Source organism: uncultured Devosia sp. (assembly GCF_964244875.1).
Taxonomy (GTDB): domain Bacteria; phylum Pseudomonadota; class Alphaproteobacteria; order Rhizobiales; family Devosiaceae; genus Devosia.
The window spans coordinates 111,337-167,394 of sequence record NZ_CAXTKA010000008.1; the positions used below are offsets into that span (position 1 = coordinate 111,337).

At 62.5% G+C, this 56,058-nt stretch carries 59 protein-coding genes (2 of these 59 cut by a window edge); 29 read left to right on the top strand and 30 right to left on the bottom strand.

All coding sequences use genetic code 11. The annotated features are described in order from the left end of the window. From ACFE8X_RS11230 to pth, 3 genes are all read left to right on the top strand, one after another. A protein-coding gene (locus ACFE8X_RS11230; protein ID WP_375451558.1) for a ribose-phosphate pyrophosphokinase crosses the window boundary here: on the top strand, positions 1–118 show its end. Its footprint begins 815 nt before the window's first position; only the last 118 of its 933 coding nucleotides appear in the window; the start codon falls outside the window, past its left edge; the stop codon is at positions 116–118. A 181-nt stretch (positions 119–299) separates the two neighbouring features. Further along, the gene (locus ACFE8X_RS11235) at positions 300–926 is read left to right on the top strand and encodes a 50S ribosomal protein L25/general stress protein Ctc (protein ID WP_375451559.1); all 627 of its coding nucleotides are present in this window, start codon (positions 300–302) and stop codon (positions 924–926) included. Positions 927–997: 71 nt separating this feature from the next. Beyond that, positions 998–1,693: an aminoacyl-tRNA hydrolase gene (gene pth, locus ACFE8X_RS11240; protein ID WP_375451560.1), complete on the top strand. Its 696-nt coding sequence runs from the start codon at positions 998–1,000 to the stop codon at positions 1,691–1,693. A 39-nt stretch (positions 1,694–1,732) separates the two neighbouring features. Here the strand turns inward: pth and ACFE8X_RS11245 are convergent, their stop codons facing one another. After that, positions 1,733–2,521, bottom strand: a complete 789-nt coding sequence (locus ACFE8X_RS11245; RefSeq protein ID WP_375451561.1) for a DUF4394 domain-containing protein — start codon at positions 2,519–2,521, stop codon at positions 1,733–1,735. 160 nt (positions 2,522–2,681) lie between these two features. Here ACFE8X_RS11245 and ACFE8X_RS11250 point away from each other — a divergent pair, with 160 nt between their 5' ends. Both ACFE8X_RS11250 and ACFE8X_RS11255 read left to right on the top strand, forming a co-directional pair. Further along, positions 2,682–3,236, top strand: coding sequence for a sigma-70 family RNA polymerase sigma factor (locus ACFE8X_RS11250; protein WP_375451562.1), 555 nt, complete (start codon positions 2,682–2,684; stop codon positions 3,234–3,236). Then, entirely contained in the window at positions 3,233–3,955 is a 723-nt protein-coding gene (locus tag ACFE8X_RS11255) for an anti-sigma factor domain-containing protein (protein WP_375451563.1), read from the top strand. The genes ACFE8X_RS11250 and ACFE8X_RS11255 overlap by 4 nt, the downstream gene beginning before the upstream one ends. Here the strand turns inward: ACFE8X_RS11255 and ACFE8X_RS11260 are convergent, their stop codons facing one another. Next, positions 3,956–4,759, bottom strand: coding sequence for an alpha/beta fold hydrolase (locus ACFE8X_RS11260; protein ID WP_375451564.1), 804 nt, complete (start codon positions 4,757–4,759; stop codon positions 3,956–3,958). Between the two features lie 486 nt (positions 4,760–5,245). On the opposite strand from ACFE8X_RS11260, the gene ychF reads away from it, so the two are divergent. The 6 genes from ychF to ACFE8X_RS11290 all read left to right on the top strand — a co-directional run bounded on the left by ychF (position 5,246) and on the right by ACFE8X_RS11290 (position 8,889). After that, complete coding sequence (gene ychF, locus ACFE8X_RS11265) at positions 5,246–6,343, top strand: redox-regulated ATPase YchF (protein WP_375451565.1); 1,098 nt, start codon at positions 5,246–5,248, stop codon at positions 6,341–6,343. 123 nt (positions 6,344–6,466) lie between these two features. After that, positions 6,467–6,910 (top strand): GNAT family N-acetyltransferase, encoded by a 444-nt coding sequence (locus tag ACFE8X_RS11270; RefSeq protein ID WP_375451566.1) that lies wholly within the window; start codon positions 6,467–6,469, stop codon positions 6,908–6,910. Between the two features lie 48 nt (positions 6,911–6,958). Continuing rightward, positions 6,959–7,489, top strand: coding sequence for a MaoC/PaaZ C-terminal domain-containing protein (locus ACFE8X_RS11275; protein WP_375451567.1), 531 nt, complete (start codon positions 6,959–6,961; stop codon positions 7,487–7,489). Continuing rightward, positions 7,486–7,974: a MaoC/PaaZ C-terminal domain-containing protein gene (locus ACFE8X_RS11280; protein ID WP_375451568.1), complete on the top strand. Its 489-nt coding sequence runs from the start codon at positions 7,486–7,488 to the stop codon at positions 7,972–7,974. Before ACFE8X_RS11275 ends, ACFE8X_RS11280 begins: the two co-directional genes overlap by 4 nt. A gap of 68 nt (positions 7,975–8,042) precedes the next feature. Continuing rightward, positions 8,043–8,387: a hypothetical protein gene (locus tag ACFE8X_RS11285; RefSeq protein WP_375451569.1), complete on the top strand. Its 345-nt coding sequence runs from the start codon at positions 8,043–8,045 to the stop codon at positions 8,385–8,387. 97 nt (positions 8,388–8,484) lie between these two features. After that, the gene (locus ACFE8X_RS11290) at positions 8,485–8,889 is read left to right on the top strand and encodes a GFA family protein (RefSeq protein WP_375451570.1); all 405 of its coding nucleotides are present in this window, start codon (positions 8,485–8,487) and stop codon (positions 8,887–8,889) included. Between the two features lie 241 nt (positions 8,890–9,130). Here ACFE8X_RS11290 and ACFE8X_RS11295 read toward each other — a convergent pair whose 3' ends face one another. The 5 genes from ACFE8X_RS11295 to petA form a co-directional block, all read right to left on the bottom strand. Beyond that, positions 9,131–9,679, bottom strand: coding sequence for an adenine phosphoribosyltransferase (locus tag ACFE8X_RS11295; RefSeq protein ID WP_375451571.1), 549 nt, complete (start codon positions 9,677–9,679; stop codon positions 9,131–9,133). Positions 9,680–9,701: 22 nt separating this feature from the next. Next, complete coding sequence (locus ACFE8X_RS11300) at positions 9,702–9,896, bottom strand: hypothetical protein (RefSeq protein WP_375451572.1); 195 nt, start codon at positions 9,894–9,896, stop codon at positions 9,702–9,704. A 148-nt stretch (positions 9,897–10,044) separates the two neighbouring features. Continuing rightward, on the bottom strand, positions 10,045–10,890 hold the full coding sequence (locus ACFE8X_RS11305) for a cytochrome c1 (protein ID WP_375451573.1): 846 nt from the start codon (positions 10,888–10,890) through the stop codon (positions 10,045–10,047). A gap of 17 nt (positions 10,891–10,907) precedes the next feature. After that, complete coding sequence (locus ACFE8X_RS11310) at positions 10,908–12,158, bottom strand: cytochrome bc complex cytochrome b subunit (RefSeq protein ID WP_375451574.1); 1,251 nt, start codon at positions 12,156–12,158, stop codon at positions 10,908–10,910. Positions 12,159–12,167: 9 nt separating this feature from the next. Beyond that, complete coding sequence (gene petA / locus ACFE8X_RS11315; protein WP_375451575.1) at positions 12,168–12,692, bottom strand: ubiquinol-cytochrome c reductase iron-sulfur subunit; 525 nt, start codon at positions 12,690–12,692, stop codon at positions 12,168–12,170. A gap of 251 nt (positions 12,693–12,943) precedes the next feature. On the opposite strand from petA, the gene ACFE8X_RS11320 reads away from it, so the two are divergent. The 4 genes from ACFE8X_RS11320 to ACFE8X_RS11335 are packed head-to-tail and all read left to right on the top strand — an operon-like array spanning position 12,944 to position 15,710. After that, positions 12,944–13,414 carry a tRNA (cytidine(34)-2'-O)-methyltransferase gene (locus tag ACFE8X_RS11320; RefSeq protein WP_375451576.1) on the top strand — a complete coding sequence of 157 codons (471 nt, stop codon included), beginning with the start codon at positions 12,944–12,946 and terminating at the stop codon, positions 13,412–13,414. After that, entirely contained in the window at positions 13,411–14,283 is an 873-nt protein-coding gene (hemF, locus tag ACFE8X_RS11325; RefSeq protein ID WP_375451577.1) for an oxygen-dependent coproporphyrinogen oxidase, read from the top strand. The genes ACFE8X_RS11320 and hemF overlap by 4 nt, the downstream gene beginning before the upstream one ends. Positions 14,284–14,286: 3 nt before the next feature. Beyond that, complete coding sequence (locus ACFE8X_RS11330; RefSeq protein ID WP_375451578.1) at positions 14,287–15,465, top strand: AAA family ATPase; 1,179 nt, start codon at positions 14,287–14,289, stop codon at positions 15,463–15,465. Positions 15,466–15,518: 53 nt separating this feature from the next. Then, entirely contained in the window at positions 15,519–15,710 is a 192-nt protein-coding gene (locus ACFE8X_RS11335; RefSeq protein WP_375451579.1) for a DUF1059 domain-containing protein, read from the top strand. Here ACFE8X_RS11335 and ACFE8X_RS11340 read toward each other — a convergent pair whose 3' ends face one another. The 3 genes from ACFE8X_RS11340 to ACFE8X_RS11350 all read right to left on the bottom strand — a co-directional run bounded on the left by ACFE8X_RS11340 (position 15,711) and on the right by ACFE8X_RS11350 (position 18,184). After that, positions 15,711–16,907 (bottom strand): CCA tRNA nucleotidyltransferase, encoded by a 1,197-nt coding sequence (locus ACFE8X_RS11340; RefSeq protein WP_375451580.1) that lies wholly within the window; start codon positions 16,905–16,907, stop codon positions 15,711–15,713. Then, complete coding sequence (locus tag ACFE8X_RS11345; protein WP_375451581.1) at positions 16,904–17,530, bottom strand: CoA pyrophosphatase; 627 nt, start codon at positions 17,528–17,530, stop codon at positions 16,904–16,906. The genes ACFE8X_RS11340 and ACFE8X_RS11345 overlap by 4 nt, the downstream gene beginning before the upstream one ends. A 102-nt stretch (positions 17,531–17,632) precedes the next feature. Continuing rightward, positions 17,633–18,184, bottom strand: coding sequence for a GNAT family N-acetyltransferase (locus ACFE8X_RS11350; protein WP_375451582.1), 552 nt, complete (start codon positions 18,182–18,184; stop codon positions 17,633–17,635). A 344-nt stretch (positions 18,185–18,528) separates the two neighbouring features. Between ACFE8X_RS11350 and ACFE8X_RS11355 the strand changes: the two genes are divergently transcribed. Beyond that, entirely contained in the window at positions 18,529–19,488 is a 960-nt protein-coding gene (locus ACFE8X_RS11355; RefSeq protein WP_375451583.1) for a glutathione S-transferase family protein, read from the top strand. Positions 19,489–19,497: 9 nt separating this feature from the next. On the opposite strand, the gene ACFE8X_RS11360 is transcribed toward ACFE8X_RS11355, so the two are convergent. Next, positions 19,498–19,965 (bottom strand): NUDIX domain-containing protein, encoded by a 468-nt coding sequence (locus tag ACFE8X_RS11360; RefSeq protein ID WP_375451584.1) that lies wholly within the window; start codon positions 19,963–19,965, stop codon positions 19,498–19,500. A gap of 116 nt (positions 19,966–20,081) precedes the next feature. Between ACFE8X_RS11360 and ACFE8X_RS11365 the strand changes: the two genes are divergently transcribed. The 4 genes from ACFE8X_RS11365 to ACFE8X_RS11380 all read left to right on the top strand — a co-directional run bounded on the left by ACFE8X_RS11365 (position 20,082) and on the right by ACFE8X_RS11380 (position 24,006). Further along, positions 20,082–20,972, top strand: coding sequence for a metallophosphoesterase family protein (locus ACFE8X_RS11365; protein ID WP_375451585.1), 891 nt, complete (start codon positions 20,082–20,084; stop codon positions 20,970–20,972). 88 nt (positions 20,973–21,060) lie between these two features. Further along, positions 21,061–22,386: a hypothetical protein gene (locus ACFE8X_RS11370; RefSeq protein WP_375451586.1), complete on the top strand. Its 1,326-nt coding sequence runs from the start codon at positions 21,061–21,063 to the stop codon at positions 22,384–22,386. Next, on the top strand, positions 22,376–23,677 hold the full coding sequence (gene murD, locus ACFE8X_RS11375; RefSeq protein ID WP_375451587.1) for a UDP-N-acetylmuramoyl-L-alanine--D-glutamate ligase: 1,302 nt from the start codon (positions 22,376–22,378) through the stop codon (positions 23,675–23,677). The genes ACFE8X_RS11370 and murD overlap by 11 nt, the downstream gene beginning before the upstream one ends. Then, the gene (locus ACFE8X_RS11380; RefSeq protein ID WP_375451588.1) at positions 23,674–24,006 is read left to right on the top strand and encodes a DMT family transporter; all 333 of its coding nucleotides are present in this window, start codon (positions 23,674–23,676) and stop codon (positions 24,004–24,006) included. Before murD ends, ACFE8X_RS11380 begins: the two co-directional genes overlap by 4 nt. Here the strand turns inward: ACFE8X_RS11380 and ACFE8X_RS11385 are convergent. Beyond that, positions 24,003–25,610: a hypothetical protein gene (locus ACFE8X_RS11385; protein ID WP_375451589.1), complete on the bottom strand. Its 1,608-nt coding sequence runs from the start codon at positions 25,608–25,610 to the stop codon at positions 24,003–24,005. The genes ACFE8X_RS11380 and ACFE8X_RS11385 overlap by 4 nt on opposite strands. 375 nt (positions 25,611–25,985) lie before the next feature. On the opposite strand from ACFE8X_RS11385, the gene ACFE8X_RS11390 reads away from it, so the two are divergent. Beyond that, entirely contained in the window at positions 25,986–26,432 is a 447-nt protein-coding gene (locus ACFE8X_RS11390; RefSeq protein ID WP_375451590.1) for a hypothetical protein, read from the top strand. Between the two features lie 151 nt (positions 26,433–26,583). Here ACFE8X_RS11390 and ACFE8X_RS11395 read toward each other — a convergent pair whose 3' ends face one another. From ACFE8X_RS11395 to ACFE8X_RS11415, 5 genes are all read right to left on the bottom strand, one after another. After that, positions 26,584–27,369: an SDR family NAD(P)-dependent oxidoreductase gene (locus ACFE8X_RS11395; protein WP_375451591.1), complete on the bottom strand. Its 786-nt coding sequence runs from the start codon at positions 27,367–27,369 to the stop codon at positions 26,584–26,586. Continuing rightward, a complete protein-coding gene (locus ACFE8X_RS11400) occupies positions 27,370–28,416 on the bottom strand; it encodes an NAD(P)-dependent alcohol dehydrogenase (protein WP_375451592.1) in 1,047 nt (348 codons plus the stop codon). A 39-nt stretch (positions 28,417–28,455) separates the two neighbouring features. After that, a complete protein-coding gene (locus ACFE8X_RS11405; protein WP_375451593.1) occupies positions 28,456–29,271 on the bottom strand; it encodes an ATP-binding cassette domain-containing protein in 816 nt (271 codons plus the stop codon). Then, entirely contained in the window at positions 29,268–30,344 is a 1,077-nt protein-coding gene (locus ACFE8X_RS11410; protein ID WP_375451594.1) for an ABC transporter permease, read from the bottom strand. Before ACFE8X_RS11410 ends, ACFE8X_RS11405 begins: the two co-directional genes overlap by 4 nt. 72 nt (positions 30,345–30,416) lie before the next feature. Beyond that, entirely contained in the window at positions 30,417–31,439 is a 1,023-nt protein-coding gene (locus ACFE8X_RS11415) for a sugar ABC transporter substrate-binding protein (RefSeq protein ID WP_375451624.1), read from the bottom strand. Positions 31,440–31,738: 299 nt separating this feature from the next. Between ACFE8X_RS11415 and ACFE8X_RS11420 the strand changes: the two genes are divergently transcribed. Then, on the top strand, positions 31,739–32,959 hold the full coding sequence (locus ACFE8X_RS11420; protein ID WP_375451595.1) for an ROK family protein: 1,221 nt from the start codon (positions 31,739–31,741) through the stop codon (positions 32,957–32,959). Here the strand turns inward: ACFE8X_RS11420 and ACFE8X_RS11425 are convergent. The 13 genes from ACFE8X_RS11425 to uraH all read right to left on the bottom strand — a co-directional run bounded on the left by ACFE8X_RS11425 (position 32,956) and on the right by uraH (position 49,452). Then, positions 32,956–33,954, bottom strand: a complete 999-nt coding sequence (locus ACFE8X_RS11425; RefSeq protein WP_375451596.1) for a DNA topoisomerase IB — start codon at positions 33,952–33,954, stop codon at positions 32,956–32,958. The two genes, ACFE8X_RS11420 and ACFE8X_RS11425, sit on opposite strands and share 4 nt — an antisense overlap. 6 nt (positions 33,955–33,960) lie before the next feature. Continuing rightward, positions 33,961–34,119, bottom strand: a complete 159-nt coding sequence (locus ACFE8X_RS11430; protein ID WP_375451597.1) for a hypothetical protein — start codon at positions 34,117–34,119, stop codon at positions 33,961–33,963. Positions 34,120–34,355: 236 nt separating this feature from the next. Continuing rightward, entirely contained in the window at positions 34,356–36,524 is a 2,169-nt protein-coding gene (locus tag ACFE8X_RS11435) for a malate synthase G (protein WP_375451598.1), read from the bottom strand. 21 nt (positions 36,525–36,545) lie between these two features. Then, on the bottom strand, positions 36,546–37,844 hold the full coding sequence (gene guaD, locus ACFE8X_RS11440; protein WP_375451599.1) for a guanine deaminase: 1,299 nt from the start codon (positions 37,842–37,844) through the stop codon (positions 36,546–36,548). Next, positions 37,841–39,067 carry a urate hydroxylase PuuD gene (locus ACFE8X_RS11445; protein ID WP_375451600.1) on the bottom strand — a complete coding sequence of 409 codons (1,227 nt, stop codon included), beginning with the start codon at positions 39,065–39,067 and terminating at the stop codon, positions 37,841–37,843. The genes guaD and ACFE8X_RS11445 overlap by 4 nt, the downstream gene beginning before the upstream one ends. Positions 39,068–39,282: 215 nt before the next feature. Further along, complete coding sequence (locus tag ACFE8X_RS11450) at positions 39,283–40,368, bottom strand: BMP family ABC transporter substrate-binding protein (protein ID WP_375451601.1); 1,086 nt, start codon at positions 40,366–40,368, stop codon at positions 39,283–39,285. 50 nt (positions 40,369–40,418) lie between these two features. Next, on the bottom strand, positions 40,419–41,342 hold the full coding sequence (locus tag ACFE8X_RS11455) for an ABC transporter permease (RefSeq protein ID WP_375451602.1): 924 nt from the start codon (positions 41,340–41,342) through the stop codon (positions 40,419–40,421). Next, positions 41,342–42,421 carry an ABC transporter permease gene (locus ACFE8X_RS11460; protein ID WP_375451603.1) on the bottom strand — a complete coding sequence of 360 codons (1,080 nt, stop codon included), beginning with the start codon at positions 42,419–42,421 and terminating at the stop codon, positions 41,342–41,344. Before ACFE8X_RS11460 ends, ACFE8X_RS11455 begins: the two co-directional genes overlap by 1 nt. Next, complete coding sequence (locus ACFE8X_RS11465) at positions 42,405–43,937, bottom strand: ABC transporter ATP-binding protein (protein ID WP_375451604.1); 1,533 nt, start codon at positions 43,935–43,937, stop codon at positions 42,405–42,407. The genes ACFE8X_RS11460 and ACFE8X_RS11465 overlap by 17 nt, the downstream gene beginning before the upstream one ends. Position 43,938: 1 nt before the next feature. Next, on the bottom strand, positions 43,939–44,802 hold the full coding sequence (xdhC, locus tag ACFE8X_RS11470) for a xanthine dehydrogenase accessory protein XdhC (protein ID WP_375451605.1): 864 nt from the start codon (positions 44,800–44,802) through the stop codon (positions 43,939–43,941). A gap of 157 nt (positions 44,803–44,959) precedes the next feature. Continuing rightward, positions 44,960–47,287 (bottom strand): xanthine dehydrogenase molybdopterin binding subunit, encoded by a 2,328-nt coding sequence (xdhB, locus tag ACFE8X_RS11475; protein ID WP_375451606.1) that lies wholly within the window; start codon positions 47,285–47,287, stop codon positions 44,960–44,962. Positions 47,288–47,486: 199 nt separating this feature from the next. Beyond that, the gene (gene xdhA / locus ACFE8X_RS11480) at positions 47,487–48,944 is read right to left on the bottom strand and encodes a xanthine dehydrogenase small subunit (RefSeq protein ID WP_375451607.1); all 1,458 of its coding nucleotides are present in this window, start codon (positions 48,942–48,944) and stop codon (positions 47,487–47,489) included. A gap of 151 nt (positions 48,945–49,095) precedes the next feature. Then, on the bottom strand, positions 49,096–49,452 hold the full coding sequence (gene uraH, locus ACFE8X_RS11485; protein ID WP_375451608.1) for a hydroxyisourate hydrolase: 357 nt from the start codon (positions 49,450–49,452) through the stop codon (positions 49,096–49,098). Between the two features lie 163 nt (positions 49,453–49,615). On the opposite strand from uraH, the gene puuE reads away from it, so the two are divergent. The 7 genes from puuE to ACFE8X_RS11520 all read left to right on the top strand — a co-directional run. After that, a complete protein-coding gene (gene puuE, locus ACFE8X_RS11490; RefSeq protein WP_375451609.1) occupies positions 49,616–51,031 on the top strand; it encodes an allantoinase PuuE in 1,416 nt (471 codons plus the stop codon). A 129-nt stretch (positions 51,032–51,160) separates the two neighbouring features. Then, positions 51,161–51,988 carry a bifunctional allantoicase/(S)-ureidoglycine aminohydrolase gene (locus ACFE8X_RS11495; protein ID WP_375451610.1) on the top strand — a complete coding sequence of 276 codons (828 nt, stop codon included), beginning with the start codon at positions 51,161–51,163 and terminating at the stop codon, positions 51,986–51,988. Then, on the top strand, positions 51,985–52,482 hold the full coding sequence (locus tag ACFE8X_RS11500) for an ureidoglycolate lyase (RefSeq protein ID WP_375451611.1): 498 nt from the start codon (positions 51,985–51,987) through the stop codon (positions 52,480–52,482). Before ACFE8X_RS11495 ends, ACFE8X_RS11500 begins: the two co-directional genes overlap by 4 nt. A 92-nt stretch (positions 52,483–52,574) precedes the next feature. Next, positions 52,575–53,357, top strand: a complete 783-nt coding sequence (locus ACFE8X_RS11505) for an META domain-containing protein (RefSeq protein ID WP_375451612.1) — start codon at positions 52,575–52,577, stop codon at positions 53,355–53,357. 17 nt (positions 53,358–53,374) lie between these two features. Further along, positions 53,375–53,998 (top strand): nucleoside deaminase, encoded by a 624-nt coding sequence (locus ACFE8X_RS11510; protein WP_375451613.1) that lies wholly within the window; start codon positions 53,375–53,377, stop codon positions 53,996–53,998. A gap of 310 nt (positions 53,999–54,308) precedes the next feature. Further along, entirely contained in the window at positions 54,309–55,124 is an 816-nt protein-coding gene (gene otsB / locus ACFE8X_RS11515) for a trehalose-phosphatase (RefSeq protein ID WP_375451614.1), read from the top strand. Between the two features lie 18 nt (positions 55,125–55,142). Continuing rightward, on the top strand, positions 55,143–56,058 hold the 5' portion of the coding sequence (locus ACFE8X_RS11520; RefSeq protein WP_375451615.1) for a trehalose-6-phosphate synthase. Its footprint extends 503 nt past the window's final position; the window shows 916 of its 1,419 coding nt (coding positions 1–916); its start codon is at positions 55,143–55,145; its stop codon lies beyond the right edge, outside the window.

The following is a 56,058-nucleotide window of genomic DNA, read 5'->3' on the forward strand; positions in this document are numbered from 1 at the left end:
GGAAACCGATCTGGTGCAGACGGCCGCCAACATCCGCCGCATCTCCATCGCCCCCCTCATCGGCGAAGCCATCGCCCGGACTGCTAGCGAACAAAGCGTCTCGAGCCTGCTGGATTAAGGCCCCCCACCCGACGCTGCGCGCGGACCTCTCCCCCAAACGGAGAGGTAAAGCAGATCAATCTCTTGCCCCGCCCCCCCCTTTGAGCTATAGCCCGCCCCATGAAGCGCTCGTCACCCCTGGAGGACGGGCGCGTATGCCGTTGTAGTGACGCATACACCAACCCAGAATGGATTTTTCCATGGCTGCGACCAAAGAGCTCAAGGCTCAGGCGCGTGAGGGAGTGGGCAAGGGGGCCGCTCGCGAACTGCGTCGTCAGGGACTCGTTCCCGCTGTTATCTACGGTGACAAGAAGCCCCCCGTCACCATTTCGATCGCCTACAAGGACGCGATGAAGTCCATCTATTCCGGTGGCTTTCTGTCCCACGTCATCACCCTCGATGTCGATGGCACCAAGCATTCGGTGATCCCGCGCGACTACCAGCTCGATCCGGTCAAGGATTTTGCCATGCACGTGGATTTCCTGCGCGTCGGCAAGGGCGCCAAGCTGAACGTGCAGGTGCATGTGAACTTCATCAACGAAGAAGCCAGCCCCGGCATCAAGCGCGGCGGTACGCTCAACATCGTCCACCACACGCTCGATCTGACCGTCGATGCCGACAATATCCCCGAGGAGATCACCGTCGATCTGACCGGCCTCGATATCGGCGATAGCGTTCATATGTCATCGATCAAGCTGCCCGCCGGCGCGACCGACCATAGCCATGAAGAAGACGCGACGATCGCCACCATCGTGGCCCCATCGGCGCTGAAGTCCTCTGAAGGTGGCGAGCCCGAAGACGACGCCGAAGAGACGCCGGCCGCTTAACCGGCTTGGATCGTTCTGCTATTGCATCGAGGCGGCCTTGCGGTCGCCTCGTCTGTTTTGGGAAGCCCGTGATGAAGCTGCTCGTTGGCCTGGGCAATGCTGGCGACCGATATCGCCACAACCGCCACAATATCGGCTTCATGGCTGCCGACGCGATCCATCGCGAATATGGCTTTGGCCCCTGGAAGTCCAAATATGCCGGCCTTCTGTCCGAAGGCCAGATCGCCGGCGAGCGCGTGCTCTTGCTCAAGCCGCAAACCATGATGAACCTGTCGGGCAACAGCGTTCAGCAGGTCGCCCAGTTCCACAGAATAGCCCCCATCGATGTCAGCGTGCTTTATGACGAGCTCGATCTCGCGCCTGGCAAGGTGCGCGTCAAGATCGGCGGCGGCAATGGCGGCCACAATGGCCTGCGCTCGATCGATCCGCAGCTTGGCCTTGGCTATCGCCGCGTTCGCCTCGGCATCGGCCATCCCGGCAACAAGGACCTGGTGATCCACCACGTCCTGGGCGATTTCGCCAAATCCGACCAGCTCTGGCTGGAGCCGCTGCTTGACGCCCTTGCAAAAAATGCCGCCCTGCTGGTCGTCGGCGACGATAACGGCTTCATGAACAAGATCGCCCTGGCCACCCAAACCGCCGCTGAGCCTGCCCCGGCCAAGGCGCAGAGCCACATCCGCCAAGCCCGCCCGCCCGCGCCGCAAGCCACCCTGAAGCCGACCGGGCCGATGGCCGCCATGCTCGATAAGCTGTTCAAGAAGGATTGACGGCCGCACCGAAGCGCGACCGCCGAGGCGATCGTCCCTTTACGGCAGGATGGCGATATCGCGGATAGCCGCCATGCCGTCGAGCCCGCTCAATTCGCCCACGGCGGTGGCGGCGCCGGTTTCCAGATCAACCGTATGCAGGGTCGTGCCCGCCAGCAGATAGGCGGTGTTGACCAGTTCGGCCGTAGCCGAAATATCGATGGCGTAGTTTTCCGCGCCATCGATCCCCAGCTTGCCGATCGCGGCCAGCGTGCCGTCATTGGGCTTGGTCTGCTGGATCAGCGCCACGATCGTGGTGTCGATATCGAACATCTTGGTGGCCTCGGGCTTGCCCACTGAATTGGTATAGGCCGCCGCTGCAATGGCAGGCGCCTCGCCGGCATGCATGTCGGCCTCTTCATAGGCCAGCTTGCCGTCCACCGTCACCATGCCGTCATCGACATTGGCGCGCAGATTGGTGCCGTCCGTGCCCATCAGCCGCAACCGGTCGGCCATCGGGTTGAAGTCGACGATCGCTGCCACGCCCTCGGGCAAGGCTTCGGACAAGCTCGACTTGACCGTCGCAGCGCCCGTGGCCAGCTCGATGGTCACCACCGTATTGTCCGCCGCCACGCCATAAAGCAGGCCGTCCGCAGGGCGCACGTCGATACCGTGCAGGCTCTCGACCCCGGTGACATCCATCATTCCGGCGACAGCCAGCGTCTCGGTATCGAACATCACCAGCGTCTTGTCGCCGGCCAGTGCTACGGCCGGCGCGGCCAGCGCCGCAGCGGACATCAGCGTCATGGCGGCACTCGTCATCAGGGTCAGGCGAACAATCTTGGTCATGGCAGGTCTCCTTGCAATTTCTTTTGGCGTCTGAACGCCGGTTACATTGCCTCTACCCGCCGGATCGCGCCCCGGATGCAGCCTCGAGAAATAAATCTGGGACCTGCATCCAGCCGGCGCTCTGGCGTGTAATCATGGTGTGGCCAAACCACGGAACCCGATGTTGCAACTGCTGGCCGAAACCGACGATCTCGATGCCCTGCTCAGCCGGATAGCCAAGGGCGACCGGTCGGCGCTTGCCGCCGTGTTTGATGCGGAGGCGGCTCGCCTGATCGCCGTGGCCCGGCGCATCGTGCGCCGCCAGCACCTGGCCGAGGAAGTGGTGCAGGATGCTTTCGTCGCCATCTGGCAGCGCGCCGGCCAGTTCGACCGCGCCAAGGGCACGCCGCGTGGCTGGCTGACCGTCATCGTGCGCAATCGCGCGCTCAATCTGCTGCGCGATGCCGGCCGCATGGACTATCATGATGGCGACACACTGGCCAAACTAGGCGATCGCGCTGTTGATGCCGCAGCCGCCTTCGACACGCTCGCCGAACGGGACGCGCTGCGCCTCTGCCTGCAGCAGCTGGACGAGCCGCGGCGCCGCGCCATCCTGCTCTGCTACGTGACCGGCCTCAGCCATGGCGAGATCGCCGCCACCCTCAATGCGCCGCTCGGCACCGTCAAGGCCTGGATCCGGCGCAGCACGACCGCACTCCAGGATTGCCTGTCATGACGCGCCAGGACCGGCTGGGCATGGCCGGCGATTATGTGCTGGGCCTGATGGACGATGTCGATCGCCTCGCTTTCGAGCGGGCCATGGCCGAGGATGCCGAACTCGCCGGCATGGTCGCAAAATTTGCCGAACGGATGCAGGCCCTCGACACCCCACCCCCAGAGCGCCCCAGCGCCGCCCTGTGGTCGGCGATCGAGCAGCGCCTGGACGCCATCGCCCCGCCGGGCACGGCTCCTGCCGAACCAGCCGAAGTCGTCCGTTTCGAGCGCCATCGCCCACCGTTGCCGCCCGCCGGCTGGTTCGCCGTCGCCGCCAGCCTGCTCGTTGCTCTGGCCGTGGGATACTTCACTGGCAATGCCGCCCGCACCGCGCCGGAACCGGCGATCATTGCCGTGCTGCTCGACCAGTCGGACTCCAGTCCTGCCGTCATCGTTGAAGCGTTCAGCGACGATAGCGTCCATCTGGTGCCGCTGCAAAGCCTGGCCGTGCCCGAAGGCAAGATTCTGCAGGTCTGGACCCTGCCCGATGTCGCCACTGGCCCGGTATCGCTCGGCACGTTGCAAAGTGCCCGCGACATCAGCCTGGCCGGCCCCAGCCTGCCCATGCCGCAAGCCGGCCAGCTTTACGAGATTACGCTTGAGCCATCCCCGGGCTCTCCCACCGGCCGCCCCACCGGCCCCATTCTCGTCAAGGGTTTTGCCAAGCTGCCGGTGCCCTGATCAGCGCGCAAGACCGGCGAGGAAATCCAGCATGGCCCCGTTGAACAGCGCCGGCCGCTGCAATGGCGCGAAATGGCTGACCCCCGCCAATTCCACCAGCGAGCCTTGCGGAATCGTGCGCGCGATGTAAGCCGCATGTTCGGGCGTGATGAACTCGTCGAACTCGCTTTGCACCACGGTGACCGACACCGTGACCGACTCGAGATCGGCAGCCGCATAGTCCGGCTGCGTCCGCTGCATCAGCCCCACCGCCTTACTGAACGCATCGAACTGGTCCGGCGTCGCCGACAGCGCCGCATAGTCCGCCCTGTGCCGATTGATGCATCGCCCCAATATCAGGGTAAACTCGAACGGCCTGGTGCCGCTCGGATCGACATTGCACGCAAAAAACAGCACGCCGCTGATGCGCCCCGGGTTCTCTTTGGCCAGCACCAGCCCGACACACGCCCCATCGCTCCACCCTACGACCGGTACCTTGTCGATCGCCAGCGCATCCATCACCGCCAGCACGTCGTCCCCCATGAGCCCGTAGCTATAGGGTTTGTCGTCCCGCGTACTGCGCCCATGCCCGCGGCTGTCGATCACCACCGCTCGATAGCCCGCATCGATCAACGCCGGCACCTGATGGGCAAAATTGCCGCTATGCCCCAGCCCGCCATGCAGCAATATCACCGGCACGCCTTGGCCATAGGCTGCGTACCAGATCCGCGCCCCGTCACGCTCGACCACGCCCTGCTCGCCACCCGCCGGCAACACCGCCCCCTGCGCTTCGAAATTCACCAGCTCGTCGTCCCGAAGTTCCATTTCGCTCTCCATCGCCATGTTGACGCAACCCGACGCGTGGGACGACGACAATTCGACTAGTGCCCGCGCCATGGTTTTATTTTTCCCATGGGCACAAGCTCCGTCTGGCACCATCCTGCCACAGCCGACTTACCCATCTTATCCCCACACGTGGAACCGCGCGTACACTCCACCCATCCTTTCACACGGGCGGCCTGCAGGCGAACAGTGGTGGAAGGACGCCGGGCGTGGCTTCGCCGCCGCGCAGGTTCGAGGACCGGCCGCACCGTGGCGAGCGATCACGGCGCGCGAGCAACCGGAACTGCTCCAAAAACCGGCATTCCGAGGCGGCGATCGTCTCACTATCTAATCTACCAGAGGCGAAAGCCGTCTCGGGATCCGCTCACTGTCGGCAACCGCAGCGCAGGCGGCGCTTCCGCATGCCCGGCGCATTGACTTATCGCGCCATTCCAACCATGTGGAGGCCAACACAATCCGGAGTTTCCCATGGCTTTCAAGATGGGCATTGTCGGCCTGCCGAATGTCGGCAAGTCGACCCTTTTCAACGCCCTGACGCGCACGGCCGCGGCGCAAGCCGCCAATTTTCCGTTCTGCACCATCGAGCCCAATATCGGGGAAGTTTCGGTGCCCGACCACCGCCTCGACAAGCTGGCCGCCATCGGCAAATCCGCCCAGATCCTGCCCGCCCGCATGAGCTTTGTCGATATTGCCGGCCTCGTGAAGGGCGCCTCCCAGGGCGAGGGCCTCGGCAACCAGTTCCTCGCCAATATTCGCGAATGCGACGCCATCGCCTATGTGCTGCGCTGCTTTGAGGACGGCAACATCATCCACGTCGCCAACAAGGTCGACCCGCTCGCCGATGCCGAAGTGGTCGAGACCGAGCTGATGCTGGCCGATCTGGAATCCCTCGAAAAGCGCTACAAGGGTCTCGAGAAAAAGGCCCAGCAGGGCGACAAGGAAGCCAGGCTCACGCTCGAGCTGGTCGAAAAAGCCCTGATCCTGCTGCGCGAAGGCCGCTCCGCTCGTTTCGTCCAGCGCCTGCCCGAGGAAGAAAAAGCCTTCCAGGAACTCCAGCTCCTCACCTCCAAGCCCGCCCTTTACGTCTGCAATGTCGATGAAGGCTCGGCCGAAGCCGGCAACGCCATGAGCAAGCTGGTCGAGGACTACGCCCACAAAAACGATGCCGGCGTCGTCATCATCTCGGCCGAAATCGAGAGCCAGCTGGCCCAGCTTCCCGATGCCGACCAGGCCGAATATCTGGAATCCCTGGGCCTGCACGAAGCCGGCCTCAACCGGCTGATCCGCGAGGCCTATGCGCTGCTGGGCCTGCAGACCTACTTCACCGTCGGCCCCAAGGAAACCCGCGCCTGGACCATCCACAAGGGTGACAAGGCCCCCGCCGCCGCCGGCGTCATCCATTCCGATTTCGAACGCGGCTTCATCCGCGCCCAGACCATAGCCTATGACGACTATGTCACCCTGGGCGGCGAAGTCCCCGCCAAGGAAGCCGGCAAGGCCCGCGACGAAGGCAAGGAATATATCGTCAAGGACGGCGACGTCATGCTGTTCAAGTTTAATACTTAGCGCCGCCGGCCTGCGGCCGGAAAATCGCTCCGGTGGAGCGATTTTAGGCGCTAAGACCATAAGAGCTACGCTCGAATGGCCCAGGCGTGCCGCGAGCGCGATCCACTTCTTAGTGTGCGCAGCATGTCCGAAATCACTATCATCCCCCTCACCCCCGACACCCCCACGTTCCCCACCCTGCTCGCCCAAAGCCTCGCCGAAGGCCACCGCATGCTGGCCCGCTTCGAGCAAAACTGGCGCTCCGGCGCCAACCGCTTTGACCGCCCTGGCGAACTTGTCCTCGGCGCCATCGCGCATGGCACACTGCTGGGCATGTGCGGCCGCAATATCGATCCCTATGATGCAACCCCCGGTGCTGGCCGGGTGCGCCATCTCTATGTCACCCCGCAAGCGCGCCGGCTTGGCCTCGGCCGGCTGCTGATCGAAACCATCTGCGCCGACGCCGCCACCCATTTCGAATACCTCAATACCAACGCCCCGCCCGACGCTTTCGGCTTCTACGAACGACTGGGCTTTAGTTCTTTGCCTGGCATCGCGCATGTCACCCATCGCCGCCGACTGGCTTGATCCACCCCGCGCCGCGTGTCATATCCGATTGACGTATAGGTAAATCCCATGCCCAATCCGATCACCGCCCATCGCCGCCATTACGAAGACCTTGCCGTAGGCGAAGTCATCACCCTTGCCCCCACCACCGTCACCCGGCAGATGATCTTCGACTTCGCCCGCGAGTTCGATCCGCTGCCCTTTCACCTCGACGACGCCGCCGCCAAGGCCTCCTTGCTCAAGGGCCTCGCGTCCAGCGGCTGGCAAACCCTGGGTCTCGCCCTGGCCCGTCTCAGCGCCGGTTTTCTCAACACCATCGCCTCCGAAGGCGGCCTGGGCTTCACCGATCTCAAATGGCGGCGCCCCGTCATGGCCGACGACACCATTGCCGGCACCGCCACCATTTCCGCCCTGCGCCGCAGCCGCTCGCGGCCGGCCAGCGGCATCGTCACCATCGACCTCGATATCCGCAACCAGCATGGGCAAAGCGTGATGACCATGCACCTGGCCAATCTCGTCGCCGTGCGGCACCCCGATGTCGTCCCGATGCCCGAAATGCCCTATGACCGCGCCTCCGATCACGAGGGAGCCGGCCAATGACCCGCTGGTTCGAAGACGTCAACGAAGGCGAAGTCTTTCCTTTGGGCGAACACACCTTCACCCAGGACGCGATCGTCACCTATGCCAAGATTTACGATCCGCAATATTTTCACGTCGATCCCGAAGCTGCCCAAAGTGGCCCCTTCGGCGGCCTCGTCGCCTCTGGCGCCCATACCGCCATGGTCGGCCAGCGCAAGATGGTCGATGCCCTGTTCGCCGAAGCCGAGCGCCTGCGCGCTCTGGGCCAGGAGCCCGGCATTGGCGGGCCCTCTCCCGGCGGCGACAGCATCGCCTTCACCGCTCCGGTGCGACCCGGCGATACCTTGACCTACGTGCTGACCACGACCGGCAAGCGCGCGTCCAATTCGCTGCCCGGATGGGGCCTGCTCACCAACGAGATGACCGCCACCAACCAGCGCGGCGAGCTGGTCTATCGCGCCAGCTTCGCCAGCTTCCTCGCCTTGCGCGGCGATACGGGACTGTGAGCGCCATCGCACCCATGCAAACCCCTTCGCCCCTTGAAAGCGCGCCCCGCCCCCGGCATTCTTCCCCCATGCGCCGAATCGCCCTTACCGCTACCGCTGTCGTCCTGCTGGCCACGCCCGCCGCCGCCCAAAGCTATACCGGCAATTGGGGCTGCCGCGACGATACCGCCAATCGCGCCGGCATCCTGACCATCTATGGCGATGTTTACGGCTTCGCCTCGGCCACCTTCGGCGACACCGCCTCGGGCACCGGCACCCTGACCCCCTATGAAGACGGCGTCGGCTTCACCGACGGTCCGCTCAAGGCGGTTCGCGGCATCGAGGCCGGCCGCATCATTCCCGATCCGGACGCCGGCGTCGCCTTGCAACTCGAGACTGCCGACGCCATCGTCATGCTCTGCCTCGCCCATTGAATTGACTACCCGGTCCGACTTATGCTCGTCAGGGTTCTGCTGACGTATCGTGTCAGCACGCGATGGCATCCTGCCGGCATCAATGAGGAGACCTGCCATGACCCTGACCGCCACCTGCCATTGCGGCGCCACCAAGATCGAGCTGCCCCATGCTCCCGTCCGGGCTGGAGAATGCAATTGCACCTTTTGCAGCCGCACCGGCGCGGTCTGGGGTTATTACCAGCCGGGCGAGCTGACCATGCTGTCGGACGCCGAAGGTAAATTCTATTCCGCCAGCGGCAATGGCAACGAACACCACTTCTGTGCCAATTGCGGCATGCATACCTGGGGCGTTTCCCTCGACTGGGCCTCGCTTTACAACAATGACGGCACGCCCAAGGACCCCGGCAATCCCAGCGCCATCCCCACCAAACAGATTTTCGCCGTCAACCTCCGCCTGATCGACGATTTCGACTGGTCCAGCGTGACCGTCGAGCAGATGGACGGGCGGAACAGTTGGTAAGGTCTCGGATGTGCAGACCACACCTAATCTTTCCCTAGGCAGCTTTGGCGAAATATCACAGTCGACGCCTCCCCCTTCAGGGGGAGGATCAAGGTGGGGGTGGGCTAGCCCCGATATCCGGGCTCTCGAGCCCCCACCCAGCCTCCCCCTGTCACGGCGGGAGCCGTCCAGCCTCACTGGCCGGATCGCGCCAGAAGCCACATGCGATAGCCCCTCTCCCAAGAGCATGTCACGCGGTCCCCTAATGCCCCCCGAACGCAATCAGCGAATCGATCGCCACGCTCTGCGCCCGCAGCTTTTCCGCGCCGCCGAGGTCTGGCAGGTCGATCACGAAGGCAGCGTGACTGACCGAGGCCCCAGTGCGCCGCAACAGTCCGACTGCGGCAATCGCCGTACCGCCCGTCGCGATCAAATCATCGACCAGCAGCACGACATCGCCCTCACCCAGCACGTCGGCATGGATTTCGATCGTGTCGACGCCATATTCCAGCGCGTAGTTCTGCCCGATGGTTTCGCCGGGCAGCTTGCCCTTCTTGCGGATCGGCACGAAGCCGACGCCCATGGCGATCGCCACGCCGGCCCCAAAGATAAAGCCCCTTGCCTCGATCCCCGCAACATGGGTCACGCCCAGACCGCGATGCGCCGCCGCGATGCGCTCGATGCTCTCCTTGAAGCCCTGCGGATGCTCGATCAGCGTGGTGATGTCGCGGAATAATATCCCCTTCTTGGGATAGTCCGGTATCGTGCGCACAAGCGATTTCAAGTCGAGCGTGGAAGGGTCGAGCGCCATGGAAAGCCTGTGATGAAAAAACCTAGCGGATGCGGCGGCCGATCAGGTGGCGCGCAATGACGCCTGCGCCATAAGCCGCGTTGCGGGTGGCGGTGATGGCGGTTTCGCGTGCTTGCGGATTGTTGACCACCGCATTGACGCCGGCGCGAACCACCGGATGCCGGCTGGCCGTGATCGCCGCGCTGACCACGGTAACGGCGATGCGAATGGCTGACATGGCTGCTCCCCGGCGCTCGGTGATTTGCTAGGCGCCCATATTGCGGTGTTGCGCGACAATGGCAAGGGGTTGCAAGCCGCGTGATCACGACAAAGGGCCCGCAAGGGGCCCTTCGAATGTTTCACGCATTGGGCTGGAGCCGACAGTGCTAGTGCTCGATCCCCTGCCAGATCCGCCGCTTGGTGGCATAGAGCAGCCCCGCGAACAGCACCAGGAACAACAACACCACAAAGCCGGTTTCCTTGCGCGATACCAGGCCCGGTTCGGCCAGCCACATCATGTAGGAGGCGACGTCCTTGGAATATTGATCGATCGTCAACGGCACCGTCTCGCCGTTTTCACCCGGCTCGTAGGCCACGAGACCGTCCTGCAGCGGCGGTGCCATGCCGATCGAGTGGCCCGGGTAATAGTCGTTGTAATACTTGCCCTCGGGCAGTTCGAACCCTTCAGGAGCCTCTTCGTGATAGCCGTTCAACAAGGCGTGGATATAGTCCGGCCCACCTTCGGAATAGCCGGTGAAGTAATTGGCGATCCACCAGGGAAATGCGTCGGTTACGCCGCGCGCCTTGGCCAGCACAGAAAAGTCCGGCGGCACCGCGCCCCCGTTCGCATCACGTGCTTCCTGCTCGGAGGCGAAAGGCGACGGCCAGCGGTCGGCAGGCACGCCCTTGCGCGTACCGCCTTCGGCGGTCGGGTCGGCGATATCGTATTCGGCGGCCAGCGCCTTGACCTGGTCCTCGGAAAAGCGCGGCCCACCCTCCTCGGCCAGGGTCCGGAACGCGATCAGCCGGGCGCTGTGACAGTTCGAGCAGACTTCCCGAAACACCTGGAAGCCGCGCTGCAACTGGTTCTGGTCATAGGTGCCGAACAGGCCGCCAAAGCTCCAGCTCTGCTTGACGATTGGCGGCGTGTCGTGCCCTTCCTGGGCCAGCCCGGGCATGGCGAATGCAACGACGAGCGCGACGGCAGCCACGATAGTCTTGGTCTTGAACATCCCTTGAACTCCGCCCATCACGAGTGTGCTGCGCCCAGAACGCTCTCGGAGATGCTGGTCGGCAGCGGCCGGGGCGTCTCGATGCGAGAGAGAAGCGGCAGGATGATGAGGAAGTGAATGAAATAGTATGCCGTACACACCTTGGCGAGCACCACGTAGATGCCCTCTGCCGGCGCCGCGCCGAGATAGGTCAGCGCGATGAAGTTGATCAAGAACAGCCAGTAGAACCATTTGAACATCGGCCGGAACGTGCCCGAACGAACCTTGGACCGGTCCAGCCACGGCACGAAAAACAGGATGACGATGGAGCCACCGAAAAAGATCACGCCGCCAAGCTGGGAGTTGATGAACAGGATGTTGAAATCGATAGCGCGCAGAATCGCGTAGAACGGCAGGAAATACCATTCGGGCACGATATGGGCCGGCGTGACCTGGCTATTGGCCATCACATAATTGTCGGGATGCCCCAGGATGTCGGGCGCGAAAAACACGAACCAGGCAAAGGGAATGGCGAACAGCACGATGCCGAATAGGTCCTTCATCGTGTAATATGGATGGAAGGGAACCGTATCGCGGCTCGATTTCACATCGACGCCGATCGGGTTGTTATTGCCCGGCACATGCAGCGCCCAGATATGCAGCACAACCACTGCGGCGATCACGAATGGCAGCAGGTAATGCAGCGAGAAGAAGCGGTTCAGCGTTGGATTGCCCACCGAAAAACCACCGCGCAACAGTTCCAGGATCGGCGTGCCGACCACGGGGATGGCGCCGAAGATATTGGTGATCACGGTTGCGGCCCAAAAGCTCATCTGCCCCCAGGGCAGCACATAGCCCATGAATGCCGTCGCCATCATCAGCACGAAGATCAGCACGCCCAGGATCCACAGGATCTCGCGCGGCGCTTTGTAGGAGCCGAAATAAAGACCCCGGAAAATATGGATATACACCGCGGCAAAGAACATCGAGGCGCCCACCGAGTGGACCGCCTGGATGATGCGGCCGCCGTTGACGTCGCGCTTGATGTGCTCGACCGAGTCGAATGCCATGTCGACATTAGGCGTATAATGCATCGCCAGGATAATGCCGGTAACGATCTGCACCACCAGCATGATCGCCAGGATCGCGCCGAACGTCCACCAGTAGTTAAGGTTCTTGGGCGTCGGAAAGTCCATCAGGTGTTCTTTGGAGAACCTGATGATCGGCAACCGCTCATCGAGCCACTTCTCGATGCCGGTTCCGGGCGTGTAAGTCGAATGTTCTGACATCTATGCCCCTTAACCGATCTGGACCAGAGTATCGCTGATAAAATCATAAGGCGGCAGCACCAGATTCTTGGGCGCCGGCCCTTTGCGGATACGGCCCGCCGTATCGTAGACCGAGCCATGGCAGGGGCAGAACCAACCATTGTACTCCCCCGATTCGCCCACCGGCACGCAGCCCAGATGAGTGCAGTTCGCGATCATGATCAGCCACTGCTCATGGCCTTCCTTGGTCCGCTGCTCGTCAGTCTCGGGGTCCTTGAGATCGCTCAGCGGCGTTGCCTTGGCGTCCTCGATTTCCTTGGCCGTGCGGTGCCGCACGAAGACCGGCAGGCCGCGCCACAAAATGGTGACACCCTGGCCTTCCTCGATGCCCGACAGATCAAATTCGATAGAGGCCAGGGCCAGCGTCGAAGCATCCGGATTGAGCTGATTGATCAACGGCCAGACCGCAGCAGCCACCCCGACGCCACCCACTGCCCCGGTGGCGATAAAGATGAAGTCGCGCCGCGTCCCGTGATGTTCTGCTTGCGTAGCCAAGGTTACGATCCCCGTCCAATACCCATGAGACGCGCCGGCAGCCAGCAGACCCGCATGAACATACGCGGAATCAATCGCCATCCGCCCTCAAGCGGCCACGTCACTAAGGGTCTTTTTGCACTGTCACAGGCACTTGTCCAGAGCGCCCGGCAGTGACATGAGACAAGTGCGACACTATACCCATTTTCCCTTGCAGCAAGCGCGTCGGAGCCGGTTTCGCCGCGCCTGCGCCTCACCCGGAAGCAGTGCCGATGCCGGTCGATCTCGCCCTTTACCAGCCCGATATTGCCCACAACACCGGCACGCTGATCCGTCTCGGCGCCTGCCTCGGCGTCGCCATTCACATCATCCATCCCACCGGCTTCGTGTTTTCCGCCAAGTCGCTGCGCCGCGCCGGACTCGATTACCTGGATCAGGCCAGCGTGGTCGAGCATACCGGCTTTGCCGCCTTCGACGCGTGGCGCCATGCCACCGGCCGCCGGCTGGTCCTGCTCACCACCAAGGCCACGCAGTCCGCCTATGCGGCCGATTACCGCGCCGACGATATCTTGCTGGTCGGCCGCGAAAGCGCCGGCGTTCCGGAGGCGGTAGCCGAAATCTGCGACATGCGGGTGCGCATTCCCATGCGGTCCGGCCTGCGCTCGATCAACGTGGCGCTTGCAGCCACCTTGATTGTAGGCGAAGCCAAGCGCCAGACCGACGGATTTGCGAAACTGACATGACTCTGCCCCCCGATATCGACGGGAAAAAACACGCTGCCCAGAACTGGTTCCGCGCCCTGCGCGACCGGCTTTGCCGGGCCTTCGAAGCCATCGAGGCCACCGTGCAGGGACCCAATGCCGATCTGGCCCCCGGCGCCTTCCTGCGCACGCCTTGGGAGCGCGACGGCGGCGGTGGCGGCGAAATGTCGATGCTCCATGGCCGCGTCTTCGAAAAAACCGGCGTTCACATCTCGACCGTTCACGGCGAGTTCTCCGCCGAATTTGCCCGGCAGATGCCGGGCACCGAAGCCGGTGCACAATTTTGGAGTTCTGGCATTTCGGTAATCGTGCATCCCTGGAACCCGCACGTTCCGGCGGTGCACATGAACACGCGCATGATCGTCACCGGCAAGCAATGGTTCGGTGGCGGCGCCGACCTGACCCCGGTGCTGGACCGGCGCCGCACCCAGGACGATCCCGATACCATGGATTTTCATGCCGCTTTGCGTCGGGCTTGCGTCGACCGCCCCGGCGTCGACTACCAGCACTACAAGGACTGGTGCGACCAATACTTTTTCCTGCCACACCGCAACGAGCCGCGCGGCACCGGCGGCATTTTCTATGATCATCACAATTCAGGCGATTGGGCGTCCGACTTCGACTTCACCAAGGCCGTTGGCGAAGCCTTCCTCTCGATCTATCCGAAAATCGTCCGCCGCAACTTCGAAACCCCCTGGAGCGAGGCCGACCGGCACGAACAACTGGTCCGCCGCGGCCGCTACGTCGAATTCAATCTGCTCTACGACCGGGGTACCACCTTCGGCCTCAAGACCGGCGGAAACGTCAATTCCATCCTCTCCTCCCTGCCGCCCCAAGTGCGCTGGCCCTGAACCATGAGTTTGTCTTCGGTCGAAATCATCGGCTTCCGTTCCGTCCGCAAGATCAGGTTTCCGCTGCGCCGGCTGACCGTACTGGTGGGCGGCAATGGCGTCGGCAAGACCAATCTTTATCGTTCGCTCGAACTGCTTCAAGCCGCGGCACGCGGCAGCTTGGCCGATGAAATCGCCCGCGACGGCGGCCTCGGCTCGATCTTCTGGGCCGGGGGCAAAAACCTCTCCGCCGATGGCTCCTTCGACGAGCGCTACCGCACAGACGGTTATTGGCGGGGAGAGGCACACCGCCTGCAATTGGAAGCCAGCTTCGAAGGCGTTGGCGATACCGAATTCAGCCCCACCTACCGCATTGAACTGGGCTTTCCGCCCAGGGAGGCGAGCGCCGCCTTTGCCTTGGAAGCCCAGATCAAGGCCGAAGCGGTCACGATCTCGGCGCGCGGCAAGCCTGTCGTCTTGATGGAGCGCAAGGCGAACGCAGTCTGGGCGCGCAACGGCGGTGGCCAGCGGGAATTGGTCGATGACGGGCTTCTTGCCAGCGAGACGGCCCTCGCAAATTTGCGCAGCGGCCGGTCGGAGCTTGGCATTCTGCGCGATACTCTGGCCAATTGGCGCTTCTATCACGGCTTTCGCACCGATGCTGACTCCCCGCTCCGCCGGCCGTCGCACGCCATAACCTCCCCGTTACTGGCGTCGAACGGCAGTAATCTTGGCGCAGTCTTTGCAACGCTCCGCCATATTCGCCAGGAAACTGTCGACCTGGATCGTGCCATAGCCGACGCTTTTCCGGGCGCTGAACTTGTAGTGCCACCACCAGGCGACAATGCCAGTTTTGCAATGCAGTTTCCCGAAATGCCAAAGCGCGCCTTTGCCGCTCATGAACTCTCCGACGGGACGCTGCAATTTCTGGCTTTGATGGGCGCGCTGCTGTCCTATCGCCTGCCGCCGTTCATCGCGCTGAACGAACCTGAAGCCAGTTTGCACCCCGATCTGCTTGCCGTGCTGGCGCGCATTATTGTCAAAGCCGCCGAGCGCACGCAAATCTGGGTTGTTACCCATGCTCGCGAGCTGGCGGACGCCATAGCCGCAGAAAGCGGCGTCATCGCCCGCGAAGTTGTACGCACCGACGAGGGCACCTGGCTCGAAGGCCTCAACCACCTCGGCCTGTTCACCGACGACTGACGGAACTCTCTCCGACAAGCAGCGTTTTGCTGTCGCAACCCAAGGAGGACGCAATGAAACGCTTTGAATCCGGTACGTTGATCCCCGGGTCGACCTGGCATACCGAGGCAGACAACGAAGCCGAAGTGGTGCGTCGCGCCGTCGAAAATCTGCGTAACTTGCATGGCGAAACGGAAATTCGGCCCGACATGATTGAGCGCATCAAGCAGCGCATCGTCGATACCGACGCGCCTGCCAGGCCCTAATCAGGCGCCCGCGAGATCCAGCAGGTCTTGTCGATCGAGGGTGAACCCACTCTCGATCCACCGACATTCCAACCGCTGCAGGACCAGGCCGATATCGGGCCCCGGTCGCATGCCGAATTCGATCAGGTCATTGCCGCCGATAGGAAAGCGTGGCGGGCTGACGGCATCGATCTGTTCCTGCACCGCCGATTTGCCCGCCTCACCCCATCCGGCTTCCACGGCAGCGATATCGACCGCCACCGGCATCAAAGCACCGAACCGGTAAACCGCCTCGTTGACGGAAAAGGCGCGCAGCAGCGCGCTGGCTTTGAGGACCGATAGGGCCGCATCGATATCGGCATTGGCCAGGCGCCACCGCTGCCTGACGGCGTCGGCAGACTGGCGCGTGAGCACCAGCGCAAGCCGCCCTTCAAACCACGGTCGGCCCGCCTGCCGTTCATAGCTCTTGAGGGCCATCAACAGGTCTTCGTCCATCGCTTCGAGCCCGATCCGCGTCATGGCGCGCAGGGTGCTGGCGATCTGGGGCAGCGACAGCATGCGCACCATCTCGGCGCCCACCCGCTCCGCCGACAGGTGAGCAAGCCTATCCACCGCCTGCGCGCACGCCGCCAACCCGGCCGGATCGAAAATCTCCCTCCCGTGACTGGCAGAAAACCGGAAGAACCGGAAAACCCGCAACCCATCTTCGGCAATCCGCCGCGCCGGGTCGCCGATGAATCGAACCCGGCCGGCCAGGCAATCGTCCAGCCCCTCAAGCGGATCGAACAGCGCGCCCGACGCACTGGCGTACAGCGCATTGAGGGTAAAATCGCGCCGTTGCGCATCCTCGAGCCAGTCGGTGCCGAACGCCACCTGCGCATGGCGTCCGTCGGTGACGATATCACGGCGCAGCGTCGTCACCTCGGCCACCGTGTCGCCCAGCCGCAGCGTGACCGTGCCGTGCTCGATGCCCGTCGGATAGGCGGCAATGCCGGCGGCACCGGCGCGCCGCACCACCGCGTCAGGCAGCAACTCCGTGGCAAAATCCACGTCGGGATTATCGCGATGCCGATCGAGTAAGGTATCGCGAACCACGCCACCCACGGCTCGCGTCCGCCCCGACGTGCCATCGAGGATCGAAAAGATCGCCTGCGTCTCGGTCCGCTTGAACCATTCGGCATCTCGCAGCCGGGCTTCGGCCGAGGCAAGCGCACTCATGCCGCGTCCTCGGCCATGGCCAGGTCGCAGAACTGCCGCGTCAGATTGGCCGTGATGCCCCAGATGGTGTGGCCGTCATGATCGATCTGCCACGTACGATGCTCGTGATTACCGCGGTGGATGCGAAACTGGCCGTAACTCTGCGCATCCAGGATACGCGCCAGCGGCACCTCGAAAATCGAGTGGACCTCGCCGGGATTGGGCACGAACGGCCGTGCCGTCACCACCAGTGCGACCACGGGCGTGATCAGGTAATTGCTGCCGGTGAAATAGCTCGGCATGAACCCCATTATGCGGGCATCTGCCCGCTGCAGGCCCACTTCCTCATTGGCTTCGCGCAGTGCCGCCTCCCCGGCATCGCGATCGTCCGGATCGATCTTGCCGCCCGGAAAGGCCACCTGCCCCGAATGCGAGCGCAGGTCGGGCGATCGTTCGGTGTAGAGCACGGTATGGCCCTCGGGCCGCTCGACCAGCGCGATCAGCACCGCCGCCGGAACCGGCAGGCGCTCGAACGGTTTGGCAGGCGTCCAATCGGGCACGAGCCTGCTAGCCTCGACGGGCAGCGGCGGCTTGCGGAGCAGGCGCGAGGCAATGCGAGCAATAACAGCGTCGTTAAAGGACACGGCGCACCCAAATGGCGTTCTCAAGCGCGCAGCCTAGGGCAGGATCGCGCGCCCTGCATCCTTTTTGCGTCTGTCGGGCAAGCGAACGTGTTCTTTTGCCGTTCAACTCTGTTTGAAAGCGGCAATCGTCCCGTGCAGTGACGTCGCCAGGGTCTTGTCCTCAGCATACAGCAAGACGCGGGTCACATCGACCGGGCCCGGGAACTGGATGGCACCAGGCGTGGTGATCTCCCACCCCAGGGGGCAATAATAGTCCTGGTCACCGACCAGCAATACGAACTGGCCTTCCCCGCGCGCCAGGGCCAGCCGCGTAACTTCCCTAGCCAGAAGCTTGCCGGCGCCCCGCTTGCGGAAATTGGGATGCGTCGCCAGCGGGCCCAGCAAATAGCCGTTAAGCCCGCTGATGCTGATTGGCGTCATCCAGACTGACCCGCAAGGCTCGCCGTCGACTTCGGCGATCAGGCTCAGGCTGGTATCGATCGGAAACCGTTCACGCACCCGAAAAGCCGTGCGGGCAAACCGGCCGGGGCCAAAGGCAATGGCCTGCAATTCATCGATGAATGCGTCGTCGGCCGCCGTGGAGAGGCGAACACTCAACAGGCCGACGGCAGGGACGGGGAGGGCCACAGCCGAAGGCAGGGGAACGAAGCTCATGGGACTGATCCAGGATAAGGATGCAAAGGACAAATCGGCAGCTCCTAGAGCGCCGTTCAAGGACCCATCAGGGTCGTCGTGTCACCAGCAAAACCTTTACCATCCTGGGCGCCTCCACGCCTGATTTCCGCATTAGCACCATGGTGACCCCACGTAAACAAAAACGTCCGCATCGGCAAAAGTTTTTGTCCTCCCCTATTGCCCATGCGCCATACTGACAACACTGCGTTACCCTGGAGTGACATTATCAACGAGCCTGAACAGCTTTATCGGTGAGACAACGCCAACCATGCGGTCGGGTTGTCCAGACGCGCGCCGGCCCGCAACCCGAAAGATGCACGATTATGGGACAGTTGATCGACGGAAACTGGTCGACCCAGTGGTACGACACGAAAAAGACCGGCGGCAAATTCGTGCGCAGCCAGTCGGGCTACCGCAACTGGATAACTGGTGACGGTAGCGCCGGCCCGTCCGGCGAAGGCGGCTTTCCTGCCGAAGCCGGCCGCTATCACCTCTATGTCTCGCTGGCCTGCCCCTGGGCCCACCGCACCTTGATCTTCCGCAAGCTCAAGAACCTGGAACCTTTGATTTCCGTATCGGTCGTGTCGCCGAAAATGCCAGACGAAACCGGCTGGACCTTCAACACGGATGAAGGCTCCACCGGCGACGCGCTGTTCGGCAAGGACGCGCTCTGGCAAATCTATGCCCAGGCCGATCCACACTACACCGGCCGAGTGACCGTGCCGGTGCTTTGGGACAAGCAGCGCAATACCATCGTCAGCAACGAAAGCTCCGAAATCATCCGCATGTTCAATTCGGCCTTCAACGAATTGACCGGAAACACCGACGATTATTATCCCCAGGACCTGCGCGGGACCATCGATCCCATCAATGCCCGCATCTATGACGACATCAATAACGGCGTCTATAAAGCCGGCTTTGCTACCAGCCAGTCCGCTTACGATGAGGCTGTCGGCACGCTGTTTCAAAGCCTGGACTGGGTCGAGGAACTGCTGGGCGAAACCGCCTACCTGACCGGAGACAGCATAACCGAAGCAGACTGGCGGCTCTTCACCACTCTGGTCCGATTCGACGCGGTCTATGTCGGCCACTTCAAATGCAATCGGCGCCGGATCGCCGACTACGAGAATATCTCGCACTATCTCAAGGCGCTCTACGAAGTGCCCGGCATCAAAGGCACGGTCGATCTCGACCATATCCGCACGCATTATTACTGGAGCCACATTACCATCAACCCGAGCCGTATCATCCCCGTTGGGCCGGAACTGCCGTTCCTGACCTGAATATTGGTTCTAGTAGCCCCAGACATCCCGGAGTGGCGTACCATCGAAAACTTCGTCCACGCGCTGGGATGTAGCCGGGGTGACATCGTCCGGTAGAGCCGCCTTGTCGAACCATGACACCTCTGCAATCTCGAAGTTGGGGCGGAATTTTACCTTCTGCTCGAACTGTCGCCCAACATAGAAGGCCACATGGTCGCGATTGGTGGCGATGCGATTGTGATAGATGCCGAACAAGTCCACCGCCCCGGTCAGGGCATAGCCGCTTTCCTCCAGCACTTCGCGTCGCGCCGCCGCTTCTACCGTCTCGCCCGGTCCGACCCCGCCACCCGGAAACTGCCAGCCCGGCACATAAGTGTGCTTGATCAAGAGAATTTTATTGCCGTCGATCAGCATGACCCGCGCGCCCAGGGTCATGCGTTGGCTGAAGCCCTTGATGTTGAGGAATGCTGCCGCCCGCAGCTTCTGCCAGCCATTCATTCGCATTGTCGGCTCCCGCTTTGTCCCACCGGTAGCAGAGGTTTGATGCCCGCAAAATTGGTACGATGGCGAATTGCCCATTTTCTTGCGCCCGGGCTTCTGGCATTACGCCCCTGATGATTACCCTTGCCCACATTTCCGACATCCACTTGTCCCCCTTGCCAGCTGTCGCGTTCCGCGATCTGTTGGGCAAACGGCTCACCGGTTACCTCAACTGGAAAATGCGGCGGCACGATGCGCTCAACAGCGAGACTCTGGGCAGCCTCGTCGCGCATATGCAGCACCAATCTCCTGATTTTATTGCCGTCACGGGCGATCTGACCAATCTGGCGCTGGACCCGGAAATCGCCCGCGCCGGCGAATGGCTCAAGGCATTGGGCAGCAGCGACACCATCTGCGTGGCTCCCGGTAATCACGATGCCTATGTGCAGGGTGCCCTGGAAACCGCGCAGCGGCTTTGGGGCCCCTATATGCGGGGCGAAAAGCTGGAGGGCGCTGATTTCCCATTTGTGCGGCGCCTTGGCGATCTGGCCGTGGTGTCCTGCTCCAGCGCGGTGCCGACCCGGCCATTTCTGGCCGTTGGCCGTTTCGAGCAGGATCAAGCCGAGCGCCTGGCGCGCATGCTGACGGCCCTGGGCGAAGCCAGCATGTTTCGCGTCGTGCTGATCCACCATCCGCCCAATGCCGAACTGCAGCATCCATCATTCGGGCTCAAGGGCCACAAGCTGTTCCGCAAGGTCATCGCCGAGCACGGTGCCGAATTGATCCTGCACGGCCACACCCATCGCTCCTCGATCCATTCCGTGCCTGGACTGAACCATGAAGTGCCGGTGGTCGGCGTAGCCGCCGCCAGCGCCGCCAAGGGCGGTACGCTGGATGACCCCGCCCGCTACAACCTGTTCCGCATCGAACGGTCCGGCAAGGACTGGACCTGCACCATGCGCGAGTTCGGCTTTCAAAGGCTCGGCAACGACATCGTCATGCGGATGCAGATGCGCATTTCCTGACCCACCGCGCCCTCCCATTGCCCGCGGAATACCTATATAGAGGGGGCGCCGCCTCGGCGCGCCCGTCCAATCAAGGCAGTAACCCGGCTTGAACGCACAATTCCTGATCGAGCGGCCTCAATTCGATGCCGAGACCGGCACTGCCCGTTTCGCCTATGGGCTGCAGGACAAGCACTTCGTTGAAGTCTTGCAGTTTCCTCCTCCCGCAGCTTCAGCGGCCGAAACCGCTGCATTCCGCAAGTTGCTGGACCTGACCGCCATTGTCCTGGGTGTGAGCTATTTTAAACTGCTGGCGCCACTTGAAATTTGTGCACCCAACCTGACCCTGACCGACGCCGAACGTGCCTTTGTGATCGACGTGTACGAGAACGGCCTGGGCGAGTTCTATGCCCGCAACAACCTCCTCCGCTTTGGCCGCCTCAGCGTTTCTGCGCCGCACGACACCACCACAAACCCGGCTTTGGCGTTGCCGGATCGCGCCTTGCTGCCGATCGGAGGCGGCAAAGATTCCCTGGTCAGCGTCGATCTTTTGAGCCATGTCGGCATCGCGTTTACCCCCTTCGCCGTCAATCCCAAGGGTCCGATCCTGACCTCTGTCGATAGGATCGGTACGCAGCCACTCTATGTCACCCGCACGCTCGACCAGGAGATGATCCGGCTGAGCCGGGAGCCGGGCTATTACAATGGCCACGTGCCCTCCACGGCCATCAATTCGATGATCGCCGCGCTTTGCGCCGTACTGTTCGGTTATGATCGCATCGTTTTGTCGAACGAGCGCTCGGCGAGCGAAGGTAATATCGTGTTCGACGGGCGCGAGACCAATCATCAATATTCCAAGTCGTTGGACTTTGAACGGTTGCTCGCTGACGTGCTGGCTGGCGCCACCGGCGGCGCCTTGCAATACTTTTCGTTGCTGCGTCCCTATTCCGAAGCCCGTATTGCTTCGTTCTTCACTCGCGAGACCAAGTTCGATCACGTCTTTTCCAGCTGCAACCGCAATTTCCGCCTGGCTGGCCATGATGGCCCGCTCTGGTGCGGCCAATGCCCCAAATGCCACTTCGTTTTCCTGATCTTTGCTCCCTTCATGCACAAGGATCGCTTGCTGTCCATTTTCGGCCAGAACCTTTTGGACAAACTTGAAAACGAAGCTTCGTTCCGCGAACTCTCGGGCCTGGCCGGGCAAAAACCCTGGGAGTGCGTTGGCGAAATCCTCGAAGCCGCCGCCTGTCTGTATTCGCTCACCCGCCACGCCGACTGGCATCAGGACGCGGTGGTCAAGGCCCTCAAGGCGGACCTTTTTCGGCAGTATGGCGAGCCTGCCCTGCAGGCAGCGCTAGCCGATTGCCTGATCGATAGCCGCAACCACCACATTCCCCCCGATCTTGCCGCCAAGGTGGCCGCCTATGCGGTTTGAGGAGCCCGTCCTGCTTTACGGCTCCGGGCGCGAGGCCAAATCGACGCGTGATTTCCTCAAGGCGCGCCACCCCGAGTTGCCCGTCTTCGTCACCGTCGACACCGGCGAGCCCAACATCGAGGGTGCGCAGACCATTGCGCCAAACGACCTCAAGGCCGCGATCGCAGAACGCCGTTTCGGGGTGATCGTCAAAAGCCCGGGCGTATCGCGGTACAAGCCGATTTTCGCGCTGGCCCAGGACGCCGGTATTCCCGTTACCTCCAATCTCAATCTTTGGGCCGCCGCCTACCGGGACGGGCTGACCGTTATCGCCATCACCGGCACCAAGGGCAAATCGACCACCGCGACCCTTACCTGCCTGATGCTGACCCGGTCCGGCATCGACGCCGGACTGGCCGGCAATGTCGGCCTCGCGCCGCTGGAGATCGCCGCCAAGCACCGAACCGTAATTCTCGAGCTGTCGAGCTACCAGACTGCCGACATGAACTTCCTGCCCGACATTGCCGCGATCACCAATCTTTATCCCGAGCATGTGGATTGGCACGGCTCGGTCGAGCGCTATTTCGCCGACAAGCTGCATCTGATCGATCGCGACGGCGGCTTTGCCGTGGCCTTGGGCGCGGGGGCCAAGGGCAATGCGCTCGTGGCCCGCGCCGTGCGCGACCACCGGCGCCTGTTGCGGGACCTTACGCGCGAAGAAATGCAGGTCATCGACAAGGCCGTCCTCGGCTCCCGCCTCAAGGGCAGCCATAATCTCGACAACGCCCGCTTGGCTGCCACTATCGCCCTGGCAGCCGGCGCTACGCTGGATGGCATCGTCGCCGGTATCGCAGCCTTCGTTCCCCTGCCCCATCGCCTTGAAGAACATCGGCTGGGCAACGTCGTTTTCGTCAATGATTCCATCTCGACGACGCCCGAAGCCACCAAGGCGGCCCTGGCCGCATACAAGGGCACGCGATTGGCCCTGATCGCGGGCGGTCACGAGCGCGAGCAGGACTATGCCGAACTTGCCACGCTACTGTCCGGCTATGGCGTCACCATCCTGGTATGCCTGCCGGTGACCGGGGCACGATTGGCTGCGGCCACCCGCGAGGCAGCGCCTTCGATCGTTGTTATCGAGGCGCCCGATCTCGGACAGGCTATGCACACGCTACACCAGCAGCGGCAGTCCTTCGACACTGTCATCCTCTCGCCCGGTGCACCGTCCTACAATCAATTCAAGAATTTCGAGGAGCGCGGCCGAACGTTCGTCGCTCTGGCCGAAACCATCTTTATCGGGAAACAACTTTGATGGGCGCCGTGTTTTTGACCATTTCCATCGTCGGTGAGGTCATCGCCACCTCATTCCTGCGTGCTTCGCAGGGCTTTACCCAACCACTGCCGACTGCCGTCGTGGTCATTGGCTACGGCATTACCTTCTATTTTTTCTCCCTGGCCCTTCAGACCATTCCTGTCGGCGTCGCCTACGCGATCTGGTCGGGTGTCGGGATCGTGCTGGTTTCGATCATCGCATTCCTGGTATACCGGCAAAGTCTCGATGCCCCGGCCTTGATCGGCATGGGACTGATCCTGGCGGGCGTGCTCGTCATCAATTTGTTCTCACAATCGGCAATGCACTAAAATGGGCCATCCAGTGCCGCGCGGGGCGCGCCAGCCTCACTGAGCGCTTGTCCGATCTGGCTTAGCAAAGCCTCGTCGCCGATCCGCTGGCGCAGTCGCGGCAGGAGGCCGGAGGCTCGAAATGTCGCGATTTCCAACACTTGCGGCAGGTAACGGCTGACCACCCTGGCGCTCTTGGCGCGCCAGGCCGCCGTCACCGCCAGAACCGAACCCAGTTCGGGATCGGCAATGGAATAGGTCTGGGCGTTCGAGGTAGCTTTGGTCAGGTCACCATCGCGCAGGGCAACCAACGTCGGCACACCGTAGTACCAAGAGGGCGGCATGGGCGAGACCAGCGCCTGGTCCGACAGCGGCTCGGCCTGGGCCAGATTGCCCCGCAATGCCAGCAATCGCGCATAGGCCGCCAATGCGTCGGCATTGGCTGGATTGAGCTGAATGGACGAGGCGTAAGCGGCGCCCGCCGCATCGGTCTGGCCTTGCAACTCGAACCAGCGCGCGCGCTGTTCCCAAACCATGCCGCTAAGCGGCGCGAGTGCCGCCGCCCGCTCCAGATTGGCGCCCGCGACGCGGAGCCGGTCGTCGACCGCAACAAGCGGCGGGCCGCCGGGACCGTCCATGCCATCCGCCAGTAGGCTGGCCGACTCAGCCAGTGTCAGGGCCGCTTGCCTTTGGGTTTCGGGCAAGGCGGCAAAGCAGGCCGCGGCCCGGGTACCGCCGTCCAAGGTTTGCGTCTCTCGATAAAGATCGAACATGACATGGCACAAATACTCCGTTTCGCGACCCTCGAGTGAGGTCGTGCCAGCCAGCATCCGGCGCGCCGGCGCGTGCAGTGGACCGCGCGGGCTCCCAAGCACCAGGCTGAATGTTCGCGAAAGGTCATCGAGCTCTGACGCCAGGATTGCATCGGCTTCATCGACCGCGATCGTCCGGCTCCACACCACCGAGCCAGAACCTGTGTCCATCAGGATGGCGCTATATTGAACGGCATCCTCGGCGCGCCGGACAATACCGGTGAGCATGAAGTCACTACGGTTGTTGGCCGTGTCACCCGGCAAACCGCCGCTGCTATAGCGCGCATCGATGTCCTCGAACGCGTTCAGGTCGGTCACCAATTCCAACGCCAACCCGGCCACGACCGGCTTGCGACCAGACGCGCCGGTCAAATCCTGAAATTCAACGATCGTAATCCTTGGTCCTGTACTGATGCCGGCCTGAGCAAGCGGCGCTTCTCCTGGCCGCCAGTTGGATAATGCAAAGGCGCCCACCGCAACCCCGACCGTGATGGCGAGCAGGCTGAGCCAGGATATGGTAATCCCACCATGTGGTCGCGCACGCTGGTCCGTGGATGGCTGAACCACGACACTCGGGACGTCGTCAGCTTCGGCTTGGACCCGCCTGAATGTTGGAACATAGCGGCCGACCGGCAGGCTGATGCGAACAGCTTCGGCATCCCCGGTTGTGGCGTAATATTGCTCCAAAAGGCTACGCAAGCGCCGAGCCTGCACCCGCACGATTGGATCGGCTTGGGGATCGAAATTCCCGGTCCGTCCGAAGACGTCGACGGCGATCGCATAGGCCTTGATCGCCTGTTCATCACCGTCCAAGGTCCGGCGAACGATGTAATCCAGAAACCGACCTAGTTGAGGCGAGCGCACCATTTCAGGCCAGCTTAGGACGCGGTCCAACGCAGTAAGGACGTCTTGACGGTCGGGCGCCGCGGCAGACACACAAAGCTCCCGCTGATACTCACGCGTTACATGTAAAACGCTTACGGGTTACCCGCAAGTAACCTGCATGCGCCTATCGGGCAGACCAAAACTCCATCATAGGGCAGGCGTCGTGTTGCGCGGCGCAGGTATTGGTGGCCAGGCCCCGCTGGTATCCCTTCAATTCTATTCCGTCCGGCACCTTTGCTTCACGCAGGGTGATTTTGGTCTTTGTCATCCAGCTTCGGCGGCTGCGATGGCAACAGGATGTCAATGCATTCGACTGTGGAAAACACACCCTATCTGGCCTTGGTCGATGACGATGCCCATTCGGCGCGCATGCTGACACGCGTGCTGCTGGCCCATGGCTCGCCTCGCGTCGAGCTGTTCGGCGAGAGTGACGTGGCGATGGAACAACTGATGCGCCAACTGGCCGGCCCAGTCCGAATCTGTCCCACGCTGGTGCTGGTTGATCTCAAGAGCCATAGCGACGCCAATCTGGAATTCGTCACCGCGCTTTCGCCAATGGCGACCACGCTCGCCATTCCAATAGCAGTGATGGCACAACAGGCGGATCGGCACATCGCGGATGCCCTGCATCACGCCGGCGCCGCCGCCGTTTTCCTCCGCCATGCTGATCTTCCCGCCTACCGGCGCGAAGCGGCCAATATTGTCAGTTTCTGGGCGCGCTCGCAGCGCCTGGACACAGTTGGCATGTAGTTCCTGCGTCCACAGGCTACATGCCTCGGTGGAGAGTGGTGCTGCAAGCCCGGGTTCAACCTGGCCGTGCATTCCCAAGCATCCTCTCCGCCACCTTTTTCCCTGACTGGTTTCTGGCCACAGGTGCTTTGGCGCGATGATGGAACCGTACTCAAACCGTCTTCAGCCAGCCGCCATCGACAAAATAGGTGCTGCCGGTTGAGTAGCTGGCCTTGTCGGAGCAGAGAAACACAAAGAAACTTGCCAGCTCTGCCGGCGAACCGAACCGCTTCATCCCACCGGCTTCGTCGGCAACCCCCTGCAAATGAGCCTCGTAGCCATCTTCACCAGCGATCTGCTTGGCGGTCTTGACCCAATCGGGCGTCAGGATCAGGCCGGGATTGATCGTGTTGACACGGATATTGTCACCGACGACCTCATTGGCCAGCGTCTTGGAAAACATCATCAGTGCGGCTTTGGTGGTATTGTAGATCGGCTCATACCAGAGCGGTTGTACCGCACAGATCGATGCATTGTGAAGGATCGCGCCACCGCCACGCTGCTGCATCATCGGCACTACGCCGCGCGCCAACCGTACGGCAGCCATCACGTGCAGGTCCCAATAATATTGCCATTTGGCATCGTCAGCATTCTGGATGGTCTCGTTGGAGCCAGTGCCCGCATTGTTGATCAGGATATCGGCGCCGCCAAACGCCTTTTTCGTACCCGCTATGACCGCCTCGCACCCTGCGGCCGTCGCCACATCGGCAGAAATCGCCGTGGCAATGATGCCGAATGCGTTGGCCACGCGCGCCGCCTCATCTTCGGCTCGGCTCTTGTCACGCCCGATCAGAACGAGGTTGACTCCCTCAGCGGCCAGTCCTTCGGTAACTGCCAGCCCGATACCCACTGTTCCCCCGGTGATGACTGCCACCTTATCGCGCAAACCCAAGTCCATCTACTGTGCCACCCTGATCTGCAACTTCACATCGCTCGGTCGTGCCTCGACGGCCCGATCGAAGGCCTTCACCGAATCCTCGAACGCGAAAGTTTCCGAGATCAACGGCTCTAGGTCGACCCGGCCCGAGGCGAACAGGGCGATCGCCCGATCATACTGATGGGCGTAGCGGAACACGTTTTCGATCCGGATTTCCTTGGTGGACGCGCCGGCGATATCAACGGCGACGGGTTCCACAGGCAGCCCGACCACGACGATCGTGCCACCCGGCCGAGGCAGATCCATGATCGTCTTCCAGGCATGCGGCGAGCCCGAACATTCGAACACGACGTCGGCGCCCCACCCTTCCGTCAGGCGCCCAACCTCCTCGACGATGCTCTTGTCACGGATATTGACCGGGATGATGCCTTGGTACCGGGCCGCGATATCCAGCTTGGGCTGCGCCAGATCGGCAATGATCACCCGCGCGCAGCCACCTGCCAGCGCTGCGAGGGCTACCATGGTGCCGATCGGTCCAGCACCCAGCACCACGGCCGTGTCGCCGGGCGCAATTCTGGCCTTGGCTGCCGCCTGCATGCCCACCGCGAACGGCTCGACCATCGCCCCTTCGGCAAAACTGACATTATCGGGTAGCTTGAAGGTGAAATTGGCCGGATGCACCACTTCCGAGGTCAGCACGCCATGAACGGGCGGCGTCGCCCAGAAGCGCACCGCCGGGTCGACATTGTACATGCCCAGCCGCGATGCGCGCGAGTTGGGATCGGGAACGCCAGGCTCCATGCAGACCCGATCGCCAACAGCGAGATGGGCTACGCCGCCCCCCACCTCGACAATCGTTCCGGCGGCCTCATGCCCCAACACCATGGGCGCATCGACCACGAACGGGCCGATCTTGCCATGCGTATAATAATGCACGTCCGACCCGCAAACGCCGACGGTGTGGATAGCAATCTTGACCATCCCGGGCCCGACCTCCATCGGCAGATCGATATCGCGCAGGCTCAACTGGTGCTGGCGTTCAAGAACAAGGGCACGCACTTTCGTCATTGGATTTTCCTGGGCATGGACAGGACGGGGCGTAACGCGTCAACCCGCCGGTGGGGGCATGGCGCCGGTCATGATCGCGACGGCGTCCGACATGGAATAGTCCTTGGGATTGATCACCGCAATGCGCCTGCCCAAACGATGGATGTGAATTCTGTCAGCAACTTCGAACACATGCGGCATGTTGTGCGAGATCAGCACGATCGGCAAGCCACGGCGCTTGACGTCCAGCATCAGTTCCAGCACGCGGCGGCTCTCCTTGACGCCCAGCGCTGCGGTAGGCTCGTCCATGATGACGACACGGGAGCCGAATGCGGCGGCACGCGCCACCGCCACCCCCTGGCGTTGTCCCCCCGACAGCGTTTCCACCGACTGATTGATGTTCTGGATGGTCATGAGGCCGAGTTCGCTCAGCTTTTCGCGCGCCCGCTTGTTCATGCCGGCGCGGTCGAGCAGCCGAAACACCGTGCCCAATGGCCCCGGTTTGCGCATCTCGCGTCCCAAAAACAGATTGTCGGCGATTGACAAGGCCGGCGACAATGCCAGGTTTTGGTACACTGTCTCGATGCCCGCAAGCCGCGCTTCCATCGGAGACTTGAATTGCACAGGTGATCCGTCGAGCTTGATTACGCCAGCGTCGGGCGTCACGGCGCCGCACAGTGCCTTGATCAGCGTCGACTTGCCCGCGCCATTGTCCCCGATTACCGCGAGGATTTCGCCTGGCATCAAATCGAAGTCAGCATTGTCGAGGGCAACCACCTTGCCATACCGCTTCTGCAGCCCACGCCCCGACAGGATCGGCTCAAGCCCGGCAGCCGGCATGGCCTCTGGCTGAAAAACGCTCGATTGCTGGCTCATGCTGAAATCTTCCTGATCCACTGATCGATCGTGACCGCCAGGATAATAAGCGCACCAACGGCAAATTCCTGCCACAGCACGTCGACACCCGCGAGCGCCAGCCCGTTGCGAAACATGCCCACGATCAAGGCGCCCAAGAGCGTGCCGACGATGGAGCCGCGCCCGCCGAACAGTGATGTGCCGCCGATCACTACGGCGGTGATGGAGTCAAGATTAGCCGTCTGGCTGCCGAGCGGCGATACCGCACCCACACGTCCGATCAGCACCCAACTGGCGATGGCACAGATGAACCCGGCCAGCGTGTAAACGCCGATCAACGTCATTCTGGTGTTGATACCGGCCAGCCGCGCCGCTTCCGGATCGTCGCCGGTGGCATAGATATGGCGACCGAACGCCGTTCGATTGAGAATGTACCAGACGCTTGCAGCGATCAGGATCATCATCATAGACCCCGCCGTAAGCACCGCACCGCCCCCGACTGGCACGCGCGCGCCCATCCACTGCAGCATTGGAGCAATCGAGGCGATATCCTGGCTGCGGATGGTTTCGGACTGCGAAATGAAGATGACCATGGCGCCGTAAATCGACCAGGTGCCCAGCGTCACGATGAACGGCGGCAACTTCACCAGCGCCACAAGGATGCCGTTGATGAACCCGCAGAGGATGCCGGTGCCAATACCGAGCGCGAAGCTGGCTTCCACGGGCACACCCGCAACCACCGACAATCGGCCCATCACGATCGAGGACAGGATCATGATGGCCCCGACCGACAGATCGATACCAGCCGTCAGGATGATCAGCGTCTGGGCGATGCCCAGCACGCCGATAATGGTCACCTGCTGCAGCACCAGCGATAAATTGAACGGCGCGAAGAATTTCGAACCGGCCGCCACCGAAAAAATCGCGATGCCGACGATCAGGACAATGAACGGGATCGCTGTCGGGTAAGCGTGGAGGAAGGCTTGCAAGCGGCGGATCGCACTGGGTGCATCCTCGTCGAAACTTGCGACACCTTGATGTGCCCCAGCCAAGCCCTTTTCGGCAATGGACGTGCCTGTCGCATCATCGCTCACGACTCAATCTCCTCGCTGCCACGATGGTAAACGCGCGGGACGCCCGGGGCGTCCCGCGACATCAAGAGGCGATCAGCCCCAGCAGAGCTCGGTGCCCTTGGCCGTATCAATTGATTCAACACCATCGACCGGCTTGTCGGTAACCAGTTGCGCGCCGGTATCAAAGAAATCCAAGCCCTCGGTCACGGCCGGCTTTTCGCCGGTTTCAGCGAATTTCTTGATCGCTTCCATCGCCAACGAGGCCATCAACAACGGATATTGCTGGCTGGTCGCACCGATCACGCCATCCTTGACGTTGGCGACGCCCGGGCATCCACCATCGACGGCGACGATCAGCACCGAACCATCGTCTTTGCCGGCGGCCTTCAAGGCCTCGAAACCACCAGCGGCGGCCGGCTCGTTGATTGCGTAAACAACGTTTACGTCCGGGCACTTCTGCAACAGGGTTTCCATCGCGGTGCGACCTCCGTCTTCGGCGCCGCCTGTCACTTCATGCCCGCAAATGCGCGCATCGTCCTCGTCCCCGTATTTATTGGCGTCTTTCACGTCGATGCCAAAGCCTTCCATAAAGCCTTGGTCGCGCAAATAATCGACTGTCGGCTGGTTGACCGCGAGATCAAGAAACGCGATTTTGGCGTTGGCCGCCGCATCGCCCAGTGTGCCCTTGGCCCAGGCGCCGATCAAATGGCCGGCCTTGCGGTTATCGGTGGCAAAAGTCGCGTCGGCCGCATCGATAGGATCAAGCGGCGTATCCAGCACGATCACCAGCAGCCCGGCGTCGCGGGCTTGCTGGATGGTCGGCACGATGGCGCTGGAATCCGAAGGCACGATGGCAAAGCCCTTGGCACCCGATGCGATCAGGTTTTCGATTGCCGCGATCTGGCTGTCATTGTCACCATCGAACTTGCCGGCAAAAGTGCGCAATTCGATGCCGATTTCGTCGGCCTTGGCCTGTGCCCCTTCTCGCATTTTGACGAAAAACGGATTGCCTTCCGTCTTGGTAATCAACCCGACGATAGGCTTGTCCTGCGCGAACGCCGCGCTGCCTGCAACCAAACCGAGCATCACGGCACCAGCGGCCGCGACTCTGAACATTCTATGCATGATCTCTCCTCCGAGGTTCCTCTCGCGATCGCCCGCAGTTGATCTGCAAGGTGCGTTCGCGCTTACGGCAGCCTTGGTGACCACGTCATCCCACCCACCGTGAACCCATCATCAGCAAATCGGCCCACGCCTGTCAATAAGTTAATCCAGTGGATTTATTAATTGACAGCGTCAAAGCGAAGGTTCGATTTATGCAGTCACGCATGATTGCTTGAACGCATCGGTTGCAAAAAAGCGCGATCTAACGCCAATGGCGAACAGGTAAAGGCCTGATGCGAAAGGAGGAGCCGGTGTCGCCTGCCCGAGCCGAAATTCGCCAGAAGCGCTCGGACGGTTTGAGCCGCGGCACGAACCAGAGCGGCGTGCGCCTCTACAATGAACGCCTGGTGCTTTCGTTGATCCGCCGGCACGGCAATTTGCCCAAGGCCGATATTGCGCGCATGACCGGTCTTTCGCCGCAAACCATTTCCATCATCACCAATCAGCTCGAGGCGGACGGCTTGCTACGGCGCGGCCACGCCCAACGGGGTCGGGTGGGCCAGCCTTCGGTGCCCTATTCGTTGAACCCTGACGGCGCTTTTGCCTTCGGCCTCAAGATCGGGCGGCGCAGCGTCGACCTTTACCTCATCAACTTCGTGGGCGAGGTGAAGTGCAAACTGCATCAGACCTACCCCTACCCAACGCCTGAAGGCGTCCGCGAATTCGCCGTTCAAGGCTTGCTGCAATTGCAGCAAAGCCTATCCCCCGACGCAATCGCGCGCATCGCCGGGCTGGGCATTGCGGCACCCTACGAGATGTGGACCTGGGCGCAAGAGATCGGCGCGCCGCAAGCCGATATCGAGGCCTGGCGCGGTATCGACATTCGTGCCGACTTGGCGCGGCTGTGCCAATGGCCGGTGTATTTTTCCAACGACATAACCGCAGCCTGCGCCGCCGAACTGATGTTTGGCAACGGCGCTGACTACATCGATTATCTCTATGTTTTCATTGGTTCATTTATCGGCGGTGGATTGGTGCTCGATGGCCACCTGTTTCCCGGGCGCACCCGCAATGCCGGTGCATTGGGCTCCATGCCCGCTCACGCCGGCTCACCAGGCCAGTTGATGAATATCGCCTCCATCTATGTGCTGGAGCGCAAACTGATCGAACAGGGGCGCGAGGCTGACTTGCTGTGGCAATCACCCGACGATTGGGGACAAAATCTAGGGCCGGTGCTGCACGATTGGATCGAGGAGGTGGCCGAAAGCCTTGCGCTTGCCATTGTCGCCGCCATTGCCGTGATCGACGTGGAGACCGTCATCATCGATGGCGCTTTTCCCACCAGCGTACGCCAAGCGATTATTGGCCGCACGAGGATGGCCCTGCAGCGTGTCAACCAGCAGGGGTTGTCGCCCTTCGGTCTCGCAGAAGGCGCGTTGGGCAGCGGCGCACGGGCTATGGGCGGCGCGGCCATTCCATTGCTGGCTAACTTTACGCAGGACCGGGAAGTCCTGTTCAAGGAAAATGGCTAGCCCGCAGCGGCCAATACCGTCTGCAAACGCTGCTCGCGCTGGCGTAGCCCGGTCTTGCCCTGCCCGGCTGCCGCCCACAGATCTTGCAGTTTGCCCTCGTCGAAAAGTTTGAACAGGCATGGCGCGATATATGATTTCCGGCAGATCATGGGCGTGTTGCGCAGCACTTCAGACACCTCTCGGGTGACTTGCGCCATTTGCCGGCGCCTGGCTGAAATCGAGGTTCCGGTCTCCAATCGCGCCAAGGCTTCGCCCGCCATGGCGCTGGCATGTAGCGTCCGAAAATCCTTGGCCGAGATATCCACCCCTGCCAGCTCGCGTAGGTAGGCATTGATAGAACTGGTCTTGATCGGTCGCACCCGGCCTTCCGGTTCGCGATAAACCAACAGCCGCTTGCCGCTCAGCGTCTTGATCCGGTCCAAGGCGGCGGCCAGTTTCGCGTCGCTGATGCAATAATCCGCGCGTTTGCCGCCTTTGGCGTCGAACACCATGCACACCTTGTCGCCATCGACCTGCACGTCGCGCGAAAACAGCGTCCCCGCGCCGCGCGTACCGCTGGTTTCAAGATACTTTTCGCGCCCGACACGCATCGCGGTTCGGTCTATCAGGTCGACGGCGATCGCCAGGGCCAACACTTTAGACCCGGTCTCGGCACTTAAATCCGCCTGCACCTTGCGACGCAGTCGGGGCAACGCCGCCGTCAGCAGCGCCAAACGAGCCTGCTTCTTGCCATCACGGCGGGCCTCCCAATCGGCATGGTAGATATATTGCACACGACCGGCTTCGTCCGTGCCCAGCGCCTGGATATGTCCACGTGGATGGCTGGCGATATGCACGGTGTTCCACGCCGGCGGTATCCCCAGCGCTCGGATCCGTGCCTTGGCTACGGCATCCGCCAATAGGGCGCCGTTACCGTCGATATAGGAAAACCCCTTGCCCTTGCGCTGTCGCGAGATCGTCAGGTGTTCGCGTCCAACCTTGACCAACCTAGCCATGATCGCCTAGTTCGGATTCGGCTGCGTGCCGGTATAGATGGCATAGACAATGGCAAACAGCACGACGATGCCGATCAGCGAAAACACCAGGACCCGCAGGTTCATTGTACGCGGGCTGGCCTGTCGCACATCGGTCGTGTTCTTTTTTGGATCGTAGGTTTCCATACTGGGCTCCCGGCCTCTCGTGCCAGTCAACGTGCGCCGACTTCTCCGGTTCCAGCTAAGGACGGAACTGCAAGGCCAGCTAATCCAAAGTCTCAACGGTACCAGTGAAACTGCTGAACGCCCCACGATCGACGGCGCCGTGGTCGTTCCGCATCTGGATCATGGCCTTGGCCGCCGCCTTTGTGGTCGCAAAACCGAATGCGCAAGAGATAACCTTGCAGCGCTTCAGGACTGCCTTACCGGCGAGCTGCCTCTCGCGCCTTCACCACGGCCCGCCGCCCATGCAGGATCGGCTCGGTATAGCCGGCCGGCTGGTCCGCACCGTGCAGCGCCAAGTCGAGCGCCGCCTGGAATGCGACCGATTGATAGTTCTCGCTCATCGGCCGATATACCGGATCGCCGCCATTTTGCGCATCCACCACCGATGCCATCCGCTCGAACGTGGCAATCACCTCATCCTTGCTGACCAGTCCATGACGCAGCCAATTGGCGACCGCCTGTGAGGAAATCCGGCAGGTGGCGCGGTCTTCCATCAGCCCCACATTGTTGATATCGGGCACCTTGGAGCAGCCAATTCCCTGTTGCACCCAGCGCACCACATACCCCAAAATGCCCTGCGCATTGTTTTCCAACTCGCGCGTGATCTCGTCGCGGCTCAGCGAATAAGGCACCTGGACCGGCATGGAGAACAACTCGTCCAAGCTCGGCGTTGCCTCGTTGTGGCGACGCTGTTGCGCCTCGAACACATCGACCTGATGGTAATGCAATACATGCAGGGTTGCCGCTGTCGGCGACGGCACCCAGGCCGTGTTCGCCCCGGCATTGGGATGGCCGATCTTGGCACTCATCATCGCCGCCATATCATCGGGCCGCGCCCACATACCCTTGCCAATCTGCGCCCGGCCGCTGAAGCCACAAGCCAGCCCGATCAGCACATTGCGATCCTCGTAGGCCGCGATCCAGCGTTCGGACTTGATCTCGTCCTTGCGCAACACCGGGCCGGCTTCCATCGAGGTATGGATTTCATCCCCTGTCCGGTCAAGAAAACCGGTATTGATGAAAAATACCCGCTCGCGCGCCGCACGGATTGCAGCCTTGAGGTTGGCTGATGTCCGGCGTTCCTCGTCCATGATCCCGATCTTGATAGATCGTGGCGCAAGACCCAGCATGACTTCGACCGAAGCAAAAATCGCACAGGCAAAGGCGACTTCCTCGGGCCCGTGCATCTTGGGCTTGACGATATAGATTGCGCCCGTACGACTGTTCAGCCTGTCATGCATGGCGCAGAGCACGGTCACCGCCGCATCCAGCAGCCCCTCACCGATGGGCCTACCCTCCGCATCGCGCACCGCGTCGCTGGTCATCAGATGCCCGACATTGCGCACCAGCAACAGCGAACGGCCCTTGAGCACGAGCGGCTGCCCGCTGATGTCCTTATAGGTCCGGTCGGCCTGGAGCGTGCGGGTCACCTGGCGACCGCCTTTTTCGAAGCTGTCCTGCAATGTGCCGGTCATCAACCCGAGCCAGTTGCGATAGACACCGACCTTGTCTTCGGCATCCACCGCAGCAACCGAATCCTCGCAGTCCTGGATCGTCGTCAGCGCGGCTTCCACGATGATGTCGCTGAGCCCAGCGGGGTGCATGGCACCGATGACGCTGCCCGCTTCGATGACAAGGATCACATGCAGGCCGTGATGGCGCAGGACGAGTTCGCCCTTGTCCTGCGTGCCGCCATAGCCGACGAATGCAGCAGCATCCTTGAGCTGCGTGCGCCCCTCAGCGGTCGCGGCGACAAGAACGCGCCGCTCGCCGTCTTTTTCGACGTGGTAGCTGGTGACGTCGCGGTGGCTGCCGGTTTGGAGTGGAAAGGCCGTGTCCAGAAACTCGGCCGCCCGCGCCACGACCGCTTGGCCGCGAGCGGCGTTGAAGGCCGAACCAGGCGCCAGATCGCCGTCGCGCGCGATGACGTCGGTGCCATAAAGCGCATCGTAGAGACTGCCCCAACGGGCGTTGGCCGCGTTCAGCGCATAGCGCGCATTGCTGACCGGCACCACCAGTTGCGGGCCGCACAGCGTGGTGATTTCGGGGTCGAGGCCGGCTGTTTCGATGGTAAAATCAGCAGGCTCTTCAATCAGATAGCCAATGTCGCGCAGGAAGAACTCATAGCCCTGCGGGTTGTTGGCGACCGGGCCGTACCGGCGATGCCAATCGTCGATTTTGCTCTGCAACGTATCGCGCCGCGCCAGTAACGCGGCATTGGTCGGGCCATGTTCGGCGACCAGCCCCGCAAGGCCGTTCCAGAACTGATCTGCAGTGACCACCAAGCCCGGCAAGGCTTCGTTTTCGATGAAATTGACCAGCAGTTTGTTCACCGAAAGGCCGGATTTGACCAGATAGTCGCTCATGGGGAGGTCCTCGTCGGTGAATCAGGAAGCAAGGCTGGATTTTGCTGGTGCACCAGCAACATAGACCTCGGCGACGGCGCGGTCATCCCCAAGCGTCTGCAACAGGAAAAGCTCTTCGTAGAGATTAGCAACCGTTAGCATTCGCAGCGCCATTGCTGACGTTGCGTTAGCGTTGAGCACAACCAAATCAGCCGAACAGCCGCTTTCGATAGTTCCGATCGTGCCTTGCAGCGATAATGCCCGGGCATTGCCCAGCGTCATCATGTAGAACGAGTCGAACGGCGTCAGGCGCTGCCCCCGCAATTGCAGGACCTTGTAGCCCTCGTCCAGCGTGCGCAACATGGAATAGCTGGTGCCGCCGCCGATGTCGGTTGCTACCCCGATGCGCACGCCCGCCATCATCAGCCGTTCCCGATCGAAGAGGCCACTGCCCAGGAACAGGTTCGAGGTGGGGCAGAACACGGCGACCGCTTTGGTCTCCGCCAGCACGTGCGTCTCGCGATGATTGAGGTGGATGCAGTGGCCGATCAGCGTCCTCGGACCCAGAAGGCCAAAATCCTCGTAAATGCCGGTATAGTCTTTGGCGCCAGGGTAGAGCTCCATCGACAACTTGATCTCGGCATCGTTCTCGCTCAGATGGGTCTGCACATGGCATTCGGGGTGCTCGGCGACCAAAGCCCGCGCTATTTCCATCTGTTCGGGCGACGAGGTGATGGCGAAGCGTGGCGAGATCGCGTAGAGCCCGCGGCTGCGCCCGTGCCAGCGCGCGATCAGCGCCTTGGTGTCGTCATAGCTCGATTGCGGCGTGTCGCAGAGCGCCTCGGGCGCATTGCGGTCCATCATCACCTTGCCGCCCACCATCAGCATGTTGCGCTTTTCGGCTTCGGCGAAATAGGCATCGACCGAACGCGGATGGCTGGAGCAATAAGCCACCGCAGTCGTCGTGCCATTGCGGATCAATTCGTCGTAAAAGGCCGAGGCGATGGCGCCGGCATGGCCTTGCTGGGAGAATTTCTGCTCTTCGATGAAGGTATAGTTGTTGAGCCATTCCAACAGCGAGCCGGCATAGGACGCGATCATCTGGCTTTGCACATAGTGCACATGCAGATCGATAAAGCCCGGCAGGATCAGGTGCGGGCGGTGATCGATGATCTGGGCATCGTCGGTGTCGACTGCGGAGAAATCCTCCAGCGCGACGATCTTGCCATCGGCAATGACGATGGCGCCATCCTCGAGATAGCGATAGCTGGCCGCGTCATCCAGTCCCTGCGGTTCCGACCGGAAGGTCAGCACCCGCCCGCGTAGAACGGTGCGCGTCATAGCGCCGAGCCTTCGCGATACCATTCCACCAGCAAGGCGCGCTCCTCGGGCGTGATTTCACTGACATTGCCGGGCGGCATGGCATGGGCATAGCCGGCCTGGATGGCGATATCCCTGGCATGATTGGCGATCGCGATGTCGTTGTCGAGGATGACGTTCCTGGGCGCCTCGTAAATGCCGGGCCAGGCCGGTTCAGCCCTATGGCACATGGCGCAGCGCGTTTGTACCGCAAGGCTTGCGGCGGCAAAGTGCTTGGCGCTCATGAACGGCTCGGCTGCCCGCGACGCTACGGTTTCGCCGGCCGAGCCGGGAATTTTCGGTCCGGTCGACAGCCAGGCGATGACGATGAACAGCACGACGGCGACCAGCCAGGTCCAGTGCGGATTGCCCTTGCGGGCATGGCGGGTGTTGAAATAGTGCCGGATGACGACGCCGACGAGAAAGATCAGCGAAGCGATGATCCAGTTCCACTGCGTGGCGAAAGCCAGCGGATAATGGCTGGACAGCATGAAGAAGATCACCGGCAGCGTCAGGTAATTGTTGTGCAGGCTGCGCTGCTTGGCGATCTTGCCGTATTTGGCATCGGGTACCCGCCCGGCCTTGAGATCGGCCACGACGATCGTCTGGTTGGGAATGATGATCATCGCCACATTCGCCGCCATGATGGTGGCCGTAAACACGCCCATATGCAGCATCGCCGCGCGACCGGTGAACACTTGCGTATAGCCCCAACCCATCGCCGTCAGGATAGCGAACAGCACCAGCATCAGGCCGTTCTGGCTCTGGCCGATCGGCGATTTGCAGAGCCGGTTATAAACGATCCAACCCAAAAGGATCGAGCCCAGCGAGATCGCGATGCCCGCCCATTGCGGCACGTCCAGCACATTGCGATCGATCAGGTAGATATCGGCCCCGACATAATAGATCAGCGCCAGAAGGAAAAACCCCGACAGCCAGGTGGCGTAGCTTTCCCACTTGAACCAGGTCAGGTGCTCGGGCAAGAAATCGGGCGCCACCAGGTATTTCTGGATGTGATAGAACCCCCCACCATGCACCTGCCACTCCTCGCCATGGGCGAGCGGCGGCAGGCTGGGGGTCTTGCGCAGGCCCAGGTCGAGCGCGATGAAATAGAATGATGAGCCGATCCAGGCAATGGCGGTGATCACATGGGTCCACCGCACCGCAAAGCTCAGCCACTCATAGAAAATGACGAAATCGCCCATCGCTCCGTACTCTTTGGTGTAGCGGCAAGCCCCCCTCACCCGGCCTCCGCTTCGCTCGGCCACCCTCTCCCCGACGGGGAGAGGAATCTTGATGACGCAGCGCTGCTATTCTTCTCCCCGTCGGGGAGAAGGTGACGCGTAGCGCCGGATGAGGGTGTCTGCCCGCAAAAAGAGGCGGGCCAAGACCCGCCCCTCGCATTTCCTAAATCAGTCAATTAAACCGGCTGTTCGACGCCTTCGACGTACCAGTCCATGCTCAGGAGTTCCGCATCGGTCATTGCCACGCCGGCGGGGACGCGTTCGGTGCCGGTATTGTCTTTGATCGGGCCGGTGAAGATCTTGAACGAGCCATCTATCTGGCCAGCTTTGATCTTTTCAGCGTCGGCAACGACGTCGGCCGGGATTTTGGCATTGTACGGCCCGATCTGCACGACGTCTTCCTTGAGGCCTTCCCAGGTATCGCCCGCCGTCCAGGTGCCGGCGATGACCGCCTTGGCGGAGGCCAGGTAATGGGGACCCCAGTGGTCGATGATCGCCGTCAGCTGGGTTTCCGGCGCAAAGGCGGTCATGTCGGCGCCCTGGCCGAAGCCGCCGACAATGCCGCGTTCCTGCGCCACCTGCAGCGCCGCCGGGCCGTCGGTGTGCTGGGCGATGATATCGACGCCCTGGTCGATCAAGGCGCGTGCCGCATCGGCTTCCTTGGCCGGATCGTTCCAGGTGGAGATATAGACCGGCTTGACCGTGAAGGCGGGATTGATGCGGCGAGCCGACAGGGCCAGCGCATTGATGCCCATCACCACTTCGGGGATCGGGAACGAGCCGATATAGGCCGCCTTGCCCGTCTTGGACAGGTGACCCGCAATGGTGCCGCAAACGGCGCGGCCTTCGTAGAAGCGGGCATTGTAGAGCCCGACATTGTCGGCCTTCATGTAGCCGGTGGCATGCTCGAACGCCACGTCGGGGAATTCCTGGGCGACCTTGATCGTCGCATCGCCAAAACCGAAGCTGGTGGTGAAGATCAGCTTGTTGCCCTGCTGGGCCAATTCGCGGATGACACGCTCGCAGTCGGGACCTTCGGGCACGTTCTCGACATAGGTGGTGACCACCGCATCGCCGAGCTGTTCCTGCAGGTAGATTCGGCCCTGGTTGTGGGCATAGTTATAGCCATTGTCGTTGATGGTGCCGACATAGATGAAGCCGACCTTGAGCGGTTCGGTCTGGGCGAACGCCTTGCTGCCCAGCAGCGGCAGGGCGGCGGCGGCGCCACCGATCTTGAGGATGTTGCGGCGTGAAATGGTCATGATCTCTCCTGGATGACGTTTTTGTTGATCGAGCAAGCCACAAGGCTTCCTCAATTGCTGGGCAGGAACGGCTTGCCGAGGCAGGCCGGGGCATTGGTGGACGCGTCGCGCCGAAGGGAAATCAGCACCAGAACGGCGATGGTGGCAAGATAGGGCAAGGCCGCCCACATCTCGGAAGGAATGACGGCCAGCGGCCCGCCACCGGCCTTGGCATAAAGCTCCATGGTCATGACGAGGCCGAATAGATACGCCCCGGCCAGCAGCCGGAACGGCCGCCATGAGGCGAAGACGACCAGGGCAACGGCGATCCAGCCGCGCCCTGCCGTCATGCTTTCGGCCCATTGCGGGGTCAGCAGCAGCGGAAAACAGGCTCCGGCGATTCCGGCCATGGCGCCGCCGAACACGACCGCGCCATAACGGATGCCGACCACAGAATAGCCGATGGAATGGGCCGAATGGTCGTTTTCGCCTACGGCGCGCAGGATCAGCCCCGCGCGTGTGCGCTGCAAAAACCACCAGATGGCGCCCACCATGACGAACGAGAAGTAAACCGGAAACGAATAGCCGAACACGACGCGCCAGATCGGATGATCGGCCAGGGCATCGGGAAACAGCGGCGCCATCAGCCCGATCGGCTTGGCCGCGTAAGGTGCACCGGCCAGGGCCGACAGCCCGGTGCCGAAAATCGTCAGCGCCAGCCCCGTCGCGGTCTGGTTGGCCGACAGGCTGAGCGTCAGGAAGGCGAAGATCAGCGACACCGCGGCGCCCGCAAAAGCGCCGCACAGCAAGGCAAAGTAGGGATTGCCGCTATAGTATTGCGCCACGAACCCGCTGATGGCGCCGACCAGCATCATGCCCTCGACACCCAGATTGAGCACGCCGCTTTTTTCGGCGACCAGTTCACCCAAGGCCGCGAGGAGAATGGGCGTCGCCGCGCCGACCAGCGTCACGATGATGGGAATGAGGATATCCATCAGGCCGCCCCGGCCGGGGTTCGGACCACGCGCCGGATACGGTAACGCACCAGCAAGTCGCCTGCGAGCAGGAAGAACAGCACCATGGCCTGGAAGATGCCGGTCGCGGCATCGGGCAGTTTGATCGTGGTCTGCGCCACTTCCCCGCCCACGAAAGTGATGGCCATGACGATGCCGGCAAAGATCACGCCCAGTGGATTGAGCCGCCCGAGGAACGCCACGATAATGGCGGTGAACCCATAGCCCGTGGCGAAGCCGGGCACCATGCGCTGGAACGGGCCGGCCACTTCGAGCACGCCGGCCAGGCCGGCAAGGGCACCGCTGACCAGCATGGCCAGCCAGATGGTCTTGTTTTCGCTGAACCCGCCATAGCGGGCGGCATGGGGCGCCGCGCCGACCACGCGCATGCGATAGCCGAACACCGAGCGCGACATGATGAACCACGCCACCAAAGCGACGACGATGGCGATCGGCACGCCGAGATGAACGATGGTGTGGGGGATGACCGTAGGCAGCCGCGCCGATTCGGCGAACAGCCGAGTTTGGGGAAAGCCGATGCCCATCGGGTCCTTCCAGGGCGCGCGGATGAGGTAATAGATCAGCTGGATCGACGCATAGGTCAGCATCAGGCTGGTCAGGATTTCGTTGACGTTGAGCCGCGTCTTGAGCAAGGCCGGTATGGCGGCATAAAGCGCGCCGGCCGCGACCCCGGCCAGGATCATCAGCGGCAAGATCCACGGGCCGCTCATGGTATAGGTCGCCAGCGCCACGCCCGTACCCGCCAAGGCGCCGACGACATATTGTCCTTCGGCCCCGATGTTCCACACATTGGCGCGGTAGGCGATGGACAGCCCCACCCCGATGATAATCAGCGGCGCTGCCTTGATGCCGAGATCCTGCCATTTATAGGCGTTGGTCAGCGGCGTCAGAAACACTTCGCGCACTGCCCCGATGCCATCATACCCGATCAGCGAGAAAATGATCGCGCCCACGATCATGGTCAGCACCACGGCGCCGACCGGGGTTGCATAGATCATCAGCCGGCTCGGTTCGGCGCGCTTTTCAAGCCGGAACGGCATCGCGCACCTCCCCCGTTCCGTGCACGCCGCCCATCAGGAGGCCAATTTCCTCCACCGAGATATCGCCTGCCTTGCGCGCCGCCGACAACTGCCCGCCATTGATCACCGCCAGCGTGTCGCAAAGCGCCAGCAATTCGTCCAGGTCCTGGGAGATGACGACGATGGCCGAGCCTTCGGCCGCGAGATCCACCAGCGCCTGGTGGATCGCGGCGGCAGCGCCGGCATCGACGCCCCAGGTCGGCTGGCTGACCACCAGCACTGTGGGCCGCTGCAGGATTTCGCGGCCCATGATGTACTTTTGCAGGTTGCCGCCCGACAGCGAGCCCGCAGTCGAGCCCGGCCCCAGGGCCTTGACCGCGAAATCGGCGATCACCTTGCCGGTATAGGTCTTGGCGGCGCCCGAATCGATCAGCCCCAGCATGACCATGCCAAGCCGGTCGCGCGCCGTGAGCACCGAATTGTCGCTGAGGGTAAAATCGCCGACCGCGGCGTGGCCGTTGCGCTCCTCTGGCACGGCGCAAAGCCCATGCTTGCGCCGCCCGGTCGTATCGAGCAGCCCCAGCGCATGCCCATCGATGGTGATCGCCTGCCGGTCCTCGCCCAGGATTTCCCCGGACAGCGCGTCGAGCAGGGCATTCTGGCCATTGCCGGCAACCCCCGCGACCCCGAAGATTTCCCCGGCCCGCACTGAAAAGCTGACCGCACTGACCTGCACGTCGAAATGACTGCTCTTTTTGGTCGACAGCCGCGAGACCACCAGCCGGGGCTTGCCCATGCTGCGCCCGGGCGCCCGCACGATGTCCCTCAGCCCCGCGCCGATCATCTTTTCGGCCATGGACCGCGAGGTTTCGCGCTTGGGATCGCAGGTATCCACCAGCCTGCCGCCGCGCAGGATGGTTGCGGTATCGCAGAGCGCTTTGATCTCGCCCAGCTTATGGGAAATATAAAGGATCGAACATCCGCCCGCCGCCAGCTTGCGCAGGACGGCGAACAACTGCTCGACCTCCTGGGGGGTGAGCACCGAAGTGGGTTCGTCCATGATCAGCAGTTTCGGAGCGAGCAGCAGTGCCCGCACGATCTCGATGCGCTGGCGCTCGCCCACTGACAGCGTGGCCACGGTGCGGTGTGGATCGAGAGCCAGGCCGTATTGCGCCATCACCGCGCGGATGCGGGCTTCCAGTTCACGGCCGGGGATTTTGGCATCCATGCCCAAGGCGATGTTTTCCAGCACCGTCAGCGCCTCGAACAGCGAAAAATGCTGGAACACCATGCCGATACCGAGCGCACGCGCGGCCTTGGGATTGGCGATCGTCACCATATGCCCGTCCCAGCGGATGTCGCCGGCATCGGGCTGCATGATACCATAGATCATCTTGACCAGGGTCGACTTGCCGGCGCCGTTTTCGCCCAGCAGCGCGTGGATTTCGCCTGGCTTGACCGAAAAGCTGACACTGTCGTTGGCGAGGACGCCGGGAAATCGCTTGGTGATGCCGTTGAGTTCAAGCCGGAGCGGCATACTAGCGTCCATCCACGGCCCCCAGTTGCCTGGAGCCTTGCGCCTGCACAGATCGAGCTTCCCGGCGGCCAATGTGGACCATAATTTCCGCAGCCGCCAGTGCCGCAATCACCTCGGGCCGCTTATCCCCAAGCCCTTGATCGCCGATCGGCAGGACCAGCCGGTCCAGCGCCAGCGGATCGCCGCCCTCGGCACGATACCAGGAGGCGAACCGCGCTCGCTTGGTACGCGAACCGACCATGCCGACATAGGGACTGTCGAGGCGTTTGAGAGCCTCGAATGCGATCAGGAAATCAAGCGCGTGGTCGTGGGTGAGGATCACGTAGGCACTGCCCTGGGGGGCATTGCGAACCACGGCTTCGGGCATGGGCACGACGCGGACATCGACATTTTGCAGCAACCCGATGAGTTCGTCGATGCGGGTGTCGATGACGTGGGCGTAAACGGGAAGCAGCGCCAGCATCTGCGCCAAGGCGCGGCCGACATTGCCGGCGCCAAAAATGTAGACATGGGTCTGGGCGGCATCCTCGGCGGCGATGCGGGCGGCGAGGTCGGCGCGCAGGCCGGCATCGGCATAGTACAGGCTAACGCCAACCCGGCCACCGCAGCACTGGCCGATTTCGGGCCCCAGCGGCACGTCCATCGCGGCGCTCGCCTGGCCATTGGCAATCAAGCGGCGCGCATGGTCGATCACCATATATTCCAGCGCCCCGCCGCCGATGGTGCCGAAGATGGCGCCAGGACCGACCAGCATGAACGTGCCCTGTTCGCGGGGAGATGAGCCGCGGACCGAGGTGAGCTCGGCGACGATGGCATCGGGGTTTTGCGCGAGGAAGGTGATAAGGGTGGGGCTGCGGAGAGTCATGTTGTGGCCACCGCCAGGACCCCCACCCGGCCTCCCCCTGGGAGGGGGAGGAGCAGGACTGTGATTGGGGCCAAATCGTGCCGACTATACGGTACGGTTCCTCCCCCTCCCAGGGGGAGGTTAGGTGGTGGTGCTGCCATCGACACGACCACCATTCTCACCCGCGCGCCTCCCGCTGCAATCGCTCGCAGCCCATCAGCACCCGTTCCGGCGTCACCGGCGTATCGAGATTGGGCGCAATGCGGTACTCCGCCACGCTCGCCACGGCCATGCTCAGCGCCTCGACCACGCTCATCGCCAGCATCAGCGGCGGCTCGCCGACGGCTTTGGAGCGCCCGATCGTTGGTTCAGCATTGAGCGACCATTCGGCCAGCTTGACGTTGAAAATCGGCGGCACGTCGGAGGCCAGGGGAATTTTGTAGGTGGAGGGCGCCTTGGTGCGCAATTGCCCCTCCTTGTCCCAGACCAGTTCTTCGGTGGTCAGCCAGCCCATGCCCTGGATGAACCCGCCCTCGACCTGGCCGATATCGATCGCCGGATTGAGCGAGCGACCCACATCATGCAGGATATCGACACGATCGATGACATATTCCCCGGTGAGCGTATCGATGGTGACTTCAGATACCGACGCCCCATAGGCGAAGTAATAGAAGGGGTGGCCACGGCCCGTGGCGCGATCCCAATGGATTTTCGGCGTCTGGTAGAAGCCGGCGGCCGACAATTGCACCCGGTTGAGATAGGCCGAGGCGATCAGTTCGGCGAATGGCACGAACTGGTCAGCCGCCTGCACGCCGCCGGGCACCCAAAGGACTGCGGCCTCGGCGCATTGGTAGAGTTTTGCGGCATGAACGACCAGCCGTTCCTTGATCTGCCGGGCCGCATCCCAGGCGGCCATGCCGTTGAGATCGGAGCCGGAGGAGGCGGCGGTCGCCGATGTGTTGGGCACCTTGCCCGTTGTCGTGGCCATGATCTTGACGGCATCGAGCCCCACGCCGAACGCGTCGGCCAGCACCTGGGCCACCTTGATATAGAGCCCCTGCCCCATTTCGGTGCCGCCATGGCTCAAATGGATCGAGCCGTCCTTGTAGACATGCACCAGCGCGCCCGCCTGGTTATACCAGGTGGCGGTGAACGAGATGCCGAACTTGACCGGCGTCAGGGCGATGCCCTTTTTCAACACGCCATCGGCGGCGTTGAAGGCGAGCACCGCCCGGCGGCGCGCCTGATAGTCCGACGACGTCTCCAATTCGTCGACGATGCGGTGGACGATGTTGTCGCCAATGGTCTGGTGGTAGGGCGTGATATTGTCGGTGTCGATGCCGTAGAAATTGGCTTTGCGAACGTCAAGCGGGTCCTTGCCCAGGCTATAGGCGATAGTCTCGATCCAGCGCTCGGCCGCCATCATGCCCTGCGGGCCGCCAAAGCCGCGAAAGGCCGTGTTGGAGACGGTATTGGTGTAAAGCGGCTGCGACACGACGCGAACCGCTGGATACCAATAGGCATTGTCGGCGTGGAACAAGGCGCGGTCGGTGACCGGGCCGCTGAGGTCGGACGAGAACCCGGCGCGGGCGCCATAAATGGCATCGAGCGCATGAATCTTGCCGGTCTCGTCATAGCCCACATCGTAGTCGACCACGAAGTCGTGGCGCTTGCCGGTCGCAGTCATGTCGTCGTCCCGGTCGGGGCGGATCTTGCAGGCACGGTTCCACTTCTTGGCGGCGATGGCAGCCACGGCGGCAAACAGGTTGCCCTGCGTCTCCTTGCCGCCGAAGCCGCCGCCCATGCGGCGCACATTGATGGTCACGCTGTGCATATGAGTGCCCAATGCCTGGGCGACCATCAACTGCACTTCGCTGGGATGCTGGGTGGACGAATAGACGGTGACGTCGTCGTCCTCGCCCGGAATGGCGAAGGCGATGTGGCCTTCGAGATAAAAATGGTCCTGCCCGCCGATGACGACGCTGCCCTTGAGGCGGCGCGGCGCGCTGGCCAGACCGGCTTGCACATCGCCGCGTTCCAGCTTGAGCGGATCGGTCACCAGCTTGCCGCCAGCCGCCTGAGCGGCGCGCACATCGATGGCCATGGGCAGGTCGCGATACTCGATTTTAGCGAGGTGGGCAGCGCGACGGGCGAGATCGCGGGTTTCAGCGATCACGGCGAACAGCGGCTGGCCCCAGAAGTGCACCTTGCCCATGGCGAAGATCGGCTCGTCATGCTTGTGCGATGGGCTGACATCATTTTCGCCGGGAATATCGTCGGCGGACAGCACGCCGATCACCCCGGAGGCGGCTCTGACGGCGGTGTAGTCCACGGCCACGATCTCGGCATGGGCGTGCGTCGACAGCGCCAGATAGGCATGCATTGTGCCTTCGGGCTCGACGATGTCGTCAATATATTCGGCAAGGCCGGCAACGTGCTTAGGGCCGCTGTCGTGGCGGGTGGAGGCGTGGAGGGTAGAGCGGGAAATGGTGGGGTGTTTATTCATGAGGCTTCTGCCTAACCCTCTCCCCTTGAGGGAGAGGGATGGCCTGACGCGTTCAGCGGAAGGTCAGGGTGAGGGGTGCTGCACCATCCCATGCCAGATGCACGGATTAAGAGACCCCTCATCCGCCCCTGCGGGGCACCTTCTCCCTCAAGGGGAGAAGGGGAACAGCCGAGGCGTTCATGTGCGAGGACCCCCACCATCACGCCACCGCCCGGGTCAGCCGCGCACCGTGGCCAGTGGTTTCGAGGAAAAACCGGCGCAGCAGGTTTTGGGCGACGGTGAGCCGGTACTCCGCACTGGCCCGCATATCCGAAATCGGTTGAAAATCCTCGGCAAAGGCGGCCATAGCCACATCCACGGTCTCGAGCGTCCATGGCTTGCCAACCAGCGCAGCCTCGACGGCCTTGGCGCGCTTGGGCGTTGCAGCCATGCCGCCAAAGGCGATGCGGGCCAGGCCAACCACGCCGGCATAGTTGACGAAGACGCGGAAGGCACCGCAGAGGGCGGAGATATCCTCCTCCCGGCGTTTGGAAATCTTGTAGGTGGCGAACTGTTCGCCAGCGGGCAAATAGGGAATGGTGACGCTTTCCACGAACTCGCCGGGCTGACGATCCTGCTTGCCATAGGCGAGGAAATAATCTTCGAGCCTGATCTCACGGCGATGCTCGCCGCGGCGCAGATGCAGCTTGGCACCCAAGGCGATCAATGGCGGTGGGGTGTCGCCGATGGGCGAGCCATTGGCGATATTGCCGCCGATCGTGCCCATATTGCGGATCTGCTCGCCGGCAATTCGATCCCATAATGCGGCAAGCTGGGGGAAATAGGTGGTCAGCGTCGGTAACGCTTCGGAATAGGACACGCCGGCGTAGTAGCGCAATGCGCTGTCGTTTTCGGCGATGCGCTTGAGCTCCTGGAGATGGCCGATGAAGATCACCGGGCTGATCGGGCGCATGAACTTGGTGACCCAAAGGCCCACATCGGTCGAGCCGGCAACGATTGTCGCCTCGGGATTGGCCGCATAAAGAGTGGCAAAGTCATCGAGGCTGGCGGGGACGATGATCTGATCGCCGATTTCGACGCGCGAGCCATCGTTGAGCGCCTTGATGCGGGCCTTGAGCGCGATGCGCTCGGCCCGAAGCGGATCGGCCTCAGGCGCGCCGTAGGACGAGATCGCCTTGGCGGCGCGGATGATCGGCGCATAGCCGGTACAGCGGCAAAGGTTGCCTTGCAGGGCTTTTTCTATGGCCGGCTGTGTTGGATTGGGGTCGCGCATCCACAGCCCATACAGCGACATCACGAAGCCGGGCGTGCAGAAGCCGCATTGCGAACCGTGATGGTCCACCAGGGCCTGCTGCACCGGGTGCAGCGTGCCATCCTTGGCCGCGAGGTGCTCGACGGTGACCACGTGGGTGCCGTGCAGGCTGCCCACGAAGCGAATGCAGGCAGTGACGGAGTCGTAGATGATCTCGTCGTCCATCACCCGGCCGACCAAAACGGTACAGGCGCCGCAATCGCCCTCGGCGCAGCCCTCCTTGGAACCGCGCAGGCGCCTGGTCAGGCGCAGGTAATCAAGCAGCGTCGCGTCGGGCGCGACGTCGGTGAGCGCGACGTCCTCGTCGTTGAGGAGGAAGCGGATGGCGTGAGAAATCTGAGGCATCGTTCCCCTCACCCTAACCCTCTCCCCAGAGGGGCGAGGGGACCGCGCGGTGGTTATGGCTATATTTCAGACAAGCACGGATCATGTCCCCTCGCCCCTCCGGGGAGAGGGCTAGGGTGAGGGGTGCGATGCCAAGATACGCCTGCATGCGCTAGCTCCCCCGATAAGTCGAATAGGCGAAGGGGCTGACCAGCAATGGCACGTGATAGTGTTGGTCGGCGCTGATCTCGAAGCGCACGGGCACCACGTCGAGAAACGGATTGTCCAGCTCGACCCCGAGCCGCTCGAAATATTGCCCCACATGGAAGTGAATTTCGTAGATGCCGTGCTCGAACTGCTCGGCGTCCAGCAGCGGTCGATCCACCCGGCCATCGGCATTGGTATAGCCTTCGCTGATATGATGATTGTGATCGCCATGCACAAACAGCAAATCCAGCCGCATGCCCCGGGCGGGCGTGCCATGCATCGTATCCAGCACATGCGTCGTCAGGCGTCCTGAACCCGCCATAAATTGCTTTCCGTTCTTAATCCCCGAAGGGCAAGACTATCGCAATTGACGCGCCCGCCAAGGGGTGTTCGCCTATTTTTTACCGGATGGTCCATTTTTGTGCATCTTGCCGTGACCGGCACAGACGATAGACTTCGGCCCGAACACTCAAGCGAGATGCCCGATGCGTTATCCCCGCGACATGGTCGGCTACGGCCCCAATCCGCCACACGCCAACTGGCCCGGCGGCGCGCATGTCGCGGTACAGTTCGTGCTGAACTACGAAGAGGGTGGGGAAAACAACATCCTGCATGGCGATGGTGGCTCTGAGGCTTTCCTCGCCGATGTCGTGGGCGCCGCGCCCTGGCCGGGGCTGCGGCACTGGAATATCGAATCCATGTATGAATATGGCGCGCGCGCCGGGTTCTGGCGGCTGCACCGGCTGTTCACCAGCCGCCACCTGCCGGTGACCATCTATGGCGTTGCTACTGCTTTGATGCGGGCGCCCAACCAGTTGGCGGCGATGCAGGAAGCGGGCTGGGAAATCGCCAGCCACGGCTATAAATGGGTCGAGCACAAGGACATGCCGCCCGAAACCGAACGTGAGCAGATTGCCGAGGCGATCCGGCTGCACACCATCGCCACCGGGGCGCGCCCCACCGGCTGGTACACGGGCCGCTGCTCGCTCAACACCGTCGACCTGGTGTCCGAAGAGGGGGGCTTCGACTATATCTCAGACACTTATGACGACGACCTGCCCTATTGGCGCGTCCATGAGGGGCGTCCCCAATTGATCATTCCCTATACGCTGAGCGCCAACGACATGCGCTTCGTTACCGCTTCGGGTTTCGACAATGGCGAGGAATATTTCCAGTTCCTCAAGGACAGCTTCGATTGCCTTTATGCCGAAGGGGAGGCCGGATCGCCCAAGATGATGTCGATTGGCCTGCATTGCCGCCTGGTGGGTCAGCCCGGCCGCATCATGGGCCTGCAAAAATTCCTCGATTACATTGCCGGGTTCAAGCGGGTCTGGGTGCCGACCCGCATCGATATCGCCCGCCACTGGGCCAGCGAACATCCTTACCGCGCGCCCGCTCTGGTTCCCTCGCAACTGGACAGGGCCGCGTTCGTCGAGACATTCGGCTCGATTTTCGAGCACTCCCCCTGGATCGCCGAGCGCGCCTGGGCGGGAGAACTGGGGCCATCCAACGACACCGCGATCGGGCTGCATTTTGCCCTGCGCACCCAGTTCCGCCTGGCCACCGACGCGGAACGCCTGGCAGTCTTGCGCGCCCATCCCGACCTTGCCGGCAAGCTGGCGGCCGCCAAGCGCCTGAGCGATGCTTCCGCCGGCGAGCAGGCTTCGGCCGGGCTCGACGCCCTGACCGATGCGGAGCGCGACACCTTCACCCGGCTCAACGCCGCCTATGTGGCAAAATTCGGCTTCCCGTTCATCATCGCCGTCAAGGACAACACCAAGGCGAGCATTCTTGAAGCCTTCGTGGCGCGCCTCGACAATTCCGCCGAGGCGGAATTGCGCACCGCCTGCGCCCAGGTCGAGCGGATCGCCCTGCTGCGGATCAGGGCCTTGCTCGGATAAAGGCCACTGTCCGTCCGCTGGGGCCGACCTGAAGTTGGCATTGGACATTCGCTGCCGCGAGCTTGCCCATGGCCTCGGGCCCGACAAGGCATTAGGGTTGTTGCAGATTCTGTTCCGCGATGCGAGCCAATGGCCGATTCTCCTTACGCCTCTCCCGCCGGCAGCCTGCCGGGGCAACATGCCCTGCACACCGGCCGCGCCGTGTTCACCGAAGCCTATGCGCTGATCCCGCGCGGGGTGATGACCGATATCGTCACCAGCTACCTGCCCCATTGGACCGACACCCGCGCCTGGGTCATCGCCCGTCCCATGTCGGGATTTTCCGAGACCTTCTCGCAATATGTCATGGAAGTCATGCCCGGTGGCGGCAGCGACCGGCCGGAGCCCGATCACGGCGCACAAGGCGTGCTGTTCGTGCTCGAGGGCCAGGCCAGCCTCGCCATCGAGGGCAGGACCCACCTGCTCAAGCCCGGCGGCTATGCCTATCTGCCGCCCGGCAGCGCCTGGAGCCTGCGTAACACAGGCACCGCGCCGACGCGGTTTCACTGGATCCGCAAGCGCTACGAGGCCGTGGACGGGATCGAGGCGCCCTCCGCTTTCGTCGCCAACGAGCGCGACGAGCCGATTATCTGGATGCCCGATACCGACAATCGCTGGGGCACCACTCGCTTCGTCGATCCGGCCGACCTGCGTCACGACATGCACGTCAATATCGTCACGCTCGAACCCGGTGCCTCGATCCCGTTCGAGGAAACCCATGTGATGGAGCACGGTCTCTACGTGCTCGAAGGCAAGGCGGTCTATCGGCTCAACCGCGATTGGGTCGAAGTCGAGGCCGGCGATTTCATGTGGCTGCGCGCGTTTTGCCCGCAAGCCTGCTACGCGGGCGGTCCCGGTCGATTTCGGTACCTGCTTTACAAGGACGTCAACCGCCATGTTAAGCTGGGGCCGCAATGAGCGATCCCGTCATCCATGTCGAGCCCTTGACAGCCGAGGCCTTCGCGCCGTTCGGGCAGGTGATCGAACTGGCCGGTGCGCAGCATTATCCCATCAACAATGGCATGACCGAGCGCTATCACGACCTGGCACGGGTCGAACTTGGCGGCGTTCATGCCCGGCCGTTGATCTCGATCTTTCGCGGCCAGCCCTATGCCTTGCCGCTGTACCTCGACCTGGTCGAGCGTCACCCGCTGGGGAGCCAGGCGTTCTATCCGCTGTCGGAGCACCCGTTTCTCGTCATCGTGGCCCATGACCTGTCGGGCACGCCCGATCGGCCGCATGCCTTTCGCACCGAACCCGGCCAAGGGATCAACATCGCCATGAACACCTGGCATGGCGTGTTGACCCCGCTTGAGGCCGCCTCCGACTTCCTGGTGGTCGATCGCGGTGGCGATGGCGTCAACCTCCAGGAATATCACTTCGAAACGCCGTATCTGGTACGAAAAGCCTGACCTTTACCTTGCCTGGCGATTGTCGTAGCCGGCCCTCGAATTTGCCGGTGGCTTGGCTTAACCTGCCTGCGGCGCGGTGGCAGGAGCACGTCATGTCGATCCATAGGTTTTGGCGCGGTTTTGCCCTGGTGACGGCGCTCCTGCTTTCGTCGGCTACCGCCCACGCCGCCGAACAGGTCACGTTCACCGGCCAGGTGACCTATCGCGAGCGCATCGCCTTGCCTCCCGGTGCCGACCTGACGGTGACGCTGGTGTCGCTCGCTGCCAAGGGCGCACCGCACCGCGTCGGCGCGACCGCGCTCATCAGCACGCGCGGCCAGGTGCCGCTGCAATTCGTGCTCGACGTGCGCAGCGACGCGCTCTCCGAGGATCTGGAATACGGTCTGGTTGCCGAAATCCGCGCCGGCGGCCTGGCACTGTTTCGCAATCCGACCCCGGTTCCGGTCGATCCTGCGGCGCCCCTGCCCGTCCTAATCATGGTCAGTTTTGATCCGATGACTGCGCCGGCGCCGCCAACCGCCATCGGCGAGCTTGAAGTCACCGCGGCACTGTTCGACACGATCTGGGCAGTGCGCACTATTGCCGGTCAACCGGTAATGGAGGCGACGGCGGTCTCGCTCTCGATCGCCCCCGACTATCGCGCCGGCGGCAATGGCGGCTGCAACAGCTATTTCACCGAAGCCAGATTTGACGGTCCGGCATTACGGTTCGGCCCGATTGCGGGCACCCGCATGGCTTGCGATGTCGGCGTCATGCAGCAGGAAGCCGCATTCTTTGCCGCCCTTGCGAGCGTAACCGGCTATGAGCTGACCGACCAGGCGCTGTCCCTGCGCGATGCCCATGGCAAGCAATTGGTCGGCCTGGCACGCCAATGACATGACAGGAGGATTTCGTGGACACCACCGCGCTGATTTCGCGCCTGCTCGATGTCATCGAAACCGATATCGCACCGGTGACGCGCCGGGGCGTGGCGCGAGGCAACAAGCTGTTCGGCGCAGCAATTTTGCGAAAATCCGATCTGTCGGTGGTGGTTGCCGAGACCAACAATGAAATCGAGAACCCGCTCTGGCACGGGGAAATGCACACCATCAAGCGCTTTTTCGAGCTGGATCCGGCCACCCGGCCAGCTACGAAGGACTGCCTGTTCCTGGCCACGCACGAGCCCTGCTCGCTTTGCCTTTCGGGCATCACGTGGTCGGGCTTCGATAATTTCCATTATCTGTTCAGCCACGAGGACAGCCGCGACAGCTTTGCCATTCCCTATGACATCGCCATTCTCAAGGCGGTCTATGCCGTGCCCGATCCGCAAACCGGCAGTGTTCCGCCCGACCGTCCGCTCTACAACCGCACCAATCCCTATTGGACCAGCCACAATATCGCGCAGATGATCGCCGGCCTGGATCGCGGCAATCGCGAGGCGCTGCTGGCCCGCTTGGACGATCTCAACGCGCTCTATGCCGATCTGTCCGCGATCTATCAGGACGGCAAGGGCAGGCAGGGCATTCCCCTCGCCTGATCGCTATTCGTGGGTGGCGACCGGGGCCACCAGGCTGCTTTGCGGCACATCGGCCAACGATGCGGCAAAGGTAAGCATGCTCATGGCGGCAACGAACCGCAGGGTCAAAAGCATTTGCGACATCGATATTGGCTCCAGCGGGATGACGGGCGTTGGTGAGCCTGATAGGCCCGTCCTGTTGAATGGCCCGCCAACGCGGCGTTTATCTTCCGTTCATCTTCGCCCAAGGAGTGCATGCCAGCCATGAGCCGAACCAATCGCGCGCTCGCGCGTTTCTGGAGCAAATTCGGCTAACCCAAAGGCCCGATCCATGTCCGATATCGATCACGCTCAAGCTGCAGTGGCGCCCACGCGCCTCGCAATTTTCACCGATTTCGACGGTACGCTGGTGGAAATCGCCGAGACGCCCGACGATGTCGACGTGCCCCTCTCCCTGCCCGAGGCGCTCCAACGCGCCGCCCGCGAACTCGACAGCGCTTTTGCGGTGCTGACCGGCCGCGAGATTGGCGATATCGACAGATATCTCGCGCCGCTGGTCCTGCCGGTGGCGGGTGCGCACGGCACCCAGCGTCGCCGCGCCGATGGCACGATGGAGCCGGTCGACACGGCGGCTACGGAGGCAGCCGAGGAGATCGCGCGCGCCATAGGGCCCCTGGTGGAAGCGCACCCCCAATTGCTGGTGGAAGCCAAGGACGGGGCCGTTGCGCTACATTTTCGCCAGGCGCCCGAATTGGAAGCGGCCTGCCGCATGGCCATGGAAGAAGCGGTGCGGCACGTTGCCAATTTCACCCTGGTGCCGGGCAAGATGGTGTTTGAGGCACGGCCGCGCGGCGTCAGCAAAGGCACGGCATTGCGGGCGTTCATGGCAGAAGAACCGTTTCTGGGCCGGACGCCGATTTTCATCGGCGACGATACCACCGATGAGGACGGCTTCATTGCCGCCCAGGACCTGGGTGGCGTGGGCATCAAGCTGGGCGAAGGCGACACCGCCGCCCGTATGCGCATCGCCAATGTCGCATCCGTCCATGCCCTGATCCAGGGACTGGGTGACATCGCGGCCCAAGGCAGGGCCGATGAAACGGACCTCGACGACCGCGATACCGGCTCTGACAGGGACGTGCACTAAGTCTGCGCAGGGGCAGTGATGAACCGGCTGATTATCGTTTCCAACCGGACCCCGGGCAAGGACCCGGCGGCGGGCGGTCTGGCCGTCGCTTTGCGCAAGACCCTGGCGGACCGTAACGGCTTCTGGTTCGGCTGGTCGGGAAAACTGACCGAAAAGCCATCGCCCGATGCGATGTTCGAAAATATCGACGGTCTCAGCGTTGGGCGGATCGACCTGACACGTGACGACCACCATGCCTATTATGCCGGTTTTTCCAACTCCATCCTGTGGCCAAGCTTTCATCTGCGCCTGGACCTGGCGACCATCGAGGCGCCCTGGTACGAGGGCTATCGCCGGGTCAATGCCCAGTTCGCCAAGGCGCTGCTGCCCCATTTGCAGCCCGACGACGTGATCTGGGTGCACGACTACCACCTGATCCCGCTGGCGACCGAACTGCGGGCTTTGGGTGCCCGCAACCGGATTGGTTTTTACCTGCACATCCCGTTTCCCACCACCGATGCGCTCTACGCTATTCCGCACCACAACGAACTGATGCGCGATCTGGCGCGCTATGACATTGTCGGCCTGCAAGCCAATCGGGACGTGATTGCCTTCACCGATTTTGCGGACAATCAATCACCCTCATCACTGGCCGACGGGCCGCTCGAGGCGGTGGATTTTTCGCGCACCGAGGTCGCGGCTTTCCCCATCGGCTCCGATCCCGACGCTTTCGCCAGGCTGGCGACCAGCCCCGCCGCCAACAAGATGATCAAGCGCATGCAGCGCTTTCTCGACGACCAGCGGCTGCTCATCGGGGTGGATCGGCTGGATTATTCCAAGGGCCTGCCGCAGCGCGTGGAGGCTTACGAGAAGCTTCTGGCCAACAATGCGCATCTGCGCCGGCTGGTGCACCTGTTGCAGGTGGCGCCGCCATCGCGCGACACCATCAAGGAAT

Coding starts and splice junctions, on each gene's coding strand:
- murD (WP_375451587.1), top strand. CDS start 22,376: ATGCGGTTTGAGGAGCCCGTCCTGCTTTACGGCTCCGGGCGCGAGGCC.
- guaD (WP_375451599.1), bottom strand. CDS start 37,844: ATGACGCGCACCGTTCTACGCGGGCGGGTGCTGACCTTCCGGTCGGAA.
- hemF (WP_375451577.1), top strand. CDS start 13,411: ATGACTCTGCCCCCCGATATCGACGGGAAAAAACACGCTGCCCAGAAC.
- ACFE8X_RS11495 (WP_375451610.1), top strand. CDS start 51,161: ATGGCCGATTCTCCTTACGCCTCTCCCGCCGGCAGCCTGCCGGGGCAA.
- ACFE8X_RS11415 (WP_375451624.1), bottom strand. CDS start 31,439: ATGTTCAGAGTCGCGGCCGCTGGTGCCGTGATGCTCGGTTTGGTTGCA.
- ACFE8X_RS11275 (WP_375451567.1), top strand. CDS start 6,959: ATGCCCAATCCGATCACCGCCCATCGCCGCCATTACGAAGACCTTGCC.
- ACFE8X_RS11465 (WP_375451604.1), bottom strand. CDS start 43,937: ATGCCGCTCCGGCTTGAACTCAACGGCATCACCAAGCGATTTCCCGGC.
- ACFE8X_RS11355 (WP_375451583.1), top strand. CDS start 18,529: ATGGGACAGTTGATCGACGGAAACTGGTCGACCCAGTGGTACGACACG.
- ACFE8X_RS11405 (WP_375451593.1), bottom strand. CDS start 29,271: ATGAGCCAGCAATCGAGCGTTTTTCAGCCAGAGGCCATGCCGGCTGCC.
- ACFE8X_RS11280 (WP_375451568.1), top strand. CDS start 7,486: ATGACCCGCTGGTTCGAAGACGTCAACGAAGGCGAAGTCTTTCCTTTG.
- ACFE8X_RS11310 (WP_375451574.1), bottom strand. CDS start 12,158: ATGTCAGAACATTCGACTTACACGCCCGGAACCGGCATCGAGAAGTGG.
- ACFE8X_RS11295 (WP_375451571.1), bottom strand. CDS start 9,679: ATGGCGCTCGACCCTTCCACGCTCGACTTGAAATCGCTTGTGCGCACG.
- ACFE8X_RS11300 (WP_375451572.1), bottom strand. CDS start 9,896: ATGTCAGCCATTCGCATCGCCGTTACCGTGGTCAGCGCGGCGATCACG.
- ACFE8X_RS11270 (WP_375451566.1), top strand. CDS start 6,467: ATGTCCGAAATCACTATCATCCCCCTCACCCCCGACACCCCCACGTTC.
- ACFE8X_RS11330 (WP_375451578.1), top strand. CDS start 14,287: ATGAGTTTGTCTTCGGTCGAAATCATCGGCTTCCGTTCCGTCCGCAAG.
- ACFE8X_RS11290 (WP_375451570.1), top strand. CDS start 8,485: ATGACCCTGACCGCCACCTGCCATTGCGGCGCCACCAAGATCGAGCTG.
- ACFE8X_RS11505 (WP_375451612.1), top strand. CDS start 52,575: ATGTCGATCCATAGGTTTTGGCGCGGTTTTGCCCTGGTGACGGCGCTC.
- ACFE8X_RS11365 (WP_375451585.1), top strand. CDS start 20,082: ATGATTACCCTTGCCCACATTTCCGACATCCACTTGTCCCCCTTGCCA.
- ychF (WP_375451565.1), top strand. CDS start 5,246: ATGGCTTTCAAGATGGGCATTGTCGGCCTGCCGAATGTCGGCAAGTCG.
- ACFE8X_RS11255 (WP_375451563.1), top strand. CDS start 3,233: ATGACGCGCCAGGACCGGCTGGGCATGGCCGGCGATTATGTGCTGGGC.
- ACFE8X_RS11425 (WP_375451596.1), bottom strand. CDS start 33,954: ATGGCTAGGTTGGTCAAGGTTGGACGCGAACACCTGACGATCTCGCGA.
- ACFE8X_RS11400 (WP_375451592.1), bottom strand. CDS start 28,416: ATGACGAAAGTGCGTGCCCTTGTTCTTGAACGCCAGCACCAGTTGAGC.
- ACFE8X_RS11445 (WP_375451600.1), bottom strand. CDS start 39,067: ATGGGCGATTTCGTCATTTTCTATGAGTGGCTGAGCTTTGCGGTGCGG.
- ACFE8X_RS11235 (WP_375451559.1), top strand. CDS start 300: ATGGCTGCGACCAAAGAGCTCAAGGCTCAGGCGCGTGAGGGAGTGGGC.
- ACFE8X_RS11360 (WP_375451584.1), bottom strand. CDS start 19,965: ATGAATGGCTGGCAGAAGCTGCGGGCGGCAGCATTCCTCAACATCAAG.
- ACFE8X_RS11435 (WP_375451598.1), bottom strand. CDS start 36,524: ATGAGCGACTATCTGGTCAAATCCGGCCTTTCGGTGAACAAACTGCTG.
- ACFE8X_RS11390 (WP_375451590.1), top strand. CDS start 25,986: ATGCATTCGACTGTGGAAAACACACCCTATCTGGCCTTGGTCGATGAC.
- ACFE8X_RS11430 (WP_375451597.1), bottom strand. CDS start 34,119: ATGGAAACCTACGATCCAAAAAAGAACACGACCGATGTGCGACAGGCC.
- ACFE8X_RS11335 (WP_375451579.1), top strand. CDS start 15,519: ATGAAACGCTTTGAATCCGGTACGTTGATCCCCGGGTCGACCTGGCAT.
- ACFE8X_RS11250 (WP_375451562.1), top strand. CDS start 2,682: ATGTTGCAACTGCTGGCCGAAACCGACGATCTCGATGCCCTGCTCAGC.
- ACFE8X_RS11500 (WP_375451611.1), top strand. CDS start 51,985: ATGAGCGATCCCGTCATCCATGTCGAGCCCTTGACAGCCGAGGCCTTC.
- uraH (WP_375451608.1), bottom strand. CDS start 49,452: ATGGCGGGTTCAGGACGCCTGACGACGCATGTGCTGGATACGATGCAT.
- ACFE8X_RS11305 (WP_375451573.1), bottom strand. CDS start 10,890: ATGTTCAAGACCAAGACTATCGTGGCTGCCGTCGCGCTCGTCGTTGCA.
- ACFE8X_RS11245 (WP_375451561.1), bottom strand. CDS start 2,521: ATGACCAAGATTGTTCGCCTGACCCTGATGACGAGTGCCGCCATGACG.
- ACFE8X_RS11320 (WP_375451576.1), top strand. CDS start 12,944: ATGCCGGTCGATCTCGCCCTTTACCAGCCCGATATTGCCCACAACACC.
- ACFE8X_RS11340 (WP_375451580.1), bottom strand. CDS start 16,907: ATGAGTGCGCTTGCCTCGGCCGAAGCCCGGCTGCGAGATGCCGAATGG.
- xdhC (WP_375451605.1), bottom strand. CDS start 44,802: ATGACTCTCCGCAGCCCCACCCTTATCACCTTCCTCGCGCAAAACCCC.
- xdhB (WP_375451606.1), bottom strand. CDS start 47,287: ATGAATAAACACCCCACCATTTCCCGCTCTACCCTCCACGCCTCCACC.
- ACFE8X_RS11395 (WP_375451591.1), bottom strand. CDS start 27,369: ATGGACTTGGGTTTGCGCGATAAGGTGGCAGTCATCACCGGGGGAACA.
- ACFE8X_RS11460 (WP_375451603.1), bottom strand. CDS start 42,421: ATGCCGTTCCGGCTTGAAAAGCGCGCCGAACCGAGCCGGCTGATGATC.
- ACFE8X_RS11450 (WP_375451601.1), bottom strand. CDS start 40,368: ATGACCATTTCACGCCGCAACATCCTCAAGATCGGTGGCGCCGCCGCC.
- ACFE8X_RS11455 (WP_375451602.1), bottom strand. CDS start 41,342: ATGGATATCCTCATTCCCATCATCGTGACGCTGGTCGGCGCGGCGACG.
- puuE (WP_375451609.1), top strand. CDS start 49,616: ATGCGTTATCCCCGCGACATGGTCGGCTACGGCCCCAATCCGCCACAC.
- ACFE8X_RS11285 (WP_375451569.1), top strand. CDS start 8,043: ATGCGCCGAATCGCCCTTACCGCTACCGCTGTCGTCCTGCTGGCCACG.
- pth (WP_375451560.1), top strand. CDS start 998: ATGAAGCTGCTCGTTGGCCTGGGCAATGCTGGCGACCGATATCGCCAC.
- xdhA (WP_375451607.1), bottom strand. CDS start 48,944: ATGCCTCAGATTTCTCACGCCATCCGCTTCCTCCTCAACGACGAGGAC.
- otsB (WP_375451614.1), top strand. CDS start 54,309: ATGTCCGATATCGATCACGCTCAAGCTGCAGTGGCGCCCACGCGCCTC.
- ACFE8X_RS11260 (WP_375451564.1), bottom strand. CDS start 4,759: ATGGAACTTCGGGACGACGAGCTGGTGAATTTCGAAGCGCAGGGGGCG.
- ACFE8X_RS11350 (WP_375451582.1), bottom strand. CDS start 18,184: ATGAGCTTCGTTCCCCTGCCTTCGGCTGTGGCCCTCCCCGTCCCTGCC.